Genomic DNA, 57,671 nt, shown 5'->3' on the forward strand with positions numbered 1-57,671 from the left:
CTATTTCGATGAGGCGGGTGCCTTGCTCGTCGATACCGATCCCGGCGCCCCACTCGACGTGCACATCAAGGCTCAAGATCCCGAGCCTCGCCTGACCCTCGACGACGAGCACGGCAAGATCCTCGCCGCCGCGCCTGTCGACTATCGCGGTCAGCCGGGCGGTCTCGTGATGACAGTGTCCGCGCTCGATCTGCTGTCGCGCTATCTGACCCAGTCCTCGGTCGATCTGGCGTTGCGGCAGTTTCTCGTCACCGGGGCCGGGCGGGCGCTGCCCGACGCCAGTCAGGACCTCCTCGGCGGAGCCTCCGTGCCGAGCCTGGCCGACATTCCGCCAGGGGTGCTGAGGCGACTGAGGGAGCTTCCGACCTTCACGGCGACCCAGCTGGCGAGGGACTTCGATCTGGTCCTGCGGGTTCCCATCGCCGACACCTCGCTGTCTGTCTTGACCCTGCTGCCCGCCGCGCTGCTCTACGGGCACATCACCTCATGGGCATTCCTCATCTTCGCCAGCAGCGTGCCGCTGATCCTGCTCTTGGCGGCATTCTGGATCACCCGCATGCGCCAGCGGACGCAGCGTCTGGAGGCCGATGTCCTCGAATCCAACCGCAACCGCGCGGAGCTGCATGACCGCAATGTTGTCTTGAGCAGGGAGATCGCGCACCGTCGTGCCTTGGAGCGTCAGCTGCGCGAGAGCGAGGAGCGTTACCGCACCTACATCGAGCACGCGCCCGAGGGCATTTTCGTCTCCGACGATCAGGGCCGCTTCGTGGAGGCCAATCCATCCGCCTGCGCCATGGTCGGCTATTGCCGTGCCGAGCTGCTCGAATTGGGGATCACGGACCTGTCACCCCCGGACCTTGTCAGCAGCCATACCGACGCGTTCGAGGCGGTCCTCGCCAAGGGTCGGCACGAGCAGGAGATCGGCCTGCGCCGCAAGGACGGTGCCGATATCGTCGCCAACCTGCGCTCGATCGCCCTGCCGGGCGGCCTCGTCATGGGCTTCTGCGTGGATATCACCGAGCGCAAGCGCGCCGAGGAGCAGATCCATAACCTGGCCTATTTCGATCCGCTGACCGGGCTGCCGAACCGCCGCCTGCTGCTCGACCGGCTGCGTCAGTCGATGGCGGGCAGCCGTCGCAGTCGCCAGTATGGCGCCCTGCTGATGCTGGATCTGGATCACTTCAAGGACCTCAACGACACCCAGGGTCATGACGTCGGCGACCGCCTGCTGGCGGAGGTGGCGCGCCGCCTCACGGAACAGGTCCGGCGCGAGGACACGGTCTCCCGCTTGGGCGGGGACGAGTACGTCATCGTCGCGGCCGAGCTGGGCACGGACGAGGCGACGGCCGCGTTGCAGGCCGAGCAGATCGCCGAGAAGGTCCACGCGATCCTCGACCGGCCCTATGCGCTGGCGCAGGGCCTGCCAGCGCATCACAGCTCCGCCAGCGTGGGCGTCGCCCTGTTCCGTGGTCAGGACATCCCCGTCGACCTCGCCCTCAAGCAGGCGGATGTCGCCCTCTACCAAGCCAAGAACGCGGGCCGCAACACCATTCGCTTCTTCAACCCGGACATGCAGGCCGCCATCGACGCCCGTGCGGCCCTGGAAGCCGACTTGCGGCGCGCCGTTCAGCGCGGCGAGCTGCGCCTCTACTACCAGCCGCAGGTGGATCGGTACGGACGCCTGACCGGCGCCGAGGCCCTGCTGCGCTGGCTGCCGCCCGACGCGGAGCCGATCTCCCCGGCGCGTTTCATCCCACTGGCCGAGGAGACCGGGCTCATCATTCCCATCGGTCTCTGGGTGCTGGAGCAGGCCTGCGCGCAGCTGCGTGCCTGGCAGTCGGATCCCTGCACCCAGGGTCTGGTGCTCTCGATCAATGTGAGCGCCCGCCAATTCCACCAACCCGACTTCGTCGCGCAGGTGCGCGACAGGGTCCGCGCCTCCGGCATCGACGCCACGCGCCTGAAGCTCGAGCTGACCGAGAGCGTGGTACTCGACCGTGTCGATCAGGTCATCGATCGCATGCGCAACCTCAAGGCGCTTGGCCTGGGCTTCTCCCTGGACGACTTCGGGACCGGCTACTCCTCGCTGTCCTACCTCAAGCGCCTGCCGCTCGACCAGGTCAAGGTCGACCAGTCGTTCGTCCGCGACGTCGTGCATGACCCCAATGACGCGGCCATCGTCCGGGCAGTGCTGGCCATGAGCCAGTCGCTGGGGCTGAATGTGATCGCGGAGGGTGTGGAGACGGTGGAGCAACGCGCCTTTCTGCTCAGCCACGGCTGCGAGCACTTCCAGGGCTACCTTTTCGGCAGACCGGTGCCGATCGAGGCGTTTGCGCTATCCGCTGATTTGGAGGGCGAGGGGGCATCCGCGCCCGGCCTGGCGAGCCAGGCATAGGATTGGCGTCTTTGAGTCGGGATCATGACCCTACCCCAGGAGCGGTGGCAGCTAGGATGGGCAACGTCCGTCTCCCCGTTGGTTACCGTGAAACAGCAAACCTCTCGTGGCACGCGCTCCGCGGTGCGACGCGGCCGCTAGCGTTTCGTTTTCTGGTCACGAAGCTCCAGCTTCGTGACCTCAGCGATGAAGCTTTGCTTCACGACGTCCGCGGCTTCAGGCCCTTGATCGGCTCGATCCAGGTGCTGATCCTCGGGCTCGCGAAGCGGAGCTTCGTCTCGTGGGCGACGAAGCTGGGGCTTCGTCACCAGGCTCAAACCAGATGTCGTGCATCGGCAGCTGTCAGGTCTTTAGCGACGCTTGAAGCGGCTTCCTGCCAGAATAGGCGTTTGAGAATCCCGCGCGCCCATCTGCATGGGTTGGAGGTACCGGTGCTGGCCCGTCTTGCTCGTGACCTTGCCCTCGTCTTCTTGGGCATCGCGCTGTCATCGTGCACGCAGCCCGCGCCGTTGCGTGTCGGCGTCCATCCCTGGATCGGCTACGAAACGCTCTATCTGGCCAGTCAATTCGGTTGGCTGCCCGAGCAGATCGAGCTGCATCCCGGCGAGACGATGAGCGATACGGCCGCCGCGCTCGCCGCCGGCACCCTCGATGCCGCGGCAATCACCCTCGATGAGATGCTGCTGATCCGGTCAAAGGGCGTCGCGCTCAGCGCGGTGCTGGTCTTCGATGTGTCCGCCGGCGCCGACATGCTGCTGGCGCGCGACGCCTACCCGAGTATTGCCGCGCTGCGCGGGCGCCGGGTCGGTGTCGCGCCGTCCGCCCTGGGTCGGCTGGTGCTCGCTCGGGCGCTCGCCAGCGCGGGCATGGCCTTGGCCGACGTCGAGATCCTGGAGGTGACGCTGGAGCGTCAGGTCGCGGCCTGGGATGAGGGGCGGGTCGATGCGGTGGTGACCTATGCGCCGACCAGCGCACGGCTCGAGCGCCTGGGCGCGCACCGCGTGTTCGACAGCCGGCAGATGCCGGACACCATCTTCGACGTGCTCGCGGTGAGGCGTGATCGGCTCGATCATCCCGCATTGCCGGGGTTGATCCGCGCACACTTTCGCGGGATCGAGCGCCTTCGATGCAACCGCGAGGATGCCCTCTATCGGATCGCGGCCCACCAGGGGGAGTCCTTCGACGCGGTCAGTCGTGCCTTGTCGGAGATCGCCATGCCGGACCTGGCCCGCAATCGCACCGACCTGCGCGAAGGGGGGGCGCTGTATCGGGTGGCCGGGGAGTTGGACCGATCGATGCTGGCGCAAGGGCTGGTGTCCGCGCCGGATGACCTCCAGGATCTGGTCGATGACCGTTTCGTTGCCGTCCGCCGGGACAGCGCCCGATGAGTCGAGCCTTCACATGAGTCGAGCCTTCACCATGAGTCGTCCCCTCTCACTGCTGCTCCTGTTCCTGATCGGCTGGCCGCAGGCGGCTGGGGCGGTCGAGCGGGTACTGACGCTCGGCGTCTACGCCTATCGTTCGCAAGCCGTCATGCAGCGCCGCTTTCAGCCCCTCGTCGACTATCTGAGCGCAACGCTGCCGGACACCCGTGTCGCGCTGAAGGCGCTGTCCATGGAGGACCTGAACGAGGCGGTTCAACGTCATCAGGTCGATCTGGTGCTGACCAATCCGCGGCACTACCTGCAACTGCGCAGTCAGAACAGCCTCACCGGTGCCATCGCGACCCTGATCAAGCGCGGCTTCGACGGCTCCGCCACCCGCAGCCTGGGCGGCGTCATCTTCACCCGCGCGGGCCGTCATGACATCAATCGGCTCGCGGATCTCAAGGGCAAACGCATCGCGATTCCGAGCGTGATGCACACCGGCGGCTATGTGGCCCAGCTCTATGAACTTGAGCAGGCCGGCCTGCCACTTCCGAACGCATCTCAGCTGGTCGCGGTCGAGAGCCACGACGCCGTGATGGAACGGGTGCTGAGCGGCGCGTCGGACGTCGGTTTCATTCGCACCGAGATCCTCGAGGAGCTGGCGGCCGCTGGACGCCTGGACCTGAGCGACGTCAAGGTCATCAACCGCCAAGCACTGGGCGACTATCCCTTCGTCAGCTCCACCCGGCTCTATCCCGAGTGGCCGGTGATCGCCCTGCCGGGCGTCGACGAGCGCACCATCCGACTGCTCATGGCCGCGTTGCTGGGGCTCGACCCGGACGGAGCGGTCGCACAGTCTGCGCGCATCGCCGGCTTTGCACCGCCGGCGGACTATCTTCCCATCGAGACGGCGGTGCGCGCGCTGCGCCTCCCGCCGTTCGACCAGCGACCCCGTTACAGCTTCCTGGATCTCTGGGAAGACCACCCGCTGGCGATCATCGGGGGCGGTTTCGGGCTTGCCACCATCCTGTCGTTGAGCCTGCTGTTGTTGTATCGCAATCGTGTCCTGCGTCAGCGTAGCCAGGCCCTGTTGGCGACCACGGAGCGCTTGCGTGCCCTAAGGCGGACCCAGTCTGCGATCGCCGAGCTGACCGCCAATCTGATGCGCGTCTCGGCAGCGGATCAGGATGCGGCGATCGATGCGCTGCTGGAGACGGCGAGCCAGCTGATCGGGGCCGATCGTGGATACCTGTTTCAGCTCGACGAGGACCAGCTCCATTGCAGCAATACACATGAATGGTGTGCGAGCGGTATCAGCCGACAGTTGCACAACACTCAGCGCATCGCGCTGGCCGATACCCGTTGGTGGTGGGACCGGCTGGTTGCGGACGGCTGCGTCATCATCGATGACGTCGCCGCGCTTCCCGACGAGAGCGGCCAGGTGCGTGAGCTGCTGCAGGCCCAGGAGGTCCGTTCCCTGGTTGGGGTCGCGCTGCTCAAGGATGCGACCAACCAGGGCTTCGTTGGCTTCGACAGGGTTCGCTGCCGGCGCGGCTGGGACCGCGATGAGCTGGTCCCCTTAGAGACATTGATCTCGACCCTGGGACACGCCCTGCTGCGCTGGCGCGCGGAGGTCGATCTCAGGACCAATCAGCAATTCTTGGACACGCTCTTCGAATCCATCCCTGCCCCGGTTTTCTGCAAGGACTTGAAGGGTCGCTACCTGCGCGTCAATCGCGGTTTCGAGGCATTCTTTGGGGCTGAGCGCACGGCCATCATCGGTAAGACCGTCGCGGAGATCAGCCCACCGGAGCTGGCGCGCATCTATCTGGCCAAGGACCAGGAGCTGTTCGCCCGGGGGGGTATTCAGCACTACGCCTCGCGGGTACCCAATGCCAAGGGCGAGCTGCGTGACGTGCTCTTCGACAAGGCGGTGTTCATCGATGAACGCGGCGAGGTTGCCGGTCTGATCGGGGCCGTGCTCGACGTCACTTCATCCAAACAGCAGGAGCGCATGCTGGAGCTGCGTGCGCGGCGCGACGAGGCGCTGCTGCATCTGCCCGAGGCGGCCGAGACGCTCGTCGAGCCGGTCTTCATGCAGCGCGCCCAGGAGTTGGCCGAGGATCTGACCGGCAGCCGGATCGCCTTCATCCACTTCGTCGCGGACGACGAGCAAACCATCGAGCTGGTGAACTGGTCGCGGCGCACGCTGGAAGACTATTGCGAAGCGGCTTACGTCAGCCACTACCCGGTCAAGGAGGCGGGCATCTGGGCCGATGCCCTGCGCCGCCGCGCCCCGGTGGTGGTGAACGACTACGCCGGATACGCGGACAAGCTGGGACTGCCGGACGGCCATGCCGCCTTGGAGCGCTTCATCAGCATCCCCGTGCTGGAGGATGGTCGGGTCGTCATGCTCACGGGCGTGGGCAACAAGGCGGGCGACTATGACGCGACCGACGTCGAGACGGTTCAGCTCATCGCCAACGAGACCTGGCGCCTGCTGCAGCGGCGGCGGGGTCTCCGGGCGCTGCGCGAGAGCGAGGCGCGCTTTCTCTCCATTTTCGAGCAGGCGGCGGTCGGCATCGCTCAGGTGGCGCCGGACGGTCGCTGGCTGCGCGTGAACCGCAAACTGTGCGAGATCCTCGGCTATCCCGGCGACGCGCTGATGGACATGACCTTCCAGGACATCACCCATCCCGATGATCTCGACACGGATCTGGAGCAGGTGCGGCGAATGCTCGCCCGCGAGATCGACGACTACAGCATGGAGAAGCGCTATATCCGTAAGGACGGTGGTGTGGTCTGGATCCATCTCACGGTGGCCCTGACCCTGAAGAGCGACGGCTCGCCCGACTATTTCATCTCGGTCATCGAGGACATTCAGGCGCGCAAGCAGACCGAGGAGCAGCTCGTCAAGCTGGCGCAGGCCGTGGAGCAGACGCCCGAGAGCATCGTCATCACCAATCTCGACGCGGAGATCGAATACGTCAACACCGCCTTCATCGAGAATACAGGCTATTCACGAGAGGACGTGATGGGGCAAAACCCGCGCATTCTGCAATCGCCCAAGACGCCCGAAGCGGTTTATCCGGCGCTTTGGGAGGCGCTCACACAGGGACGCACCTGGACGGGCGAGTTCGTCAACCGGCGCAAGGACGGCAGCGAGTACAGCGAGTTCGCCATCATCACCCCCCTGCGCCAGACCGACGGGCGCATCACGCACTACGTGGCGGTGAAGCAGGACGTCACCGAGACGAAGCGCGTCACCGAAGAGCTGGATCGGTACCGTCATCATCTGGAAGACCTGGTCGAGGCGCGCACCGCCGAGCTGGCACAGGCCCGTCTGGTCGCCGAGGCGGCCAACGCGGCCAAGAGCGCCTTCCTGGCCAACATGAGCCACGAGATCCGCACCCCCATGAACGCGATCGTCGGGATGACACATGTGCTGCAGGGCACCGCACGAGCGGATCAGCAGGGCCGTTTGCGCATCATCGCGGACGCCGCCGCCCACTTGCTGTCGCTCATCAACGACATCCTGGATCTCTCCAAGATCGAGGCCGGCAAGCTGGTGCTCGATCAAACGGACTTTCATCTGTCAGCGGTGTTCGATCAGGTGGGTTCTCTGATTGCGGCGTCGGCCCATGACAAGGGACTGACCATCGAGATGGATCGCGACGCGGTGCCCGATTGGCTGAACGGCGACCCGCTGCGGTTGCGTCAGGCGCTTCTCAATCTCGCCGGCAATGCGGTGAAGTTCACGGCGCGGGGCCGTGTTGCGCTGCGCGCCCGATTGCTGGACGACACGCCGCGCGGGCTGCGGATCCGCTTCGAGGTCGAGGATACGGGGATCGGTATCTCAGTGGCCGATCAGTCCCGCCTGTTCCAATCCTTCGAGCAGGTTGATACCTCCATCAGCCGCAACTTCGGAGGCAGCGGGCTCGGTCTCGCCATCAGCCGCCGTCTTGCCGAGATGATGGACGGTCGGATCGGGGTGGAGAGTCAACCCGGAATGGGCTCCCGCTTCTGGTTCGAGGTCTGGCTGCGGCGCGGCCATGGCCTGATGCCCGAGCGCGTCCCGGCGCCTGACAGCGTCGCCCAAGGTCGGCGAGCCTACAGCGGCGAGCGCATCCTCTTGGTGGAGGACAATGCCATCAATCGCGAGGTGGCCACCGAGCTGTTGAGGGGGGCCGGCCTGGAGGTCGATGCGGCCGAGGACGGTGAGATCGCCCTTGGCATGGTCGCTCAACGCGACTATGCCCTGGTGCTGATGGACATGCAGATGCCCGTCATGGACGGCCTCGCGGCGACCCGGGCCATTCGCCGACTGCCCGGCCGCGCGACGCTACCGATTCTGGCCATGACAGCGAACGTGTTCGAGGAAGACCGTCAGGCCTGCATCGAGGCCGGCATGAACGACTTCGTGGCCAAGCCGGTCGACCCGGATGCCTTGTTCGCCACACTGAGCCGCTGGCTGCCGGGCAAGGGAGCTGACGCGGCGGGTCACCCGGAGCCCAACCCTCATGCTGATCCCAACCCTCATGCGGAGAGGCCGGAGGTCTTGAGTCTGCGTGCCGCGCTGGGCCGCTTCGATTCCCCGGACCTGGTCCAGGCGCTCGCCGTCTTCGGCGGCAATGTACCCCGGTTCATGGGCCTACTCCGTGTGCTGTCCGAAAGCCATGGCCCGGACGTAGCGGCCATCGGTGCGGGGCTCGACGCCGGTGACAGCGAGCAGGTCCGCCGGATCGCCCATCGCCTCAAGGGCGCGGCCGGCAGCCTCGGACTGACCGAGTTGCGACAGGCTGCCAATGATCTGGACGTGGCGCTGTGCCGCGCGGACACCGATGCGGAGCGATTGCGCGAGCTGCAGAGGGCCATCTCCCGAGAACTGAGCGATCTTGAGGCCAGCCTGCGCTCGATGCCGGCTCAGCTTGCAGAGGGCTTGCCCGAAGAGAGCGAGCCTGTCGCTTTACACGGCTTGCTCGATCAGCTGGACGGACTGCTGGCGGCGGACGACACCGAGGCGGGCAGGGTGTTGCATCGGCACGCGCGCATCCTCCGCCAGACGCTGGGTGAAGCCGCCGAAGCGCTGTTCCGAAGGGTCGATGCCTTCGACTACCCCGAGGCCTTGGTGATGCTGCGCGACTTGCGCGCGAGCGCCGCGGTAGCCGAGAGCGAGTCCGAGTTCATTTCCGGGAACTAATAGACAGCATCGAACGCGTAGGATGGGCAAAGCCCGCGCGTTGCGTTCGGTTCGGAGCGCTGGTGATCGACGGGCGTGCCCATCATCTCAGCTCCGCGCCCAGCAAGATGGGCACATCCGCCAGGCGCCGAGGCGACATCTACGGCTGGAGCGCGGACTTTGCCCATCCTACCTGCCTTGGTCATTCGATCGGTGGGAGCGGCGCCTCGCCGCGACCGGGCGCGGTCAGATCGATTTGGCCTCGGCCGTCTCCTTCTCGGCCATCATCCAGGCCCAGAAGGCCGACATCCTGGCGTGCAGGCTCTCGTGCAGTGAGAGCAGGGCGGGTGTGAAGATGAGCACCAGAATGGTCGAGAAGCCGACGCCGAAGGCCAGCGAGACCGCCATGGGGATCAGGAACTGGGCCTGAAGGCTGGTCTCGAAGATCAGCGGGCCGAGGCCGACGACCGTGGTGGCGGAGGTCAGCAGCATGGCGCGCAGGCGCGAGACGGCCGCCTCGACCAGGGCCGAGTCCATGTCCATCCCGGTATCGCGCAGCTCGTGGTACATGCTGACCAGGATGATGGCGTTGTTGACCACGATGCCGGCGAGCCCGAAGAGGCCGAAGAGCGACAGCAGCGTGAGGTCCAGCCCGAGCAGCCAATGGCCGCCGACGGCGCCGACGAGACCGAGCGGGATGGCGGTCATGACCACGAGCGGCCAGCCCCAGCTGCCGAAGATCGCCGCGAGCACCATGTAGATCATGCCGAGCCCGAGGATGAGCCCCAGTCGCATGTCGCTCAGGGTCTCGCGCTGGTCGGCGGCGCGGCCCTCGAAGCTGTAGTCGATCCCGTACTCGGTCGCGAGCCGCGGCAGCAGCTCGCGTTTCAGTGCATCTCCCACGTTGTTCGGTGTGCTGAGCGCGCGGTCGATATCGGCGGAGACCTCGACGGCCAGTCGGCCGGCCGAATGGCGCAGGGCCTCGAAACCGCGCTCGGTCTCCCAGGCGGCGACCGTGCTGAGGGGGACGAAGCGGCCGTCCGGAAGACGGATCAGCAACTGCTCCAGTGCGCTCAGACGGGTGCGCTCCGCGCGCGGCAGGAGGACGCGCACCTCCAGCTCGTCCTGCCCCACCTGCACCAGTTGCGCGAGATGGCCGTCGAAGGCGGCGCGCAGCTGTCTGCCCAGCGTCTCCGTGGTGAGCCCGAGCGCCTGGCCGGCCGGCGTGAGCCGGTAGATGAGCTGCTCGCGGCCATAGGGCATGTCGTCGACCATGTCCGAGACACCGGGGACGCTCTCCAGGCTCTGGGCCAGCTCCAGGGCGGCGTCCTTGAGCTTGTTGGCGTCGTCGCCGGTCAGGCGGACGGTGAGGTCGCGTCCGGGCGGACCGGCGCGGCGGGCCGAAACGACCAGGCTTTCGAGTCCGGCGGGCATGCGGACGTGCTTGCGCCAGGTCGCGAGGATCCGCTCGTTGCGGACCTCGCGATCCTCCGATGGCACCAGCTGCACCAGGACGGAGGCGAGCTGGTCGCCCTTGGCGCCGCTGCCCATCTCGACGGCCACGGTCGAGCCCAGCCGGGCGACGGCGGCCTCGACCAGGCCGCCGCCGAGTTCGCGGTCGGTCTCGACCAGGGCGCGCTCCAGCTCGGCCAGGAATGTCTCGCTCTGCTCGCGCGGCGTGCCGGCGACGAAGGTCGCGTTGGCGAAGACGATCTGGGGCTCTGGCGTCGGGAAGAAGACGAACTGCACCCGCCCGCCGATCAGCAGTCCGACCGCCAGCAACATGAGCACCACGACCAGGCTGACCGTCACCCCGCGCCAGTGCAGTGCCCAGACGACCAGGGGGCGATAGAGGTTGTCGCGGAAGTGGTCGAAGCCCGCGTTCACGCGCTGGCGCCAGCGCGGGACGCTGGCCACCGCATGGTGCTCGAAGGCGCTGCGCAGGTGCGCCGGCATCACCAGGAAGACCTCGATCAGCGAGGCCATGAGCACCATGATGGCGACGAAGGGGATGTCGCCCAGGATGTTGCCCATGATGCCGCCGACGATCATCAGCGGCAGGAAGGCGGCGACCGTGGTGAGGGCGGAGGCCACGACCGGCCAGAACATCCGCCGCGCGCCCGCGATGGCCGCGTCCGTGGGCGAGAGGCCCTGGCGGTAGCGCGTCTCCGCATGCTCGCCGATGACGATGGCGTCGTCGTCGATGATGCCCAGTGTCAGCAGGAGCCCGAAGAGGCTGATCATATTGATGGTGCCGCCGAACGCCCAGAGCAGCGCCAGCGCCGCCAAATAGGCGGTCGGGATGCCCATGGCGACCCAGAAGGCCACGCGCCCGGGCAGAAAGAGGAAGAGCAGGAGCAGGACCAGGGTCAGGCCCTGCAGGCCGTTGCGGGTGAGCAGGTCGATGCGGTCCTTGATGCTCTCCCACTGGGCGTCGAAGACCTCCAGCTGGATGGCGGGCGGCAGGGTGGGGCGGGTGTCTTCGAGCCACTGTTCGAAGAGCTTGGCGGCCTTCAGCGAATGTCCCTGTTCGGCGCGCTGGACCAGCAGCTCGACCGTCGCCGGGGCGTCCGCCGTCGACTCGGCTTGGGCGTCCAGCGCCACCGCGGAGAGCGTCAGGCTCGCCGGTCTCGCCTCGCGCACGATGGTCGCGACATCACCCAGGCGGACCAGGCCGCGGTCGTCGCTGACGATGGCAAGGTCCTCGAAGGCCATGGGGTCGCGGCGCTGCTCGAGTCCGCGCAACTCGCGCGCGCCGTCCGCCTCGCCGGCGATGCCGGAGGGGACGTCTTGCGCCAGGCGACCGACTTGCTCGCCGATGCCGTCGAGCGAGAGTCCCAGGGTTTCCAGCACACGCCCCGGCACCTGGATGGCGATCCGCTCCTCGGGCAGCCCGCTGATATCGACCCGGTCGATGCCGCGCGCGAGCAGTTCGCGCTCGAACTGGCGTACCCAGGGCCGCAGCTCGGCAAGGCTTGGCCCCGAGACCAGCAGACGCGCGACGGATTCATAGCGCGAGATCCGGCTGACCTGAGGTGTCTCGGCCTCCTGGGGCAGGTTGCGGAATTCGTCCACCCGCTGGCGCACCTGATCGAGCGCGAGCAGGGGATCCGTGCCGTCCTGCAGCTCCAGCGACAGGCTGGCGATGCCTTGGGCGGCGGTCGAGGTGAGCTTCTTGAGCCCGTCGACCGTCTTGAGACGCTCCTCCAGGGGGACGACGATGCCGTTCTCGACGTCCTCGGCCGAGGCGCCGCTCCAGACGACCTGGACGCTGACGATGTCGAGCGCGAAGGTCGGGAAGAACTGGATGTTCATCCGTGTCAGGGCGATGCCGCCCAGGATGAACATCAGGCCCATCAGGAGATTGGCGAGCAGGCGGTGGCGGGCGAAGACGGCGATCAGGCCCTCGCTCACTGGAGGGTCTCCACCTTGAGGGTTTCCACCGCATGGGGCAGATGGGTGACCATGATCTGCTCGCCCGCATGGATGCCGGCGGCGCGGACCAGGACGAGATCCTGACCGGTGGCGGTCGATTCCAGCTCGCCGACGCGCTGGACGTCCACGCCCTTCAGGCGGCCGTCCTCGACGACGAAGACGCGATCGCCGCCGTGCAGCGCCGCGAAGGGGAGCGCGATGGTTTGCGCCGCGGCGGGCCGCTGCAGTTGGAGACTCACGAAGGCCCCGAGCGGGATGTTGGTGCCGGAGGGCAGACGCAGCAGGGCATCCACTCCACGGGCATCCGCCTCGCCGGCCAGCCGCTCGAGGACGGCCGAGACGGGCTGCCCGGCGTGCGCCCCCCGGGCATTCAGGGTCTCGCCCTCGGTCAGGGCCGCGCGCAGCTCTTCGCTGTAGGCGCCCGGCACCTTGGCGCGCACATAGAGTGCGTCCAGGGGGTAGAGGGTGAGGATGGTCTGGTTGGGTTGCAGCTGGTCGCCGGCGGCGGCCTCGACGACGCCGATGCGCCCGTCGAACGGGGCCTTGATCTCGCCGCGCGCGGCGTCGCGCTGGGCCTCCGCGAGGGCTGCTTCGAGTGAGGACAGCCGCGCCGGGTGCTCGGCGATGGATTGCTCGCGCAGCGTGACGGCGAGCTGGGCGCGGGCATATTGCTCGCGCGCCTCGTCCACGCTGGAGATGGAGGCGAGCTTCTTGGATTGGACGGTATCCGCGCGCTCGACGGCGAGCTTGCCGAGCTTGAGGATGTCGCGCTCGTGCTCCAGCGCCTCGCGGTCGTGGACCAGGCGCAGGCGCTCGCGCTCCAGGTCGGCCTTGGCCTTTTCGAGCCGCGGTTGCAGGTCGCGCGGGTCCAGCCGGGCCAACACCTCGCCCTTGGTGACGCGGTCGCCGTCGCGGACATGGATCTCGAGCAGACGCCCGGCGACCGGCGCCGCGGCGCGGACCTTGTCGGGCGCCTCGACACGGCCGAAGAGCGAGAGGACAGGCTGATGCTCGGCCGGCGTGACCTCGGTCACCTCGACGCGCCAGATGCGCTCCTTGGGGACGACGGCGATGGGGACGGGACGGGTCTCCTTGAGGAAGAAGACCGCCCCGATCCCCGCGAGCAGGATCAGGATCGGCAGGATACGACGCGACATGTGACGGCTAGCTTCTTTCTGGACCAATGACCCGGAAGTGAGGGGTGCAAGGGGATAGCACAAGCTCCGGGCTTGCCGCTCCCCTGCGCCATCGCTGCCTTTGAGTCGGTCGGGCGGATTGGGTTCAGTGGTCCGCCAGCGAATGGGCGGGCCGGATTACCTGACTAGCGTAACAGGAATTGTCACCATGTGGATGACTTTGGTCGCGGTCGAGCCCAGCAGCAGGCTCGCCAGTTCACCACGCCCGTGGGTGCCCATGATGATGGCATCGCAGGCGAGATCCGTCGCGATGCGTGCGATCGTCGGCGCGATGGCGCCGATCTCGATGTGTGCGCTGTAGGTGAGTCCGGCCTCGTCCAGCAGGGCGCGCGCGGATGCCATGTCGGCGGCACCCTCGTCCGCCTGCGTTTGGGCGATTTCCTCCTCGGTGAGAAAGCGCCGGACTTCCCAGGCGTCGATGGGTTTGCGCACATTGAGGAGGTGGATCTCCGCCAGCTCGCGACCGCGGGCCAGTTGAATCAGATGACGCACGGCACGGTCCGCGGACTCGGATCCGTCGATGGGCACGAGAAATTTGATCATGACAAAACCTCCTGACCCTGATGTGTTGCGGTAAGACCTGTTGCGTTAAGACCTGGCCTCAGCGGCCCCGCTCGAGCGCCGCGTGCACCTCCGTCGCGTGGACGAGATCCTTGTCGTGGGCCGCGGCATGAGGATGCCAGCCGAGCACGAGCATGAGCGTGGTGAATCCGACGACATAGGCGATCGGCACATGCCAGCCGTCCCTCAGCCAGGCGCCGACGGACTTCGCCTGCGGATACATGTTGGAAAGCGCGACGCCGGCCGAGCTGCCGAACCAGATCATGGAGCCGCCGAAGCCGACGGCGAAGGCCAGCACGCCCCAGTCGAAGCCGCCCTGTTGAATGGCGAGCGCGGTCAAGGGAATGTTGTCGAAGACGGCGGACACGAAGCCCAGGGTCAGCGCCGAGTACCAGGATGCCTCCGGTAGGCTCTCGACGGGCATCATGGAGGCACAGGTCACCAGGGAGAGCAGGAAGAGGCTGCCCTTGAGCGCTTCCGGCAGCAGGCGCCACTCGGGCTTGCGCGCGCGCGCGCCCACCAGAATGGCCACCCAGACGGCGGCGCCCAGGAAGGGAAAACTGTCGGCAATGGGCTTGAAGGCCGCGTTGACCACGACATTGGTCAGCACGGCTGCCGCGAGGATGCCGGCGACGATCTTCAGGCGGAGCCAGTCGATCTGGGTATCCGGCGCGGCATCGCGCTGAATGGGTGAGAAGCGGTGCTGCTGGATCGCCGCCGGAATGCCGAAGACGAGCAAGGTCGCGCCGGCCGCGACATAGGCGTGCACCACGTCCAGTGGCGCGATGCCGGAGATCCACATCATGGTCGTGGTGGTGTCCCCCACGACGCTGCCCGCGCCGCCCGCGTTCGAGGCCGCAACGATGGCGGCGAGGTAGCCGATATGGACGCGATAGCGGAAGACGATCGCGGCGATGGTGCCGCCGATCAGGGCGGCGGCGATGTTGTCCAGGAAGCTGGAGAGCACGAAGATGACGAGCAGGAGTGCCAGGCCGCCGAGCCAGCCGTCCGGGAGATAGCGCGGCAGGACCTGGGGCACGCCGCTGTCCTCGAAGTGGCGCGCCAGCAGGGCGAAACCGAGCAGGAGTCCGAGCAGGTTGGTCAGCACGACCCACTCGTGCTCCATGTGGGCGATCAACCCGCTCGTGCCCATGCCTTCATCGAAGCCGGTGAAGCCGAGCTTGTAGGCCGTGATGGCTGTCAGACCCGTCAGGGCGACCGCGAGCGTGTGGTTGTGAAAAAAGGCGACACCCAGGAGCGTCAGGGCGAAGAGAATGAACTCGGACGGAATGCCCAGGATGACGATGGCGCTCCGCTCCGGCCCGGCGATCGCCGCGAGCGGCGTCCAGAGAAGCATGGCGATCAAGGTGTAGAGGGCGGGTTGACGCAGGCGTTGCCAGGGCGACACCCCGGCGTGAGAGGCGTTGTCGGTACGGCGGGACAGGGCGCTCAAGGGATCGACCTCACGAGGTACTGGCGGCCAAAGGGACCTCGGCACGGGCGAGCGACCACCCGAGGTCGAGGCATCACGGGGCTTGCGGCCCCAAGACAAACAGGTGTCAAGGGCGAGGCATGCGCGAATCTCTGGATGTCGGGCGCGGCTCAGCGCGCCGATGCGACCGGCGGTTAGCGGGTCACTGGCCGGGCGTGCGCTCGTCCGGATTGGACGGCGCGGGCGAGGGTCCGGGCGCGGTGGGGCGGGGCGAAGACGTGCTGGCCGTCTTCGGAGTGTCCTCGAGAATGGTTTCCAGGGGATTCGCGCGCGCTTGGTGGTCGAGGATCTTCTTCAGCTCCTCGGCCTTGAGTTCGCGGTCGATCTCATGCTTGACGCTTGCGAGTGTCCTGCGCGCGCGCCCGAGCCACATGCCGGCGATGCGCGCAACCTTCGGAAGCCGTTCGGGGCCGATCACGACCAGCGCGACGACCCCGATCAGCAGCAACTCTTGGAAGCCAACGTCGAACATGGCGCTGTGGTCCGCGGTTAGTCCGAACCCTTGCTCGATGCGTGCTTGGTCGCTTGCGCGGGATCGGGCTCATGGGTGCGCTTGGCATCGGCGCCGCTCAGGGAGGCCGGCTCGCTGGATTCGTCCTCGTCCTTGTCGGGGTTGGACATGGAGCTTCGGAAGCCCCTGATCGCCTCGCCGAGGTCCGAGCCGATATTCTTCAGTCGCTTGGTGCCGAACAGCAGCACGACGATCACCAGGATGATCAAAAGCTGCCAGATGCTGATGCCGCCGACTCCCATGGGTTTCTCCGCTTCTTGTCCGTCGTTTTTCGGGCCGATCGCTCGCTTGGGGGATTTCAACCATACCGTGGTTGCGGTTGGTCGATGCCAAGCGGGATCGCGGTTGCCAAGTTCGCGATCATAACCGAAGCCGTTTCAGCCCGAAAGCGGCACCGATTGACCGGCGTGCGCCGGACCTGCGCACCGGGCGGGCGTTTACGCGAAGGCCGAGTTGGGCGATCATCCAGCGCTCGTTCGAGAATCGACGGCTGGCGGACTGCGGACTCATCTCAATTGCGGATTCACCTCATCAGTGTGGGACGGCGGATGCCGGGCTGGGTCGAGGCGGGGTATGCCGAATATGCCAAGCGTCTGCCTCCCGAGTGCGGCCTGACGCTCGTTGAAGTGGAGCCGGTCAGGCGGACCAAGTCGGGCTCGACCAGCCAGGCGCGCGAGGAGGAGGGTCGCCGCATCCTCAAGTCCGTGCCGAAGGGGGCGGCCGTCATCGCCCTGGACGAGCGCGGACAATCCTGGAGTACCGAGGCGTTGGCGGCGCAGCTGCGAGCTTGGCTCGCCGATGGACGCGACCGCGCCTTGCTCGTCGGCGGCGCCGATGGGCTCGCGCCCGACTGCCTCGCGCGCGGCGAGCGGCGTTGGGCGCTGTCAGCACTCACCTTTCCGCACCCGCTGGTGCGGGTCATCATCGCCGAGCAGCTCTATCGCGCCTGGAGCCTGACTCAGGGTCATCCCTATCACAGGGGCGGCTGAGGGGGCATCGGTCGACGACAGTCAAGGCGCCTGGGACGAGACGAATGCGCGACGCCGACCATGATCTCTATCTTGCCTCCCGTTCGCCGCGCCGTGGCGAGCTCTTGGCTCAGATTGGCGTGCGCTTCAGTGTCAGGGCGGCCGACACCGACGAGACTCCCCGCGCCGGGGAGTCCCCCGAGGCTTACGTCAGGCGTGTCGCCCTGGACAAGGCGCGGGTCGTCAGCGATCAGCTCGGCGCCGCGGGGCAAGCGCCCGTGCTGGCGGCGGACACGGCGGTCGTATTGGGGGAGCGCATCCTCGGCAAGCCGCGTGACGAGGCGGATGCTCGCGAGATGATGCGGGCACTCTCTGGTTGCACGCACCGCGTCTTGACGGCGGTCGCCGTGCTCTCTGAGGGTCGCGCCTGGACCGATCTCAGCGATAGTCGCGTGACCTTCAGGTGCATCGACGAGGACGAGATGCGGCGCTATTGGCAGACGGGCGAGCCTCGCGATAAGGCCGGCGGCTATGCCATTCAGGGGCTCGGTGCGCTCTTCGTCGCCGATCTGCGGGGCAGCTACTCGGGCGTGATGGGGCTGCCGTTGTTCGAGACCGGGCGTCTCCTCGCGCGTGCCGGTCTGCGCCTGACGTGATGCGGTTGGCGCGGCGCTGTCGCGCCGTGTCTGTGGCGGGCTGTGCGTTCGGCGAGGCGCTCGGCGAAACTATAAGAATGGAAACTGAGTCGATGGTCTTGTGAGCGAAGAAATCCTAATCAACGTCACCCCGCCGGAGACACGGGTCGCCGTGGTCGAGAACGGCGTGGTGCAAGAGATCATCATCGAGCGTGCCGAGCGCTGCGGCCTGGTCGGGAGCATCTACAAGGGCCGCATCTGCCGCGTCCTGCCCGGCATGCAGGCGGCCTTCGTCGACATCGGCCTGGAGCGGGCGGCCTTCCTGCATGCCTCCGATATCCTCGGGCCTCAGGGCGAGTCGCGTGGCGATCAGATCCACGAACTGGTGCACGAAGGCGACATGATCGTGGTCCAGGTGGTCAAGGACCCGCTTGGGACCAAGGGTGCGCGCCTCACGACCAACATCTCCATCGCCTCGCGCTATCTCGTCTGCATGCCGGCACTGGGCAGCACCGGCGTTTCCCAGAAGATCGAGGACGAGGAGGAGCGTCGTCGCCTGCGCGACATCCTGCAGCGCTATGTCGAGGCCCATGAGGGCGAGGGCGGCTTCATTGCGCGCACGGCGGCCGAGGCCGTTCAAGAGGAGGCGCTGCTCAAGGACATGGCCTTCCTCGCCAAGCTGTGGCGCGGCGTCAAGGATCGCTGCGCCCTGGTCAACAGCGTCGGTCTCATCCACGACGACCTGCCGCTCGCCCTGCGCGCCCTGCGCGATCTGGTCACGCCCGAGGTCGAGCGCATCCGCATCGACTCCCGTGCCATGGTCGACAAGGCGGTCCCCTTCGCCGGCAAGTACATCCCGGAGATCAAGGGGCGCATCGAGTACTACCAGGGCGAGCGCCCGCTGTTCGATCTCTACGGCGTCGAGGACGAGATCAAGAAGGCCCTGCATCGCAAGGTGAGTCTCAAGTCCGGCGGTCATCTGGTCATCGACCAGACCGAGGCCATGACCACCATCGACATCAACACGGGCGCCTTCGTCGGGCATCGCAATCTCGAGGAGACGATCTTCAAGACCAACCTGGAAGCGGCTCAGGCGATCTGCCGCCAGCTGCGGCTGCGCAACCTCGGCGGCATTATCATCATCGATTTCATCGATATGACCGAGGACGAGCACAAGCGCCAGGTGCTGCGTGCCCTGGAGAAGTGCCTCGCGCGCGATCACGCCAAGACGCACATCACCGAGGTGTCGTCGCTCGGCCTGGTGGAGATGACCCGCAAGCGCACCCGCGAGTCGCTCGAGCATGTCCTCTGCGAGCCCTGTCCCTGCTGTGGCGGACGCGGCTCCATCAAGACGGCGGAGACCACCTGCTATGAGATCTTCCGCGAGATCCTGCGCGAGTCGCGCCAGTTCGAGGTCGAGACCCTGCTCGTGCTGGCCTCCCAAGAGGTGATCGACCGGCTGCTCGATGAGGAATCCGCGCATCTGGCGGAGCTGGAGGAATTCATCGGTCGCCCCATCCGTCTCCAGGCCGAGGCGCTCTACACCCAGGAGCAGTACGACGTCGTCCTGATCTGAGGCACGCACTCGGCGACTTGCCTTGTTTGGGGCGAGGTAGCACATCAAGGAAAGCGGGGCGTTTTCCGATCGGGATCGAATCCCCGAAAATGCCCGTTTCTGTCCTCCAACGCTAAATGCCTGGGCTGATGCCTTTCCTCAACCGCTTAGCGGCCTATTCGCTTCGCCTCGCACTCCTCATCCTGGTCAGCGCCGCGCTCCTGGTCAGCGTGCTCCGCTTCGTCCAACCGCTGGCGAACGGGTTTCGGGGGGAGTTGGCCCAGATCCTGAGCCAGCGCCTGGGCTATCAGGTGTCCATCGGTGCCTTGCGGCTGGGTTCGACCGGTTTCGAACCGCGCATCACCCTGGAGCGGGTTCGGCTCTCCAAGCCCGATGATGGCGAGGTCGCCTTGAGTCTGAGCGCGATGGAGCTGGATCTGAACCTGCCGGCCTCGATCTGGACGCGGGCGCCACAGTTCGACGCCTTCACCCTGATCGGTGCGCGACTGGTGATCGAACGCTTCGCGGACGGGCATCTGCGGATCGTCGGCCTCGGGGCCTTGCGCAGCGATGATCCGCGGGCGCTCGATCTCTTCCTGGGGCAGGGTCGCTTGAATCTCGCCGACAGCGAGGTGCTCTACGTCGACCACAACCTGGGCGGCAAGGTCGCCCGTCTGGTCGGTATCCGTCTGGCGCTCGAGAATGCCGGTGACCGGCACCGCATGGAGCTGACCGCCCGACTGGTCCCTCCCGATCCGATTGTCAGCCAGGCGCCGGATCCGGATCCGGATCCGGACCCAGTGCCCGACGAACGTCGCGTGGATGAGGGCAACCACATCAAGCTGGTTGCGTCCCTTGACGGTCCGCCATCGGATCCCTCGTCTTGGAGCGGCGGGCTCTATGTGAAGCTGGATGCGCGCAACCTCGGGCTTCTGGTGCCGGCCGCGCGGCTGAAGGAGGTCCAGCTGGATACCCGAGGCGTCGCCCTGGAGACCTGGCTGCGCATCGAGCGAGGCGGGCTGCTGCAGTCCATTGCACGGGTGGCGCTGGATGATGTGGCGCTGACGCCGCCGCGTTCCGAGGGCGATGGGGTCGTGGCGGATGGCGCTCGGGCGAGACAGCGGTTCGAGCGGCTGCGTGCCCTGGTGCGGGCGCGGCATCTCGCCGCTGGGTGGCAAGTGCAGGTGGCCGGACTCGATGTGAGTCTGAACGCCGTCCAGGTCGCGGGCCTCGACCTGGATCTGCGTCTTTCGCATGCCTGGCGGCTGGCCGGCCTGGGCCTGACCGCGGCTCGCCTCGACCTGGCCGACCTGGCGAGACTGTCGCAGACCAGCCCGTGGCCGGTGCCTGGGCAGGTCGACGCATTGATCGAACACCATCCCCGGGGGCAGGTGAGCGATCTGGCCCTCGGGGTCGCGCCGCCCGCCGCGACTGACGGCGATGCCGGTTGGCGTTGGACCTTGTCGGCGCGCTTCGAAGCGCTTGGCCTGGATCAGAAGGCGCGCCTTCCGGGCTTCGAGGGGTTGAATGGGGTGCTGTCCGCCGACCAGGACGGCGGTGAGCTGCGGCTCGCTTCCGAGCGGATGTCGCTCGACCTGAACCCCCTCTTCACCCTGCCGATCGCCCTGAGCCAACTCAGTGGGCAGCTCGACTGGCAACGCGCCGCCGCTGGGGGCTGGCACCTCTCTGCGCATGACATCGCCCTGGAGAACGCCGATCTCGCCGGCCGGGCGCAGCTTTCGCTCGACCTTCCGGCCGATGGCGCGAGTCCCTTCATGGATCTGCGCGCGAATTTCCACGACGCGGACGCCGCGCAGACGCGCACCTATCTGCCTGCGGGCGCCATGGCGCCCGAGCTTTTGGCGTGGCTGGAGGAGTCGATCGTCGCTGGGCGGGTGACGCAAGGCGATGTCATCTTCCGCGGCGCGCTCGCGGACTATCCCTTCCGCAAGAATCAAGGACGTTTCGAGCTGCTGATCGGATTCGAGGATCTGCGGTTGGCCTACCAGAAGGGCTGGCCACCGCTCGAGTCCGCCTCTGGGTCGCTGCGTTTCTTCAACCAGGGTCTGACGATCCGGGTCGATCGCGGCCGCATCTACGATAGCGCCTTCTCGGACGGTCTGGCCCAGTTGCCGGATCTGTGGGTCCCGCGGTCGCTGCGGATTCACGGTGAGGCGCGGGGGCCCTTCAGCGACGGTTTGCGCACCTTGATCGAGACACCCTTGGCCAAGGATCTTGGACACCTGGCGCAGATCCTGACTGTGAGCGGTGAATCGCGCTTGGCCCTGGATATCGATCTGCCCTTCCAGAAGGATGCGGCACTCGGCGTCTCCGGTCGCTTGAGCTGGCCGGCCCCGGCGACACTGGGTCTCGCGGGCACGCCCGTCGAACTCTCCGCGCTCGATGGCAGCCTCGGCTTCACCGAGAAGAGCCTGGAGGCGAAGGCCATCCGCGCGCAGCTCTGGGGGCGCCCCTTGACCCTGTCCATCGCGACCGAGGGTATCGGCGATCCGGACACCTCCATCACGCGGATCGAGGCGCGCGCCCAGACCCCGGTCACGGCACTGGCGGAGCGTTTTCCCACCGACGCCTGGCGGTTCGTCAAGGGGAAGGTGGACTGGGCGCTCGCGGTGACCCTGCACAACCGCGATGTCAACCAGCAGACGATGCCCCTGGACTTCCAGCTCTCTTCGCCATTGCGAGGGGTCGCGCTCACGCTGCCCGCGCCTCTCGGGAAGCCGGCTGCCGCGGCGCGCGACCTGGAGATCCGCGGCACCTTGGTTCCGGCCCAGTCCCTGGCGGTCACGGGGCATCTGGGCGATCTCGGGGCAAACCTGCGCTTCGCTCTCAGTCCCCAGGCCAAGCGCCTGCTCGGTGGGCGCATCAGGCTGGGTGATCGAGCAGCGCCCGAGCCGGACGCCGGTGCGCTGGTGCTCGAGGGTCAACTCGCGGAGCTGGACCTGGGGCCATGGATCACCTGGCTCGACGCTGTCGGGAAAGACCTGGACTCCGGTGCCGACAGCGTCTCCGACACCACCTTTGGCCTCGATCTGCACGTCGACCGGCTCAAGCTCGGCGGAATGGAGCTGACTAATGCGGCCTTGGATGCGGGTCCGCTGCGCGAGGGCTGGCAAGTCAGGGTGCGTGCCACGGAGCTTGCCGGACGCGTCTCTGTCGCCCCGAAGGCGCAGGCCCGCCCGCTGGGCATTGATCTGGATCGCCTGGATCTCAAGGCCCTCGGGGGACGACCAGAGGCGAAGGCGCCGAAGAAGACGGACGCCGATGACATGGCGAAGATCCCGTCCTTGGATCTGCGCGCCAAGGCGCTGAGCTGGGGCGATCTGCGGCTGGGGACGCTGGAGCTGTCGGTGCGCCAGGATGCGTCCGGGATGCGCATCCCACGGGTTGCGCTCGCTGGCCCAGGGCTGGTCACGCTGCAGGGCGAAGGCGCCTGGACGCGCGGCGTCGGCGGTGGGCGCAGCCATGTGGAGCTGCGCCTTGGCGCGCCGGACCTGGGGCGTCTGATCACCGCGCTGGACAAGAAGACAGCACTCGAAGCCAAGGACGCCTCGGCCAAGGTGGATCTCAGCTGGCCGGGCTCGCTGAGCGAGGCCGGGCTGCTGCGCTCGAACGGCTCCATCGATCTCAAGGTCGGAGCGGGGCGGTTCCTCGCGGTCGAGCCTGGTGTGGGGCGTGTGCTCGGCTTCCTCAACTTCAGTGCCCTCGGTCGCCGACTCGCGCTGGATTTCAGCGACCTCTATGGTCAGGGATTCGCGTTCGAAGGTGTCTCCGGGCGCCTGTCGCTCGGCCAGGGCAAGGCCCGCTTCGACGACTTCCTCATCGATGGGACCGCGGGCAAGGTGATGGTGACTGGATCGACCGATCTGGCCACCGAGCGGTTCGATCAGACCGTCACGGTCGAGCCCAAGCTGGGCTCCAGCGTCGCCTTGGCCAGCGCTGTCGCCGGAGGCCCCGTAATCGGTGCGGCGGTCTATCTGGTCGACCGGGTGGCGGGCAATCCGATCGATCGCCTGGGGCGCTACCAGTACAAGGTCACGGGTCCCTGGGGCGACCCGGAGATGACGCGGATCGGTTGGGATCCCCTGGCGAGTCAGCCCAAGTCGCCCGCGGCGGCCGATCGCGCCAGAGAAGCCCGCAAGCCCACCAACCATTTTCTGGATCTGGAATGAGCTTCCGGTTTCGGGTGTGCCGCTCTGGTGGTATGGTTGCAACAGTTACGCGGCCTCTGTCGGTCTGACGGCGGTTCATTGCTCGCCCCAAGCCTTGGCAGCGCAACGAGCAGGAGGTGGCTCAGCGCGCCCGAGGATGCGCGCTTGATCCGCGGCTCCGTGAGCAGGATTGGTTAGCGAGTGCTATGAAAGACAAACAGAAGATCGGGGCGGTGCAGATGGCGACCGGCCCCAACGTGAGTGCAAATCTCTTCGAGGCGGAGCGGCTGATCAAGGAGGCGAGCGACGACGGCGCCCGCCTGGTCGTGCTCCCCGAGAATTTCGCCTTCATGGGCAAGGCCGACCAGGATCAGCTCAAGGTGCGTGAGGCGGACGGGGATGGACCTCTGCAGTCCTTCCTCGCGCGCATCTCAAAGCAGCTGGGTATCTGGCTGGTCGGTGGGACCATTCCGCTGGCCGCGAGCGATCCCGATAAGGTCCGTTCGGCCTGTCTGGTGTTCGACGACAAGGGCGAGCGCGTTGCGCGCTACGACAAGATCCACCTCTTCGACGTCAATCTGCCCGGCGTCGATGAGCGCTACCACGAGTCCGCCATCATCGAGGCAGGCAGCGAAGTGGTCGTGCTCGACAGCCCCTTCGGTCGGCTGGGCGTGGCCGTTTGCTACGATCTGCGTTTCCCGGAGATGTTTCGCCAGATGCTGGATGGCGGGGTCGAGATCCTGGCGATTCCGTCCGCCTTCACCGCCATCACCGGCAAGGCGCACTGGGAGCCGTTGGTGCGCGCGCGTGCCATCGAGAACCTCGCCTACGTGGTTGCGGCCGCTCAGGGCGGTTTTCACATCAACGGCCGTGAGACGCATGGGCACAGCATGGTGGTGGATCCCTGGGGCACCATTCTGGCGCAGGTCCCGCGCGGAACGGGCTACATCCGCTCGTCCATCGACCGGGAATTCCAGGACTCGGTGCGACGCAGCTTCCCCACCATCCATCACCGTCGTTTGAAATGCAGCGTCTGAGGCCGCAGTCTTCAGGAAACACGATCATTCGGCCGACTCTCAGAGTCGGCCCTTATCATTCTGGCGAGTTCTCAGGCCCCAATCATGACTGACCCCATTGCCATCGCCCGCGACAGCATCCTCGCACCGGCCGGACTCGCCGAATCGGATCTCGATCGTCTGCTCGGGAGCCTGACCAGCGCCTCCATCGACGCCGCAGACATCTATTTCCAGTACAGCCGGCTGCAGTCCTGGGTGCTGGAGGACGGCATCCTCAAGGACGGCAGCTTCAGCATCGAGCAGGGCGCCGGTCTGCGCGCCGTGAGCGGCGAGAAGACCGGATTCGCCTACTCCGACGAGTTGCAGTTCCCCGCGCTGGCCCAGGCCGCCGAGGCGGCCAGGGCGATCGCGCGCGGGGGGCAGGACGGGCGGGTGAAAGTGGGTAGGGCGCCGATGCAGCGGCGGCTCTACGAGCCACTCAATCCGATCGAGAGCCTGCCCGATAAGGAAAAGGTCGCGCTCTTGCAACGCGTCGACGCGGAGGCCAGGCGCCAGGATCCGCGCGTGCGCGAGGTCGTCGCCAGTCTGGTCGCGGTGCAGGACACGGTCATGGTGCTGGCGGACGATGGCACATTGGCCGCCGACATCCGCCCCCTGGTCCGCATGAGCGTCAGCGTCATTGCCGAGGAGAACGGACGCAGGGAGCAGGGCTCCAGTGGCGGTGGCGCGCGCGCGGATCTGGGCTACTTTCTGGTCGAGGACCGCGCGCTGGGGTTCGCGCGCGAGGCGGTGCGGCTTGCACTCACCAACCTCGACGCGGTCGAGGCCCCTGCCGGCACCATGACGGTCGTCCTGGGCGCGGGCTGGCCGGGCGTGCTGCTGCATGAGGCCATCGGTCACGGGCTCGAGGGCGATTTCAATCGCAAGGGCAGCTCCGCCTTCGCCGGGCGGATCGGCGAGCGGGTCGCCGCGAACGGCGTCACCGTCGTCGACGACGGCACCCTGCCGGGACGGCGCGGCTCGCTCAACATGGACGACGAAGGGACGCCGAGCCAGAACACCGTGCTGATCGAAGACGGCATCCTGCGCGGCTATATGCAGGACAAGCTCAACGCCCGGCTGACCGGCTCGGCACCGACCGGGAACGGCCGGCGCGAGTCTTACGCCCATCTCCCCATGCCGCGCATGACCAACACCTACATGCTGGCCGGCAGTCGAGATCCGGCGGAGATCATCGCCTCGGTCGAGAAGGGCCTCTATGCCGTCAATTTCGGCGGTGGGCAGGTGGATATCACCTCGGGCAAGTTCGTCTTCTCGGCCAGCGAGGCCTACCTCATCGAGAAGGGCAGGATCGGTCGACCGGTCAAGGGCGCGACCCTCATCGGCAATGGCCCGGACGTGCTCACCCGCGTCAGCATGATCGGCAACGACCTCAAACTCGACGAGGGTGTCGGCACCTGCGGCAAGGAGGGGCAGAGCGTCCCCGTGGGTGTCGGGCAGCCGACCTTGAAGATCGACTCCCTCACCGTCGGCGGAACCGGCAAATGAGCCAGACACCATGCCCGCCGCGGCGAATCGTACTGACAACTGACAACTGACAACTGACAACTGACAACGGATTCCATGCCTACTGCCACCATTGAAGAGACGGGCGAACGCCTGGCGCGCCTGCAAGGGATCATCGAAGACCTGCTCAAGGAGGCCGAGCGCCAGGGCGCGAGCGCGGCGGAGGCCTCTGTCGGCAGCAGCTCGGGCTTGGAGGTGAGCGTTCGACTCGGCGAGGTCGAGACGGTCGAGCACACCCGAGACAACGGCTTGGGGATCACGGTCTACTTCGGTCATCGCAAGGGCTCGGCCAGCACCTCGGACCTGAGTCCGGCGGCCGTGCGCGACGCCGTTCGAGCGGCCTGCGCCATTGCCGAGCATACGCAGGAAGACCGCTGCGCCCATCTCGCCGATCCAGATCTGCTGGCGACCGAGGTGCCGGATCTGGATCTGTGTCACCCCTGGTCGATCGAGGTGGCTCAGGCGATCGAGCTGGCGGTGGCCTGTGAGGATGCCGCGCGTGCTTATGATCCGCGCATCGTCAACTCGGAGGGTGCGAGCCTTTCGACCAGCTTCGGTCTGCATGTCGCCGGCAACAGCAATGGCTTCATGGGCGGCTACCCGACCACGCGCCACAGCTTGAACTGCGCCGTCATCGGTCAGCAGGGCGACATGATGCAGCGCGACTATTGGTGGACCACGGCACGCGCTGCCATGGATCTGGATCCGGCCCGGACGGTCGGCGAGCGGGCCGCCGAGCGGACGGTCTCGCGGCTCGGCGCGCGACGGCTCGGCACCTGCGAGGCGCCCGTACTCTTCCGTGCCGAGGTCGCGACCGGACTCTTGCGCAGCCTGGTCTCGGCGATCACGGGTTCAAACGTCTACCGACGCTCCAGCTTCCTCCTCGACCAGGTCGGAGAGCCGATCTTCCCTGACTTCGTGCGCATCTACGAGGAGCCGCATCTGCTGCGCGGCCTCGCGAGCGCGCCCTACGACGGCGATGGCGTCGTCACGCGTCCAAAGGACCTGATCAGCGCGGGGGTTCTTCAGACCTATCTTCTCGACACCTACTCCGGCTGTCGGCTCGCTCTGCCGACCACAGGCAATGCGGGCGGGGTTCGCAACCTCAGGATCGACATGGGCGAGAAGGATCGCGCGGCCATGCTGCGCGAGCTGGGTACCGGATTGCTCGTCACTGAGCTCATGGGGCATGGCGTGAATGCCGTGACCGGTGACTACTCACGCGGCGCGGCCGGCTTCTGGGTCGAGAACGGTGAGATCCAGTATCCCGTGGAGGAGATCACCATCGCGGGCAATCTCAAGGAGATGTTCGCCGGCCTGGTGGCCGTGGGTAACGACTGCGACTTCCCGGGTAGCACCCGCACCGGCTCCTGGCTGATCGATCGGATGACCATCGCCGGGGAGTAGTTGGGACGCCCGGCCCCGGCGGAACGGCGATGATCGGATCGGCCTCGGCTGGGCCGCGAAGCCCATGGTCCGGATGCGCCGATCAGGTCATGAGGCCGAGGCGCTTTTCATCCTCGCTTGGCCGCCTCTCGGGTTGCGCTGTGTTTCGCTGCGCTCCAGCCATCTACAATACGCCCTTTGCGCTGAGCCCAGCTGAGTTCGTCGATGAGCGAAATTGTCCTAATCAACGTTGCCGGCGAGGACAGGCCCGGCATCACGGCGGCCCTGACCAAGATCCTCGCCCGCTTCCACGTCCCCATTCTCGACATCGGTCAGTCGACGATCCACAACGCCTTGGCGCTGGGCCTCATGGTCGAGTTGCCGCGCGAAGGCGATGACTGCGGCGTCTTTCGCGAACTCTTGTTCTGCGCCCATGGAATGGGTCTCGATATCCGTTTCACGCCGATCAATGCGGATGACTACGAGGGCTGGGTGCTCGAACAAGGCCAGCCGCGGCACATCCTGACGCTGTTGGGCCGTGAGATCGATGCCGATCACATCGCACAGGTCGCCGCCGTGGTGGCCGAGCGCGGACTCAATGTCGATCGCATCGTGCGCCTGACCGGCCGTATCTCGCGCCGGGAGGCGCGTTCTCATCCGCTGGCCTCCGTCGAGCTGTCCGTGCGTGGTGCCGTGGAGGATCTCACCGAGCTGCACGGCGCCCTGCTGGCGCTGGGGCAGGTGATGGACGTCGACGTCTCCGTCCAGGAAGACGACATCTTCCGCCGCAACCGACGTCTGGTCTGCTTCGATATGGATTCGACCCTGATCCAGACCGAGGTCATCGACGAGCTGGCCGCCGTGGCTGGCGTCGGCGCCGAGGTGGCCGCCATCACCGAGTCCGCCATGCGCGGCGAGCTGGATTTTCAGGAGAGCTTCCGCCGCCGCATGGCCCTTTTGGAAGGCTTGGACGAGTCGGTGCTTGCGGGGATTGCCGCACGGCTCCCGATCACCGAGGGCGCGGATCGGCTCATCGCCAGCCTCAAGCGCCTCGGCTACAAGGTGGCCATCCTCTCCGGCGGCTTCACCTATTTTGCCGAGCATCTCAAGCGCCGCTTCGGGGTCGATTACGTCTATGCGAACCACCTCGAATTCCATGATGGCAAGCTCACGGGTCAGGTCTCCGGCGAGATCATCGACGGGGCGCGCAAGGCAGAACTGCTGCGCGAGATTGCCGCGCGTGAAGGCATCCATTTGGAGCAGGTCATCGCCGTCGGCGACGGCGCCAACGACCTGCCGATGCTCTCCATCGCCGGCCTCGGCATCGCCTTCCACGCCAAGCCCATCGTCACCCAGCAGGCGCGGCATTCCATCGCCAACGTCGGCCTGGACGGCATCCTCTACCTGCTCGGCATGCGCGATCGGGATGTCGAGAGCCTGAAGTCGTAACGCTCGGTCAGCAGTGAGTCGAGCGCGCTCGACTCACTGACGGCTTACCCAGTCCCAACCGGGATTGAGAAGGTCCAGAAGTTGACGACGAAGTGGGTCAGTATGCTCGCGAAATAGCCGAGCGCGATGTACTTGGTCCAGCGCAGGTGCTCGAAGAAGGTGTAGATGCCCTTGGTTTGGCCCATGAGCGCAACCCCTGCCGCCGAGCCGATCGAGAGCAGGCTGCCGCCGACACCGGCCGTGAGGGTGACCAGGAGCCACTGGCCCTGCGACATCTCCGGATTCATGGTGAGCACGGCGAACATCACCGGGATGTTGTCGACGATTGCGGAGAGGATGCCGACTAGGGTGTTGGCCACTGTCGCGCCGAGACCGACATAGACCAGCTCAGAGGCCAGCGCCAGATAACCGATGAAGCCCAGGCCGCCGACGCAGAGCACCACGCCGTAGAAGAAGAGCAGGGTGTCCCATTCGGCACGGGCGACCTTGTTGAAAATGTCGAAGGGCATGGTGTCCTCGACATTCCCCGCCTTGACAGTCGCGAGTTCGCCGGTGCGCACCAGAAAGTAGCCGAAGAACTTCAGGTAGGCGAGCCCCGTCATCATGCCGAGTACCGGCGGCAGGTGCAGGAAGCTGTGCACGCTCACGGCCGTGGCAATGGTCGCGAGGAAGAGCAGCACGATTCGCCGCGCACCGCGTTTCATAGGCGTCTGTTCCTCATGCGGCGGCGGCTTCAGGTCCGGGACCGCGCGGTACATGAAATAGGCCGGCACCAGGTAATTCACGAGCGATGGGATGAAGAGCAGGAAAAAGGCCTGGAAGTCGATGATGCCCCTCTGCCAGACCATGAGGGTGGTGATGTCGCCAAATGGACTGAAGGCACCGCCCGCATTGGCGGCGACGACGATGTTGATGCAGGCGAGGGCGACGAACCTCGGGCTCTCGATCCCTACGGCCATGACTACCGCGCACATCAATAGGGCTGTGGTGAGATTGTCCGCGACCGGGGAGATGAAGAAGGCCAGGAAGCCCGTCAGCCAGAACAGCTTTCGGTACCCGTAGCCGCCGCGCACCAGCCACCCGCGCAAGGCCTCGAAGACGTTGCGCTCTTCCATGGTGTTGATATAGGTCATGGCGACCAACAGGAAGAAGAAGAGCTCGGCGTACTCCAGGATGTTGTGCCGCAGCGCCTCGCTGACGACACGCGAATCCCCCTCGTGTGTCGTGTAGAAGTAGGCGACAAGGATCCAGATCACACCCGCCGCCAGCACGACCGGTTTTGACTTGCGCAGCTGCGTGAATTCCTCGGCCATCACCAGGCCGTAGGCCATGACGAAGATCAGGATGGCAGCGTAGCCGACCCATGAGGTTGTGAGGTCGAGGTGCGTGGCGCCGCTGGAAGCGATGGCCAGGCTCGGCATGCTGAGAGACGAGATCGAGAGCAGCAGAACGACGAGTGCTCGAGTCACCGCGGATTGCATCGAATCACCCTTTTTCGCTGGCGTGAGTTGATCAAGGACGCTGGTGCGTCCGTTCCCCTCTATTTTGCCCGCAAATGCCGCGGCTGACATCTCGGCCGGCGATCGGTTGATGCGGCCGCCCTCTCTGCGCACTGCCGAGTGGATGAGTCTCATGTGATTCCTTCCCGGCGCACCGCGCTGTCCTGCCTGTTGGGCGTCTGACTGCGATCGACCAAGATCGGGTTGTGCGCGCATTTCGTAACTCGGGCGCTTCCTGCTCAGGCTCCTCGTATTCGCGTCTTTCGTGGTGAATGCTATTGAGGCAACCTCTTTCAGGCATTCAATGGGTCTTGGAGCGGCCTCTTTCGTTTTTCATGATTCGATAAGAAGCGATTCGAACGAGTCGCTCGGTTTCTCTCTTTCGCCAATCGGCTCGTCATTTTGATTCGGCGAATACCTGAAGCGTGAATCTCCGCCGATTCCTGCTCTGCATTCTATTTATAGGTTCCCGCGCCGACGTTTGGTTTTTCATTCCCGTTTTTTATCTCGAATGAGTAGATCCTCGAACGCTTCGTCTTTGTCTTTCTTGTCGTCTTGCGTCAAAGGCGGGCACTCATTGTGGTCTGTTACTGAGTCGTCGGGTGTGTTCTGTGCGTCCGTGGTTGTCACCGTTCAGTCTTGAGGGTCATGCCGGTTGGTGGGGCGCACGGGCGAGCGCGAGATCCACGGAGCCAGGCTTTGACGCTGGTGGGTTGCACCCTGGGTTCTGTCTGGACGGATGAGCCTCGTCAACCGGCCCGGGCGCATGAGCAAGGCCCTTTTCTCTTCTCGCAAGCTGCGGTTTTCTTTTTCTCGAAGGCCTTGTGTGATGGGCGTCTCGATTCGCTGTGTGACGAATATCCCTATTCTCTAGCCCGCTTTCCTCTCCGAGTTCAATTGCCGTCTGCATCACAGTTTGATTCTGCGCGAGTTGGTTAACTTGTTCCCGAGCTTGATTGAAATGTGGTTTGCGTCCTCTGCTCCTTCTTCAGACTGCAAACCCAAATCGAGATCCAGTTAACACAAACGAATTCGATACGCTCAGGACTGCTTAAGGTGATTGCCATGATGCGCCCCCTTCAAAGTTACTCGCCGCTCAAGGGTTGTGATCTGAGTTCCATTCTCGGGTCCGCATTCAAAGCAGCCGTGCTTTTCGGACTAACGGCGATGGCAAATGGGGCGGCTGGAGCGGTAACCCAGGTCGTCGATCTCCAGTGGGACGCGGTGGACGACGTTCGCGTCGACCACTACGAGCTCCGCTATGGTCCGACGAGCGGGCAGTATGACAACACGACGACGACGACTCTCACTGAGGCATCGGTCGAGCTGACCGCGTCGGGGACGACCTACTTCGCCGTGCGCGCCTGCGATGCGTCAGCCGCGAACTGCAGCGCCTTCTCGAACGAGATTTCCGTAACCCCTTCTGCGGGGGAAGGGCAAGAGACCGAAAGCCCCCTCGTCGTGGATTTCTCGGCAAGCACCCTGTCTGGCTCGGCGCCTCTGACCGTCACCTTCTCCGATCTGTCGTCAGCACAGTCCAGTAGCGGGGCCTCATCCGATTGGGATGCGCCTCAGGTCGCTGCTTCCGCCGAGTCCTCCGCGAGCTTGGTGACGACACGTGCTTGGGATTTTGGCGATGGTGGTCAGAGCAACGCAGGTAAGGCCGTGCATACCTACTCCGTGCCTGGTACCTACACGGTTAGTCTGACAGTCAATGGCCCCAATGGTACGGCGTCCGAGACGAAAGTTGCTTACATTAGCGTTCTGGCGACGGCTGCGAGCTCCGCATCATCCGGCGGTACCTCGGCGACCGCGAGCACGACCTCTGAGACTGCTGTCATCCAAGCGCTGCCCATCGAGATCGGCGATATGCAGATCAATCACAACTGGAAACGCATCGATTTCCAACAGGCGTTCGAAAACCCGATCGTGGTCGCGAAAGGTCTGAGCAGCATTGGTGCCGATCCGGCGGTGATTCGCATCCGCGACGTCGACAGCACGGGTTTCTGGGTTCGGGTGCAGGAATGGGACTACCTGAATGGTTGGCACGCGACCGAGCTGGCAAGCTACATCGCGATGGAGCGCGGCCAGTATGAGCTGCCGAACGGTATCCTGGTGGAGGCCGGCTCTCTGACGACGGATGCGACCGCTGCCTTCCAGTTCCAGGAGCTTGGCGCAGGTTTCTCGAAGGCGCCCGTGGTGTTCGCTTCGATCAATAGCGTCAACGAGGAAGACGCCGTCACCTCGCGGATCAGACAGACCAGCGCGAACGGCTTTTTCGTGAAGATGCAAGAACAAGAACTCAACAGCCAGACCCATGCGGCGGAGCGAATCGACTACATCGCCTGGCAGGCGTCCTCGGTCGAAGTGGATGGGATGCGTTTCGACGTCGGCTTTGCCCCGAGCGGGATCAACCAAGATCGTTCCACGCTGGCCTACGACAACGCCTTTGGCGACGCGCCGGTCTTCCTGGCCGACATGCAAACCACGAATGGTTCGGATCCTTGTTCCCTGCGCTTGAAGGACATGACGACCGGCTCTGTCAAGATGTGGGTTCAGGAGGAGCAGTCGAAGGATTCCGAGCTCGGACACCTCTCCGAAACCGTCGGATACTTCGTGGCAGAGCTGGCTGACTAACAGCATCACAGCCTTCCCGAACCGGAAAGCGCCTCCTCGTGAGGCGCTTTTTGCGTTCTGGCCCAACAGAATCCTGTCTATTCGGCTCGGGCGGCGGCCACCCATGCGGGTGGTCGCTCGGGTCGAGCCTGTGCCTTGCTCAAAGATGGTCAAGGGCGCGCATCCTCTGTCTCCGCCCGGGGCGCGCGGATCCGCGTGCCGGGCCTGCGCCTGGAAACACAGGGCCGCCTCGGGTACCATAATAACAAGCGGATTTTTCAATGGATTTGGCGCAAGCAAGCGCTGACGCAGCGTGGCGCTGTAGAGGCGTCTGTCAGGGAAACACCACTGGCATTGCAGGCGGAGCGTTCAGCTGCGACCTTGCCCTTGCGGCGCGTATCTGGCGCGATTCGATCCGGCCCGACGACCTGGATCCTTGACGCCTCGCTGTCCCGCGCGGGCTGTCGCTCCGCCCCTGTGCCGCCTGCTCCGGTGTCGGTCGCCAACCCGCTTGGTGCGCTGGATGGGGCGGCTGCCGTCGATGTGTTTGCCCCAGTACGAGGAGAGAGCTTCATGTGTGGTTTTTGCGGTGAAATCCGCTTCGATGATGCCCCTATCGATCTCGGCGCCCTGAGCGCCATGAACGCGGCCATGATCCCGCGCGGCCCGGATGGCCACGGGATATGGCAGCAGGGGGGCGTCGCTCTGGCCCATCGACGGCTCTCGATCATCGACCTGAGCAGCCATGCCGCCCAGCCGATGATCGACAGCGAGCTTGGACTCACGGTCGCCTTCAATGGTTGTATCTATAACTACGAAGAGTTGCGCGTTGAGCTGCAGGCGAAGGGCTATCGCTTCTTCTCCCACGGGGATACGGAAGTCGTCCTCAAGGCGTATCACGCCTGGGGTGCCGACTGTGTGGATCGCTTTCATGGCATGTTTGCCTTCGCCATCGCCGAGCGCGACTCCGGTCGTCTGACCCTGGTGCGCGACCGGCTGGGGATCAAGCCTCTCTATTATGCCGAGGTCAAGGGAGCGATGCGGTTTGCCTCGACCTTGCCGGCCGTGCTGGCGGGTGGGGGCGTCTCGACGGAGATCGATCCGGTCGCTCTCCACTACTACATGCACTTCCATGCGGTCGTGCCTGCCCCGCACACCATCCTTGCGGGCGTGCGCAAGCTCCCGCCGGCGACCATCCGCACCATCGAGCCCAACGGTCGCTTTCGCGATCGCACCTATTGGGAGCCGGTCTTCGAGGCACGGCCCGAGGAGCGCGGCCTGAGGTTCGAGGATTGGCAGGAGCGGGTTCTGGCCAGCCTGCGGACGGCCGTCAAACGTCGTCTCGTGGCGGACGTGGACGTCGGTGTCTTGCTCTCCGGTGGGCTGGACTCCAGTCTCATCGTCGGCCTTCTTGCGGAGCACGGGCAGCAGGGACTCAATACCTTTTCCGTCGGCTTCGAGAGCGTCGGCGAGGAGGTTGGCGACGAGTTCCAATATTCGGACCTCATCGCGAAACACTACGGTACCACTCACCATAAGATTCGGGTGGATTCCGCCTCCCGGTTACTGCCGGAGCTGCCGAGCTGTGTGCGGGCGATGTCCGAGCCCATGGTGAGCCATGACGTCATCGGTTTCTACCTCCTCTCTCAGGAAGTCGCCAAGCACGTCAAGGTGGTGCAGAGCGGTCAGGGCGCCGACGAGGTCTTCGCTGGCTATCACTGGTATCCGCCCATGGTCGGCAGCCTCGATCCGGAGGCCGACTATGCACGCGCCTTCTGCGACCGCAGTCACGAGGATTACGGCCGTGCGGTCCACGCGCGCTTTCACGGCGAGGACGACAGCCGTGCCTTCATTCGATCGCATTTCGCCCGGTCTGGCGCGGATGCGCCAGTCGACAAGGCGTTGCGCCTGGACCAGCAGATCATGCTGGTCGACGACCCGGTCAAGCGTGTCGACAACATGACCATGGCCTGGGGGCTCGAGGCGCGCGTCCCCTTCCTGGACCATGAGCTGGTCGAGCTGGCGGCGCGTATGCCGGACGAGCACAAGCTGTGCGACGACGGCAAGGGTGTGCTCAAGGCGATCGGGCGGAAGGTGATTCCGAGCGAGGTCATCGATCGGCCCAAAGGCTACTTCCCCGTCCCCGCTCTGAAATACCTGCGTGGTCAGGTCCTGGATACGGTGCGGGATGTGTTGCACTCCCAGCGCGCCCGCGAGCGTGAGCTCTTCCAGACCGCCTATGTCGATGAACTGCTGGCTGCGCCGGACGATCACATCACGCCGCTGCGCGGCTCGAAGCTCTGGCAAGTCGCCCTGCTGGAGATGTGGTTGCAGGAGCAGGGTGTCTGAACCCATTCCTACCGATCGATTCCCGATCGATTCCCGATCGAAGCGATTTCGATCGCGACAGGGGTGCCGACCCACATGGCAGGTCTTGGCGGCGTCCGGCGGCGGCGTGGATGCTGGGCAATCCCGGTCCGGTCGTCGACATCGGCCGGATAGGGCGGCGGACAGGCATCCCGACCACGGCGAGTGACGCAGAAAGGACAGCTGACGATGAGTATGAAAGAACGCTTCCATCACCGTCTCGAGCGCAGCAGGGCGCCCTCCGTCAAGAATTGGGATCGACAGCCGAGGGCCGACCAGTCCTTGGGTCAGTCCGCCACCGTTGATTGTGGCTGGGGTCGCCTGCTCTTTGGGCAGACATTCACTGACCCCAAGGTGCTCGCCAACGCGCTGCAGGACGAGCGCGCTGGAAAGCGCGACGTCGCGCTCTATCTCAGCGATCCTCATGTCGTCCTGTCCTACGCGCCGCAGGATCTCTTTCTCGACCCCTCGCACACCTTTCGGCTCTGGTTCGAGCGTTACCAATCCTGCCAACGCCGCCCCAAGGGCTTCCATGTGCGTCTGCTCAACAGTCTTGCGGACGCCGAGGCCATTCAGCGGCTCTACATCAGTCGCCGAATGGTGCCTCCCGGCGCGGACTTCATCTGGGAGAATCGGACCTCCAAGGTGCTGAGCTACTGGGTCGCCGAGGACGAGCAGGATGGCGTGATTCTCGGCGTCGTCAACGGCGTGGATCACGGCGCCGCGTTCGACGACCCCGAGAACGGCGCAAGCCTCTGGGCGCTGGCGGTCGATCCGCAGGCGCCTTATCCCGGAATTGGCGAGACCCTGGTTCGGCAGGTCATCGAGTACTACCTGGCCAGGGGCCGCGCCTTTCTGGATTTGTCGGTCATCCATGACAATCTCAACGCGATTCGGCTCTACCGCAAGCTTGGTTTCCAGCGCGTCCCAGCCTTCGCGCTGAAGAACAAGAATGCCTTCAACGAGCCACTCTTCATTGGGCGTCAGCCCGAGGCCAATCTGAACCCCTACGCCAGCATCATCGTCAACGAGGCGCGCCGGCGCGGCATCGGAATCGAGGTCATCGATGCCGAGGCCGGCTACTTCGCGCTCATTCTTGGTGGGCGGCGGATCGTTTGCCGCGAGAGCCTGAGCGAGCTGACCAGCGCGGTGGCCATGAGTCGCTGTGACGATAAGGCGATCACGCATCGGCTGCTCAAAAGGGCCGGGCTGCGGGTGCCCGAGCAGGCCAGGTATGAGGCGCTCGATCAGGCCGAGGCCTTTCTCTCCAAGCTCGGCAGCCTGGTCGTCAAGCCGGCGAGGGGCGAGCAGGGGGCGGGCATTAGCGTCGACGTGCGCGATGCCAAGACGCTGGAGCATGCGGTCGCGGCGGCGCGGCGCGTTTGCGATGTGGTCATTCTTGAGGAATTCGTCGCTGGCGATGACCTGCGGATCGTCGTGATCGATTTCCAGGTCGTCGCCGCGGCCATTCGCCGCGCGGCGCATGTGGTGGGCACGGGTCAGCACAGCATCCGGGATCTGATCCAGGCGCAGAGCCGCCGCCGTCGCGCCGCCACTGGGGGAGAAAGCTCTATCCCCATGGATGCCGAGACGGAGCGCTGCGTGCGACACTTCGGGCATGAAATGAACGACATCCTGCCGGAGGGCGAGTATCTTCAGGTGCGCAAGACGGCGAATCTGCATACCGGCGGCACGATTCACGACGTGACAGCCGAATTGCACCCCAAACTGGCGGAAGCGGCTTGCGCGGCCTCGCGTGTGCTGGATATCCCGGTGACCGGGCTGGATTTCATCGTCCCGGCGGTTGGTGAGCCGGATTACGTCATCATCGAGGCCAACGAGCGCCCGGGGCTGGCGAACCATGAGCCTCAGCCAACGGCTGAGCGTTTCGTGGATCTCTTGTTCCCGCAGACCGTTTTTCGGGAGGATTATTCTTGAAGTTGCCGACGATCGACTCGGACTATCTGGTCGATATCTTACTGAAGCTGCTCTTCACACCCAGTCCTTCCGGCTACACGGATCGGGCTGTCCACCTGGTCAGCGAGGAGTTGGAGCGGTTGTCCGTGCCCTTCGAGTTGACGCGACGCGGGGCCATTCGCGCCACGCTCTCCGGCAAGGTCTCTGAGCCGGATCGCGCCATCGTTGCCCATATCGATACCCTCGGGGCCATGGTCAAGGGCCTCAAAGACAACGGCCGGCTGGTGCTGGTGCCGGTCGGTCATTGGAACGCGCGTTTCGCCGAGGGCGCGCGCGCGACGCTCTTCACGGATACCGGGCAGTGGCGCGGCACCATCCTTCCGCTCAAGGCCTCTGGGCACACCTTTGCGCCCGAGATCGATAACCAGCCCGGCGGCTGGGATCATGTCGAGTTTCGGATCGACTCCAGGGTGAGGGGTCTCGAGGACCTATTGCGGCTTGGCGTGCATGTAGGGGACTTCCTCGCCATCGATACGACCCCGGAGATCACGGACACCGGCTTCATCAACGCGCGGCATCTGGACGACAAGGCCGGTGCCGCCGTGCTGCTGGCGGCCATCGAAGCGGTGACGCGTGAGGGCTTGAAGCTGCCGGTCGACTGCCATCCGCTCTTCACGATCTCGGAGGAGATCGGCTCCGGGGCCTCTGCCGCCCTGCATCAGGATGTGGCTGAGATGCTGACCATCGATAACGGCACCTCGGCGCCTGGCCAGAACTCGAGCGAGTTTGGCGTCACCATCGCCATGGCCGACCAAAGTGGCCCTTTCGATTATCACCTGACGCATCGGGTGATCCAGCTCTGTCAGGAGTTTGCCATCCCGCATCAGCGCGACGTCTTTAAATACTACCGCTCGGACAGTGCCGCGGCGCTCGAGGCGGGGAATGACGTGCGAACCGCGCTCGTCACCTTTGGTATCGACGCATCACATGGTTACGAGCGCATCCATCTCGACGCCTTGGAGTCGCTCGCCAGGCTGGTGGGCATCTATATGCAGGGGCCGCCCCTCTACAGCCGTGACCGCTATGGTATCGGGCCGCGCGCCGGCTTCCCGACGCTGCCGGGTTAGGGGCGGGCCGGGTGTCAGGCCCGGAGCTTGTCGGTCAGGAAGGGCTGGATCAGGTCCAGTATGGCGCGGTGGACCTTGAGATTTCCGGCGACCATGTTGCCGGTATCGAGGAAACGCTCCGCGCCGCTCAGGTCGGTGATGGTGCCGCCCGCCTCCTTGACCAGGAGGGCGCCAGCCGCGCAATCCCATTGCGCAAGCCCCAACTCCCAGAAGCCATCGGTGCGTCCGGCCGCGACGTAGGCGAGATCCAAGGCGGCCGAACCCGGCCGCCGCAGACCTGCCGTGGCCAGGGTCATGGCCTTGAACATGCCGAGATAGGCGTCGATGTGGCTTTGATCGCGGAAGGGGAAGCCCGTGCCGATCAGGGCGCCCTCGAGTGATGGCCGGTTGGCGACGCGGATCTTGCGGTCGTTGAGCTGAGCGCCTTGACCTTTCGCCGCCGTGAACATCTCCTCGCGCAAGGGGTCGTAGACGACCGCGCACTCGAGCTGGCCCTTGTACTGGAGGGCGATCGAGACCGCGAACTGGGGGAAGCCGTGCAGGTAATTCGTGGTTCCGTCCAGCGGATCGATGATCCAGAGGTGATCGCCCGAGCCTTGTTCGCCGCTCTCTTCCGCCAGGATGGCGTGGTGGGGGAAGCGGCCCCTCAGCTCCTGGATGATGGTCGCCTCTGCGGCGCGGTCGATGTCGCTGACGAAATCGTTGCGGCTCTTGGATTCGACCTTGATCTGGTCGACGCGGTCTGAGTAACGGAGCAGGAGCTTGCCGGCGCTGCGGGCGGCACGGATAGCGATATTGAGACTTGGGTGCATCTGTTGAGGGATATCCGGAGCGGTCGCTGTATCATGCTTTTTCGACACAGCGATGTTCGTGATGAAGTAACCGCTCATGATAGACCAATTCAAGGACTCACTGGCGCGAATCCGCTTCGTTCTGGTAGAGACGACGCACACAGGAAACATTGGCGCGGCCGCGCGCGCGCTCAAGACCATGGGGCTGTCCCGCATGGAACTCGTGGCGCCCAAGCAGCCGCCAGATGCGGAGGCGCTGGCGCGTGCCTCGGGTGCGGACGATCTGCTGGAGCGGGCCGGGCTGCATGCCACGCTCAACGATGCCCTGCACGGCTGCCGGCTTGTCGTCGGCGCCAGCGCGCGGCTCAGGACCATCGAATGGCCACTGCTCGATCCGGCTGAGTGCGCGCGCCGGCTGATCGCCGAGGCGGGGCAGGGCGAGGTTGCCTTGGTCCTGGGTCGCGAGAGTTCTGGCTTGACCAACGAGGAGCTGGCGCGTTGCCACTATCTGGTCCACATCCCGACCAATCCCGAGTTCAGCTCCCTCAATGTGGCCGCCGCCGCGCAGGTGCTCGCCTACGAGATCCGGCGAGCCGCCCGCGAGGCCAGTGGCGAGCCCTTGGAGGCATCCTCCAGAGATCTGGCGACAGCCGACGAGATGGAGGGGTTCTACGGCCATCTCGGCGAGACGCTGGGCCAGATCGGTTTCGGTGACCTTGAGCAGTCGAGGACGCTGATGAAGCGTCTGCGCCGGCTCTTCAACCGGGCGCGTCCGGATCGCGTCGAACTCAACATCCTGCGGGGCATTCTGAGCGCGGCCCAGGGTCGCAAGACGCGCGGCGCGTCCGAGCGCAAAGGCGAGCCGCCCGATGCGCAGCCGGCTGCTGAGCAGGAGACGTAAGAGACATCATGTTCGCTCGTCTAAAAGAAGACATCGGCTGCGTCTTCGAGCGCGATCCCGCGGCGCGGACGGCCTTCGAGGTCGTCACCACCTATCCTGGGCTGCATGCGGTCATGATGCATCGCCTCGCGCATCGCCTCTGGTTGCGGGACTTCAAGTGGCTGGCTCGGCTGTTGTCGAATGTCGCCCGGTTATTCACCGGCATCGAGATTCACCCGGGCGCGGTGATCGGGCGTCGCTTCTTCATCGACCACGGCATGGGTGTGGTCATCGGGGAGACGGCGGTCATCGGTGACGATTGCACCCTCTACCATGGCGTGACCTTGGGCGGCACGACCTGGCAGAAGGGTAAGCGTCATCCAACGCTCGGGCGCGACGTCGTCGTGGGCGCGGGCGCGAAGGTGCTGGGGCCGATCGAGATCGGTGACGGGGCGCGTATCGGCTCGAACGCCGTGGTCGTCAAGTCGGTGCCCGCGGGCGCAACCGCCGTTGGCGTACCAGGGCGAATCATCGAGCCCGCGCGGGACGCGACGGCCCAGCGGCGCGCCGATACAGCCAGGCGGATCGGGTTCGATGCCTATGGCGCGACGCGCGACGCGCCAGATCCGGTCGCCAATGCCATCAACAGCATGCTGGACCATATCCATCACATGGATGGGCGCATGGAGGTCATGTCTCGCGCCCTTGAGCAGCACGGCATCATGCATCACTTCGAGCACGATTCGGACCTGGATTCGATGGCGATCGAGGAGGCCGCGCACCCTGATCTGCCGCAGTCCGATAGTCTGAAAAAGAGTAGGGCTTAATTGATCGGAATGCTCGGGTAACGTATGATTGCAGCGAAAGTCATGCCGGGAGGATGCTGCACGTGAGACTGACCACGAAAGGCCGCTATGCCGTGACGGCGATGCTGGATCTCGCGATCCATCAAGGCAAGGGGCCGATTGCGCTGGCCGACATCGCTCAACGCCAGGGCATTTCCCTGTCGTATCTGGAGCAATTGTTTGCCAAGCTGCGCAAGCGTTCGCTGGTGACCAGCGTGCGCGGGCCTGGCGGCGGTTACAACCTGGCACGCCCGGCCGTTGACATCCATGTCGCCGAGGTGATCACGGCCGTGGACGAGAGTGTGGACACGACGCGCTGTGGGGGTGCCCACAACTGTCAGAACGATGGTCCCTGCCTGACCCACGATCTCTGGCATGACCTCAGCGATCGTATCTATGAGCACCTGAACAAGATCGATCTTCAGCAGCTCGTCGACAAGCGGGACGCATCCGGTAAGCGACCTCCGACAACCTGTGCCGCGATCGATGTCAAACTCGACGTGCAGCGGATCATCGTAAACGCCTGATCCGCGCGCTTCCGCGGGTTTTTCTCTTGGTCTCATTGGGGCGGTGCCGGTGGTCGGCGGGACTGGGCTCTGGTTCTGCGCAACCCCTGCGGTCGATTTCACTGGCTGCGCGCCCATTGCATCCGTCGTGCTGAGCTACGCCAAGAACTATTTCGAGCTGTTCGACCTCCCGACGCGCTTCGCCCTCGATCTGAGTTTGCTGGGCGAACGCTATCGCGCAGTCGTGAGGCGCTTACGCAACGAGGCGATTCCCGCTCTGCAGTGCGCCGACGGTAGTGAGTTCGCGCAGGCGCAGTGTCTGGTTGACGAGGCCTACCGCACGCTCAAGGATCCCGTTTCCAGGGCTCAATACCTGTGTGGACTCTTCTCGGTCGAGGAAGAGCCACGATGCTTCGGCAATGAGGCGCGCGACCGAATCGGCACCTCTCTCATGGAGCGGATCGAGCTGGAAGAGTCTCTGGTTGCGGCAACCAATCGCTCCGATCCCGCTGCTGCTGTTGCAACGGTGTTGACGCGCTTGGCGGAGCAGAGCGCGGCGCTCGACAAGGAGCTTCACGCCCTGCTCGCAGATCCCTCCCCTGAGCGTGTCAGCGCGGCCCGTGAGGTTGTTCGCCAGCTTCAGTTTCTCGGCCGCTGTCGCCGTGACGCTGAAGATCGCCTCGCCGAGCTGTGCGTTCGAGACTAGGCGTGGTTCTTGTGCTGCGCGCGGGTGCTTGGCGGCGGGAGCGTCAGCATTGTTCCCAAGGTAGCCCGCGAAAGCGCCAGCCGCCGAGGGTGCTGCGATGGTGGTGCTCGTCGAGATCGCCCTCGAATCCCTCCTCGACATGAAAAACGGACTTGAGGCCCTCCTGGATCAAGGCTCGTCCCGCTTCCAGTGAGCGCTTGCCGCTTCGGCAGATGAGGACAATAGGGGCGCAGCTCGCTTCCCGCTCGCAGACCGCGCCGCCCAGTAGCAGCTTACGGATCTCGGTGACGAAATGCGGGTTGACGACCCAATCCGGCTCGTCGATCCAGGGGATGTGCACGGCACCCTTCGGGTGTCCGACGAACAGGAACTCCATGGAGGAGCGGATATCCACGAGAACGGCTTGCGGATGGGACTGCAGCAACTCCATGGTTTCTTGTGGCGTGAGACCTGTTGGCAAGGCTTCTGTCATGGGGTGACTCCTCGATCGATGGTGGTTATGGTTGTCGTTGCGTTCGAACGGGCATCGGGCGCCGACATCGGGCCTGCAGTTCGCTGCTCAATGACGGCCGACCTCAATGACGGGCGACCCTCGATGCCAGCGTGGCGTCGGGCCAATGGGTTCTCGGCCTGTTCTAGGTATCCTTGGGGGCCTGGCGCGCAGTGTATCAAGTGGCCTTGTCGTCGTGTCTTCCTCGCAACCGGGTCGCGATGGTCTTTATTGAGGAGGTGGGTTTGGCGGAACGCGACGACAGTGCTCGATTGAATGCGGTAGCGCTAAGATCCGTGGGCGTTCGCTTGAAGGATGGCGGCGCGCGTCTACTCATGCGGCTGGTGGCTCGGTTGCCGCTGCCTGTCATTCACCGGCTGGGCGCGGCTGTCGGCTGGACGGTCTCTGTGTGGCCCAACCGACAGCGACGCAATGCGCTGATGAACATCGCGCTCTGCATGCCGCAACTGGGCCGGGACGCGCAGCGGCGTCTGCGCACGCGCAACCTGAAGGAGTTCGGCAAGACCTATTTCGAGATCGCCTATCTCTGGCTGAGGCCGGCCGATCACGTGCTCTCACTGATTCGGGAGGTCAGGGGTGGGGAGCTGCTGCAACGCAAGGGCGGCAAGGGGCTGATCGTGCTCTCTCCGCACATCGGCGCCTGGGAGCTGGCGGGACTCTATTTGGCCGCGCAGGGTCCGACGGCGATCTTCTATAAGCCGCAGAAGTACCTCGACGATATGATTCGCGCGTCACGTGCCCGCAGCGGCGCGGAGTTGGCGCCCATCACGGCGAAGGGGATTCGGGTGCTGGTCCAGGCACTCGAACGCGGCGAGTATGCGGGGATTCTGCCGGACCAGGAGCCCAAGGCCGACAAGGGGGCCGTCTTCGCCCCCTTCTTCGGTCAGCCTGCATTCACCATGCTGCTGGTCAATCGGCTTGCGCGTCGAACCGGCGCCCCTGTGATCTTCATGTTCGCCGAACGGCTCGCGGGCGACATGGGATTCCGGGTCCATTGTATTCCCGCACCCGAAGGTATCGACAGCGAGGACGACACCGAGGCCGCTGCGGCGCTCAATCGCGGCATCGAGCAGTGCGTCGCGACCTGCCCGGAGCAATATCTCTGGCCCTATAAGCGTTTCAGGCGCCGCCCGCAGGGTGCGCTCAAGGTCTACACCGGCCCTCTCGATGACGGCCATGTCTTTGAGCATGTCCAGCGGTTGCTTGCTTGACGCACGATGTCCGGCTGGATACGCGCCAGGGATGGGAGCTGGGGGTTGAGATGATTCGAGCGCCGAAGCGCTCGAACGCGATAGGCGGAGACTGGCCTGCCAGCAGCGGTATCTCGAAGCCTCGTGGGCTGGCTTCCTCGCCTCGGCAGGGCGATCTCTGTTTGGCGCTTAGGCGATGTTTTCCGTCGCGCTCTGGCTCTCGCCCTTGTTGTCGGTCCAGGTGATCTCGATCGGATCGCCCGCAGCCCCGCCTTTGAATTTGAAGGAGAGGTAGGGGTTCTTGGAGACGCCGCCGCTCCAAGAGGCGGTCATCACGATCTGGTCCTTGTGTTTGCAAACCACTTCCTGAATGAAGTGGGCCGGGATCTTCTCGCCGGTCTTACTATCCTTGCGCAAGCCGGTTTCCATCGGATGGCTCATCAGGCATTTCACTGTGGTCTCGTCGCCGCTGAGCTTGGCGCGAATCTTGATGTCGGACATCTGTTGTTCCTCGTTCTCTGAATCAGGGCTCTTCGCATTGGGTCCGGTCGATGGGGCGGTCGCGATCCGCTCGGATCAACCGCCGCAGCCGCCGATGGTGACCTTGACGCTCTTGGCGTTCTGGTAGAGCTTGCCGCCCGCCTTGACGACGGCGACGACATCGGCGGTCTCGGCCATCTTGATGCGGGTGGAGACAAAGGGCAGTGCCGATTCGCCCAGATCGAACCCGGCGATGAGCGGTGTCTGGTTCTTGGAGGCGATGATGGCGATCGAGGTGACGCCCTCGAGATCGGTCTCGACCGTCACCGGAACGACCGCGCCGTTCTCCGCGATGTCCGGTGCCTTGATCTTGATCTTATCGCTGGTCTCGGCGGAGTCGCCGCCGAGAAGATCGGTCAGCGCCGTCGGGATGTCCTTCGCTTTGAAGGCGGATTCGTTCCACTCGGCGAGGACGAGCTGAGGTGTCAGTAATCCCGCGCCGATGGCGACGCCGACCGAGCCGGCGGTTATCGAGCCTTTCAGCAGCGTTCTGCGTTTTGCGTCGATCATGAAGGGCCTCCTTCGAGCCTGGTGTGATGGGGCGTGGTGTGATGGACGTGTGATCTGATGTGATGTGATCGGTGCGTCGATTGGCGAGTTCAGGACCCGCGTGCGTCGCGATGGCTGGCCGATCAATATGGCTGGCCGATCAACGGTTTCCAAACGGCATCTGCCTGAAGGCGAACGGCTGGCTGTCGAGCGCGCGTTGCAACTGCGGGCCGCGTGGCCAGTGCTGGGTCAGGCTTGGGGTGCATGAGGGTGCTGACGCCGCCCTCGGTGTCGTCATCGTCGTGTCTCCTCGTCAGTGAAAATGCTGCAGGGTAAGTCCCGGTTCGTTTTGCTTGCGTCCCTTCTTTTTGTCCTTGGCGTCGCGCTCTTCTTCCTTCCAGACATCCAATCGGGCCTGAATCAGGGCCGCATCGTGGTAGGCGATATCGCGTTGCCGCAGTGCGATCTCAAGTTGGCGGATCGCGGGCTCCGCGTCGCCCTCGGCATAGAGCTTTTCGGCGCGGAATCTGTGCGTTGCAGCGAGATCTCCGGCCTTGATGGCCGCTTGCTCCAGTTTATCGTACAGCATGGCGTTACCGGGACGCAGTTTGGCGACGGTCGTCAGCTCGTCGATGGCGCGTCTTGGCTGGCCGGACTCCATGAGCGCCTCGGCATAGGCGACCCGCAGTGGCCAGCTTCCCGATGACAGGCCGATCGCCTGCTTGAGGTTGTTGACCGCTAGATCGGGTCGGCCCTGCTTCGCATCGAGCTGCGCATCCAGGACGAGGAATTCGGGCAGCATGGGATTGCTGGCAAGCAGCTGGGATGCGAGCTCCTTGGCCTCCTTGAGCTTGTCCGCGCGTGTCAGCGCGAGCGCGTAGCCATAGCGTTCGGCCGTCTCATTGCGTAGACGTCCTTCTCGCAAGGTGTCGTGAAAGTGTGCGACCGCCTGCTCCGGACGCTTGTAGCTCTGCTCCCGAAGCTTCGCGCGCGCGAGCTGGAAGCGCAGGCTGTCGGGGCGCTGGCGGGCGCCGAAATCGTCCGCGCGGCCCAAGGCATCGGCGATGCGGTTGCTGTTGACGGGGTGAGTGCGCAAGAGTTCGGGCGCGTTGGTTTCGTAGACGCGGCTGGACTTGGATAGCCGCTCGAAGAACCCGGCCATGGCGTAGGGGTCGAAGCCTGCGTTGGAGAGGGTGACGATACCGAGCCGGTCTGCTTCCTTCTCGTTGTCGCGGGTGAAATTGATCTGTCGCTGCAAGGTGGCGGCCTGGATGCCGGCGATTGCCGCCATGCCCGCGTCCGAGGAGACCTGTGCGCCAAGGATGGCCGCCGCGACGATGAGCGCGGTGGCCGGAATGGTCATCTTGCTCTGATCGGCGATGCTGCGCATCAGATGCCGCTGCGTAACGTGGGCGATTTCGTGGGCCATGACGGCCGCCAGCTCGCTCTCGGTCTCGGCCGCAAGGATGAGGCCGGCGTAGACGCCGATATAGCCACCGGGTCCGGCGAAGGCGTTCACCACGGGCTCATCGATGACGAAGAAGGTGAAGTTGCCGCTGGCGTCGCTGTCTGCCGCGAGCAGCGATCGTCCGAGCGACTCGACATAGTCGGTGAGGACCGGGTCGTCGAGCACGGGTAAGGATTCCCGGACGCTGCGCATGAACGCCTTGCCCAAGCGCAGCTCGGCGCCCGTACTCATGACGCTGTCCGAGGGGCTGCCCATGTCGGGCAACTCGAAGGGCTCTGCCTGGACCTGGCTCAGGCCGACCGTAGCCAAGGTGCCGATGGCGAGCAGGAGTCGTCTGAATCGCGTGGGATGTTTGCTCGGTGTCATGGTCTGCTCGGGCAGGCTTCCGCCGTCAGGTCTCCGGCATCATGACCATGGCGACGAACGGAGGATGCGAATCTCTCACTCATCTATGTCTCTGTCATCTATCTCTCAGTCATCGATATCTCAGGCATCGAGTCGCGTGAAGCGCGTTGCATGAAGTTAGAGCGGGTCTGGGCCTGAGTCAATTGAGCTGGATGCGTTGACCCCAGGGAACCTTGGCATGCCCCTTGACCAGCCAGATCACGGGGTAGGGTGGCTCTTGGCACGGGCGCTCGCCCTCGGCATCGGTGAAGTAGACCAGCAGGTCAGGCTGGACGCCCTCCCGTTCCACCCAGTCGAAGACCGGGCGGAAGCTGGTGCCGCCGCCGCCCTGGATGCGTTCGGGGCGTCGGAAGTCTTCCCAGGGCTCGAACCGGAATGGCGCGCCCTCGCACAATGTCGTATCGCAAGGCAAGAGGGTGATGCGCGCGCGCACCTGACCCTTGAGGGCGTCGATCTCGGCGATGAACTCATCGAGCTCGGCATCCTTGATGGAGCCCGAGGTGTCGATTGCAACGACGAGGTCGAGTTGTTGGCTCCTGAGGCTCGGGAGGATGAACTCGCCTTCCCGTCGCGATGGACGTTGATAACTGTAGTCGTCGCGTGACAAGGCGCTCATATGGCGCGCCAGTAGCATGCGCCAGGGAAGCTGCGGCTGCAGCAGGTGATCGATCTGGCGGGCCAGCTCGCCGCCGAGCTTGCCGGCCTGCAGGGCCTGCTGGGCGGCGCCCGCCAGGCGTTGCCGCCACTGAACGGAGAGGGTCTCGCGCTCGTCCGGCGTCAGTGGCTGGGGCTCGCCCGTGGCACTGCCCTGGCCGGCATCGGACGGATCATCGCCGGCCGCGCCACCTGTCTTTCCGTCGGACTGCGTTCCGGCCTTTGGGGGGCTGGGGCGGTCCAGATCCTTTTCGGTCAGGCCGGACCGGGTGCCGCCGGTTCGGTCCTCCTGATCATAGAGGTGCCGATCCAGCGGCTCGGACTCGTCTGCGTCGTCGATCAGTGGATAGATCTCTTCGGCAGTCAGTCCCTTGAACAAGGGCATGACCAAGGCGTTGGGGGGCGGGCTGAGGCCGTCCTCGATCAGAAGGGGGTTGATGGCGTAGTCGCAGGCCAGGTCCCACTTGTGTCGGATGCGGTGCTGCCGGCGGGCGAAGTGCGACAGCGCGCAGTGCAAGGCCTCGTGCGCGAGCATGAACTGGGTCTGGTCGAGGCTGAGCGCGTCGATGTAATCCGGGTTGTAGTAGAAGACGCGGGCATCGGTTGCGGTTGTTGGGCACCATTCCGGGGCCGCCGGCTGCATCGGGAGTCGCAGCACCAGGGCGCCGAGGAAGGGTTTGTCCAGGATGAGTCGTGTCCGGGCGGCCGCAAGCTTGGTCTCGATGGCGGCCTGGTCCGCGTGGCTGGCGGCCTCAGTCATAGAACATCACATCCGAGACACGCTGCGCCCAATCGGCGAAGGCCGGCACGTCGAACAAGCGGCTGCCGACGGCGCGGTGCAGATCCGAGACCAGCATGACGCCCATCTCGCGCTCGGGAAAGCGTCCGGCGTAGTGGAGGATGTTGCCGATGATGGTGATCCCGTCTGGATCCTTCAGGGCGCGGATCGCGCGTCCGACCAGGGCGGCGGCGACCGCATACTGGAGGTCGATCTCGCGGGGCGCTGGGACGGTTTCGCCGCGCACGATGGCGTCCAGGTCGGGCATTTGGTCCAGGCTGCGGACGAAGGCTGTGAGCTCGATGCCGGCCGCTGGGCCGACGCAGGCCTGAAGCGTGCCTTGCAGAAGGTCTGGTTCATCCTCGAACTTGTGCAGCCCGCGGTGCGCGAATTCCCAGGAGCGGGGTGACGGGAAGGCGACGGGGTTGTGAGCCGGGTCGAAATCGAACAGGAGTTCGGGGCGGAAGCGCAAGAAGGCGATCAACCGCTCGTCGATCCCCGCGCCATAGGCCCAGGCGACCCAGTCGTCCAAGTGAGTCTCGACCTCGAAATGGGAGAAGCGGTTGGCCAGAGGCGCGGGCATGCTGTAGGTGACGCCGCGATCACCTTGGCGGTTTCCGGCGGCGAAGATGGCCCATCCGGGCGGTACCTCATAGTCGCCAAGCCGGCGGTCGAGGATGAGCTGATAGGCCGCGGCGGAAACCGCTGGTGGCGCGGAGGTGATCTCATCGAGAAAGAGGACGCCCTTTGGGCCGTGGCGCTGCGCATTCGGCAGCATGGCCGGTATGGCCCATTCGACGCGGTGCTCCGTGCGGAATGGGATGCCGCGAAGATCGCTCGGCTCCATCTGTGAAAGGCGGATGTCGATCACGGGCGCCTGGTGTCTGGAGGCGACTTGGGCCACCATCTGCGATTTCCCCACGCCAGGTGGACCCCAGAGCATCACGGGTGTGTGTTGGCCTTCGGCTGTACTGATGAGTTCGCGGTCCAAGACGCGAAGGAGTTGAGCTGGGCGCATGATTGAGTCTCGACCTCCAGATACGGCGATGGGTCTGAGCCGCATCATCCTTGCTTCGTCTCGCTCACATGTGTTCTTGGTGGCGGTTTCGCAAGGCTGTCGTCCTTGACGGAAATCATTGCGCGGCGCGAAGCGGGGGAAGCCTCCAAGCGTCCAAGCGTACTTGTCACCTATTAGAAAAACGCTGTATTCTTATGCCCCTTCTCGTCCCCGTGATCGTGCCCGTCGTTCGGGTGGCGCTCCGTCCGAGAGTTGAATAAGAGCGAGGACTTGGCGAATCGTGATGGGAACATCATGATCTGTCTATCTTAATAAGCCGAGGTGGTCGCGTCGCCAGAGACGAAGCCATCCCTAAACGAAGTAGCTCGGAGATCGGAAATGAACCAGATTTACTACGATGCCGTGACCAAGATGGAACAGATGGGTGTCGACGACGAGTATATCCAGGGTTGGCAGTGCGGCTTCCTCCAGAATCCGAAGCGCGAAGAGCAGCGTCTGACCGAAGCCTACGAGGCCGGTTACACCGACGGCGAAGAGAAGACGACCGACAATTTCGGTGACTGGGTAAAGGCCTAAGGCCGCAACTGCCCTCTGGCCGGAGTCCAAGCCGGCCGGACCTTGGGCGTGAGTGCCTTTCCCTGCCATCTCCTCGACTAGCCGCTCGGCGGGCGTCGAGTGGGTGGCGGTTGCACGCATTGCGCTCGGGCGTGAGCGGATGCCGGATTCAGGTTCCTTGGATTCCTCCCGCCCGCTCTTCTGTCCTCTTCCCCTCTGAGTGCCGCGGGCATTGGCTCCGTCAATGCTCGGTCAACCTTCATCCCTGAGTGTCTTGAGCGGCGGCTGGATCAACAGCGGATAGGTCGCCAGTGTCCCCGCCAGGCCAATCAAGAGGGCCGAGCCCAAGACGCCGACCGCCCAGAGTGCGGGATTGGGGCTGAACTCCAACTCGAAGAGCTGCTCGGCCAGGATATAGCCGGTCGCTTGCGCAAAGATGGTTGCCAACAGCCCGGCGAGCAGTCCAGCGCCGGCGAATTCCACGGCCAGGCTGCCCAGGAGCGCGCGCCGGCGCGCGCCAAGTGTGCGCAAGACGCCATGTTCGACCCGACGCTGTTCCAGGCTGGCCTGAATGCCGGCATACATCACCAGCAGACCCGCTACCAGGGTGAAGAGGAAGACGTACTCGACCGCGAGCACGCCGCGGTCGATGATCGCTCGAACCTGCGCGAGGATGGCGTCGACATCCAAGCTCGTCACGCTCGGGAAGCGCTGGGTCAGCTCGGCGATGAGCGGCTCGCGATCTGGCGGCAGATAGAAGCTGGTGATGTAGGTTGCCGCCTCGTCTTTGAGCAATGCCGGGGAAGAGGCCACGAAGAAGTTCACGTTGAAGCTGTCCCACTGCACCTCTCGGAGGCTGGTCACCGGGGCGCTCACTTCATGCCCAGAGACCCAGAAAGTCAGCTCATCGCCGAGCCCGATTCCCAGGGTCTCCGCAATACCCTGCTCGACGGAGAGTTGTGGCGCCGCCGCCGCGTCGGTCCACCAGCGGCCGGCGACGATGCGGTTATCCGGCTGCGCGTCCTCAGCGTAGCTCAGGTTGAATTCGCGGCTGGCGAGGCGTTCCGCGCGCGGATCCTCGTAGTCGCTGGGCTCGACGCTGTGCGCGTTGATGCGGAGCAGTCGCCCGCGAATCATGGGGTAGAGCACCGGTGCCGGGATGTCGGAAGCGCGCAGGAAGCCTTTAAGGGGCTCGACTTCCTGCGGTTGGATGTTGATGAGGAAGTAGTTGGGTGCGCCCTCCGGCAGCGTCTCCTGCCAGGATTTCAGCAGATCCACCCGCACGACAGCCAGCAGCAGCAGTGCGAGGATGCCGATTCCGAGCCCCGTGATCTGCAGCACCGCCGTGCTCGGGCGGCGGGCGAGGGCGGCTAGCCCCAGTCGCCAGACACCGCGTGCGCGCCCGGCAAGCCCGCCCGCAAGCCGCACCAGCCCCAGCACCGTGAGGATCAGCGTGACGAGGGTGCCGAGCACGGCCGCCAGGAGCTTCCAGGCAAGCTCGGCGTCGTTCGCCTGCCAGAAGACCAGCACCGCCAAGGCCGCGGCGGCGGCCCCCAGGCTCACGGCGGCGGACGCGCGCGGGGCGCCGAGGTCGCGGCGGATCGCCCGAAGTGGCGGTACCTGAGCGAGCTGGAACAGCGGCGGGACGGCGAATCCCAGCAGCGCCGTCATGCCCGTCGTCATGCCGACCAGCGCGGGCGCGAGCGATGGCGGTGGCAGATCCTTCGCAAACCAGTCCGAGAGCGCGAGCGCCAGGCCCTGCTGTCCGGCCCAGCCCAGGAGGCAGCCGAGCAGGCTCGCCAAGAGCCCGAAGACCACCAGCCGCAGCACGAAGACCTGCATCAGGAGGTGCCTGGCGGCGCCGAGGCAGCGCATGACCGCCACCGCATCGATCTGGCGCTCGACGAGGCGATGGCTCGCCAGCGCAATGGCCGCTCCGGCCACGAGCAGCGTGACCAGTGTGGCGAGGTGGAGGAAGCGCGATGCGCGCTCGATGGCGGAGGCGAATTCGGGACGTGCATCGGCGGCGTCGTCCAGCGTGACATCGACACCGAGCTTGGGCTCGACCCAAGCCTTGAAGCCGGAGACGGCATCGGCCGGGCCAGCGACGAGCAGCCGGTAGGTCGCGCGGCTGGCGGGGCCGATGAGCTTGGTCGCCGCCAGGTCCGTGCGATTCATCAGCACGCGCGGCGCGATATTGAAGAAGCTGCGACCCTGGTCAGGCTCTTTGGTCAGGATCGCCCCGATACGCAGCTGTGTGTCTCCCACGCCCAGCTCCGCTCCGACGTCGACCGCCAGGAGTCTCAGCAGGCGCGACTCCGCCCACGCCTCGCCGGCGGCGGGACCGCTCAGCGCCGCGCGGTCTGGCGCCTCGAGCCCATCGCTGAGCCGGAGCTCGCCACGCAGCGGGTAGCTGGGGTCGACCGCCTTGATTTGGACGAGCTGAGGCCCTCGCGCAGCGACCACGACGCTGCGAAACTCCACCAGCTGAGCGATGTCGAGTCCGCGCGCCCGCGCCTCTTGCGCGAAGTCCTGCGTCAAGGGGTGGGATGACTCGAGCACCAGGTCGGCCGCGATGAGTGCGCTGCCTTGCCGCTCCATGGTCGCCTCGACGCGGTCCGTGAAGAAGCCGACGGCCGTGATGGCGGCCACCGTGAGGACGAGCGCGGCGCTCAGCAGATAGAGTTCGCCGCTGCGCCAGTCTTGACGCAGCAGCCGCAGGGTGATGCGCCACGCCTTCACGCCAGGGACTCCAGATGCCCGTTGTTCATGACGAGCCGACGGTCGCAGCGCTCAGCCAGCTGCGCGTCATGGGTGACCAGCACCAACGCAGCGCCGGCCTCCTCGCGCAGGTCGAGCAGCAGGTCGATGATGTGCTCGCCCGTGGCTTGATCCAGATTGCCGGTCGGTTCGTCGGCGAAGAGCACGCTGGGCCGCGGCGCATAGGCACGCGCGATCGCGACGCGCTGTTGCTCCCCGCCCGAGAGCTGCTTGGGGTAATGGTCGGCGCGAGCCGCGAGGCCGACGCGCTCCAAGGCTTCGTCGGCGCGGCGCGCCGCGTCCCGGGCGCCGGTCAGCTCGAGCGGCAGCAGCACGTTCTCGCGCGCGGTCAAGGTGGGCAGCAGCTGGAAGTTCTGGAACACGAAGCCCACGCGACCACTGCGCAGCTCGGCGCGTCCGTCCTCATCCAGGTCCGAGACGCGCGTACCGCAGAGCCACACCTCGCCCGAGGTCGGGTCGTCGAGTCCGGCGAGGAGTCCCAGGAGCGTCGATTTGCCCGAGCCCGAGGCGCCAAGGATGGCAACGGCCTCTCCAGCCTCGATCTCCAGGCTCAGGCTCGCGAGGATGGTCAAGCCGCCCGCGGGGCCGTTAACATGCTTCCCTAATCCGATTGCCCTAGACACGGCTTGAGCGCTGCTCTCTAACATGATCCGTCGACTCCTGATGTTACTCGTGCTGCTGCCCTTCGCGGTCGTCGCGCAGCCTCCGGTGGTTCTCGTTCTCGGAGACAGCCTGAGCGCTGGCTACGGCCTCTCAACCGAGGCGGGGTGGGTCTCATTGCTCGCGCGGCGCATTCAGCGGGAAGGGCGGCCGCATCAAGTCGTCAATGCCAGTGTCTCAGGCGAGACCACGGCTGGCGGGCTGACGCGCCTCCCGGCGTTACTGGAGGAGCATCGGCCGTCTGTGCTGGTGATCGAGTTGGGCGCCAATGACGGACTGCGCGGGCTGCCTTTCGGTGTGATGCGGGAGAATCTGGGCGGACTCATTCGGCTCGGTCGCGATAGCGGCGCCAGCGTGCTCTTGATCGGCGTACGTCTACCGCCAAATTATGGTGTGGCTTACACCGAGGGCTTTCAAGCGGTCTTCCGCGAGGTCAGTACCCAGGAGGGTGTGCCCTTGGTGCCTGCGCTGTTGAAGAACGTCGCCGAGCACTGGGATCTGATGCAGTCCGATGGTTTACACCCGACGGCGGCTGCGCAAGACAGGCTCTTGGACACTGTTTGGCCGACGCTGGAGCCGCTCCTCGCCGCGCCCGAGCGGGGCACGCAGTGAGCGAAGGTTTTTGCTCAGTGCCGCCCTGTCCCCCGTGATAGGCATCAAGGCGCGAGTTGTACCGATATCCAGTCGTCGTTGAGACCACCGATGAACACCGAGATGCTGAAGGAAGAGATCAAGAGGGAGCTGCCCGGTTTGCTGCGGGACGACCCCGCGTTCCGTGCCTTTGTCCTTGATGTGACGCGCTCCGAGTATGCTGGGCGCGCGGAGACTCAAGACCGTTTCTGGGAAGTGCTCGCCGAGCTTCGCCGCGACCGCGAAGAGCAGGCGCGCAAGTGGAATGAGCAGAAGGCGGAGGATAAGCGCAAATGGGACGAGCAAGCACGCAAGTGGGACGAGCAGGCGCGCAAGTGGGATGAGCAGAAGGCCGAGGACAAGCGCAACTGGGACGAGCAGAAGGCCGAAGATCGGCTCAGGTGGGATGAGCAGCGGCTGAAATGGGAGCGCAATCAGGACGAGCTGCTGCGCCTCCATGAAGAGATCATGGCGCAATCGAAGAAGGTGGATCGCTCGATCGGTGCCTTGGGCGCTCGCTGGGGGCTGCAATCCGAGCGGGCCTTCCGCGACGCGCTGGCCTCGATCCTCGAGGAGAGTTTCGGGGTGCAGGTCATCAACGTCAACGAAATCGATACGACAGGCGAGGTCTTCGGGCGTCCCGATCAGGTCGAGCTGGACGTGATCGTCAAGAACGGGCAGCTCCTCATTTGCGAGTTGAAATCCTCGATCGACAAGGCGGGGATGTACAGCTTCGAACGCAAGGCGCGTTTCTACGAGCGTTTGCACAATCGAAAGGCCGACCGGTTGATCGTGATCTCGCCCATGATCGATCCGCGCGCGCTCAAAGTCGCGGCGCAGCTGGGGATCGAGACCTTTGGCGACTCGCTCGATATCACTGGGGTTTGATGTCGCCTCCGGCGTATCGCCCGCTCTTCAAGCACACATCATCTGGAGTCTCTTATGCAACGCGTTACCATCGTTGGCGCCGGCTTCGCGGCCCTGACGGCCGTCCGAACGCTTCGGCGGCTCAAGCCAGACCTCGAGATCACCGTCGTCAGTCCGCGGCCCGAGTTCGTCTACTATCCTGGGCTGATCTGGGTCCCCGCGGGTCTGCGCACGGGCGATGACTTGGTCATCGATCTGAAGCGCTTCTTCGGCAGGATGAAGGCGACCCATTGCGCCGCGGAGGCGACAGGTCTCAGCGACGGCGGCCGTGTCCTCGAGACCACGCAAGGCCCGATCGAGAGCGATGGCCTGATCCTCGCCAGCGGTGGGCGCTTCATCAAGAAGCTGCCTGGGATCGAGCATGCCATCGTCCCCTGCGAGGGCGTCGCGGCGGCCAAGGCGATCCGCGACCGCGTGCGCGCCATGGACGGTGGCAGCATCGCCATGGGGTTTGCCAGTAATCCCAACGAGCAAAGCTCGATGCGTGGCGGACCCGTCTTCGAGTTCCTCTTCGGCATGCACAACCAGCTGCGCAAGGAGGGGCGGCGCGACAGGTTCGACCTGCACTTCTTTACGCCGGCGGAGCGACCCGGAAATCGTCTGGGCCCCAAGGCCGTCGACGGCTTGCTCGGCGAGATGAAGCGCTGTGGCATCACCACCCATCTCGGCCACAAGCTCAAGGGCTTCTCGGAGGCCAGCGTCACGACGGAGGCAGAGGAATTCCCCGCGGATCTCATCCTCTTCATGCCGGGGTTAACGGGGAACGCCTGGTTCGACAACACGGATCTGCCGCGCTCGCCGGGCGGTCTGCTCCAAGCGGATGCCCAGTGCCGCGTGCCGGGCTTCGAGCGGGTCTACGTGGCTGGCGATTCCGGCAGCTTTCCAGGCCCTGACTGGATGCCCAAGCAGGGGCATATGGCCGATTTGCAGGCGCGTGCGGCGTCGCGCAATCTGGTGGCCGAACTCGATGGGAAAAGGCCAACGGCCGGTTTCCGCGTGGAGCTCATCTGCATCGTCGACACCAATGACAGCGGCATGCTGGTTGCGCGTACCGAGAAGTACAATCTGGTGTTGCCGTCCATGCGCATCTTCCACTGGCTCAAGCGCTTCTTCGAGTGGATCTATCTGCGCCGCTATCATTGATGCGCGTCGGCCCGTCGACTTCGCCTGCGCCCGGCGCGCAGGTGAAGCCGTGACGGCTCGGGGCAGTGCTCACTGCATCTCACGACCATGGCGCGATCTGGGCACTCCTCGCCGGCTTCTCCTCCGTGGCATCGATAAGTCGCGCGCGAGCAGGCGCAGGCGTCTGGTTAGGGTAGACAGACAGATCATGCTCAATCCGGTTTGCTTTTTTTCGCGCCTCGCGTAGATTCTCGCGAGATTCCGACCTAAGACCGATTCCCCGCCTTGGCGACCCCCTCCATCAAGCAGGTCAAGACTGCAGCCGGTGCATCCGCGCCGCTCATTCGCGCCGCGATCGTGAGCGATTTGAGCGCCTTGCTGCGCCTCGAAGAGGCGGCGTTCGAAACCGATCGCATCAATCGCCGCCAGTTTCGCTACCTCTTGACGCGCGGTCGGGCGCGCACCCTGGTCGCGCACGAGGGGGGTGTCTTGCTTGGCTATGTCCTGGTGCTCTTCAGTCGGGCGACCTCGGTCGCGCGGCTCTACTCCATCGCGGTCTCTGAGCAGGCGCGGGGGCGGGGCATCGGCCGGCTGTTGGTGGTGGCGGCCGAGCAGGCGGCCTGGGAGCAGGATCGCGCCTATATGCGCCTGGAGATCCGGCGCGACAATCTGGCCTCTCAGACGCTGTTCGAGCACGCGGGCTATCGCCGCTTCGGCGTGCTTTCGGACTACTACGAAGATCACATGGAGGCGCTGCGCTACGAGAAGCTGATTGCGCCCGGTTTGAAGCCCGAACTCAAGCGGGTGCCCTTCTACGAGCAGACGCTCGATTTCACCTGCGGCCCGTCCTCTCTCATGATGGCCATGCAGGCGCTAAAGCCCTCTCTGGTGCTGAGCCGGACGCTGGAGTTGCGCATCTGGCGCGAGTCCACGACCATCTTCATGACCTCCGGGCATGGCGGCTGCGGACCGCTCGGGTTGGCGCTGGCGGCCAATCGCCGCGGGTTCGACGTGGCGGTCTACGTGAGCGACAAGGGCGTGCTCCTGGTCGACTCGGTGCGCAGCCCCGAGAAGAAGGAGGTCATGCGCCTGGTCCATGAGGACATGCTCGCCGAGGCCGAGCAGCGCGGTATACCAGTCAACTACGAGACCCTGCGCATTGCCGATCTACAGGCACGCTGGGACGCCGGTGTCGTGCCGCTGGTGCTGATCAGCTCCTATCGGATCTATCAAGAGAAGTTTCCTCACTGGGTCGTGATCACCGGCTTCGACGAGCACTTCGTCTACGTCCACGACCCCTACGTCGACTATGAGAACGGAGAGACCACGCTGGACTCGATCGATATGCCCATTCAACGCGACGAATTCAGCCGCATGGCCCGCTATGGTCGGGTCGGGCTGCAGGCCGTCGTGCTCGTCTCCGAGCCTGCCGGGGTGTCCCCGCATGGCTGAGCATCTGCTACTGGTGGAGCAACAGGGGGACTGGAAGCCGGGCTATCCGCGACTTCCGGTGGTGACGGCGCGCGACTATCTCGCCGGCGGGGAGCTGGCAGCCAAGCGGGATCTGCGCGTCATCAATCTCTGCCGCAGCTACCGCTACCTCTCCTTGGGCTACTACTGCTCCTTGCTCGCCGAGGCGCGTGGACACAAAGTCATCCCTTCGGTCCGGACCATCCAGGAGCTCTCGAGCCGCGAGATCTACGAGCTGGCGACCGAGGAGCTCAATGCCCTGGCCCAGCGTCTGCTCGGGCGGCGCAAGACCACGGCGCTCGCCCCGACGGCCTACGAGCTGACCATCTGCTTCGGCCA

At 65.3% G+C, this 57,671-nt stretch carries 42 protein-coding genes (2 of these 42 cut by a window edge); 26 read left to right on the forward strand and 16 right to left on the reverse strand.

Annotated elements, in window-relative coordinates; all coding sequences use genetic code 11:
• The 3 genes from CKO23_RS04725 to CKO23_RS04735 form a co-directional block, all read left to right on the forward strand.
• A protein-coding gene (locus CKO23_RS04725; RefSeq protein ID WP_200328611.1) for an EAL domain-containing protein crosses the window boundary here: on the forward strand, positions 1-2,395 show its 3' portion. The gene continues 365 nt to the left of window position 1, outside the view; the window shows 2,395 of its 2,760 coding nt (coding positions 366-2,760); the start codon falls outside the window, past its left edge; it ends in the stop codon at positions 2,393-2,395.
• A gap of 389 nt (positions 2,396-2,784) precedes the next feature.
• The gene (locus CKO23_RS04730) at positions 2,785-3,783 is read left to right on the forward strand and encodes an ABC transporter substrate-binding protein (protein WP_200328612.1); all 999 of its coding nucleotides are present in this window, start codon (positions 2,785-2,787) and stop codon (positions 3,781-3,783) included.
• Between the two features lie 31 nt (positions 3,784-3,814).
• Positions 3,815-8,962, forward strand: coding sequence for a PAS domain S-box protein (locus tag CKO23_RS04735; protein ID WP_200328613.1), 5,148 nt, complete (start codon positions 3,815-3,817; stop codon positions 8,960-8,962).
• A gap of 225 nt (positions 8,963-9,187) precedes the next feature.
• On the opposite strand, the gene CKO23_RS04740 is transcribed toward CKO23_RS04735, so the two are convergent.
• The 6 genes from CKO23_RS04740 to tatA all read right to left on the reverse strand — a co-directional run bounded on the left by CKO23_RS04740 (position 9,188) and on the right by tatA (position 16,378).
• On the reverse strand, positions 9,188-12,355 hold the full coding sequence (locus CKO23_RS04740) for an efflux RND transporter permease subunit (RefSeq protein ID WP_200328614.1): 3,168 nt from the start codon (positions 12,353-12,355) through the stop codon (positions 9,188-9,190).
• Positions 12,352-13,533 carry an efflux RND transporter periplasmic adaptor subunit gene (locus CKO23_RS04745; protein WP_200328615.1) on the reverse strand — a complete coding sequence of 394 codons (1,182 nt, stop codon included), beginning with the start codon at positions 13,531-13,533 and terminating at the stop codon, positions 12,352-12,354. The genes CKO23_RS04740 and CKO23_RS04745 overlap by 4 nt, the downstream gene beginning before the upstream one ends.
• A gap of 156 nt (positions 13,534-13,689) precedes the next feature.
• The gene (locus CKO23_RS04750) at positions 13,690-14,115 is read right to left on the reverse strand and encodes a universal stress protein (RefSeq protein WP_200328616.1); all 426 of its coding nucleotides are present in this window, start codon (positions 14,113-14,115) and stop codon (positions 13,690-13,692) included.
• Positions 14,116-14,173: 58 nt separating this feature from the next.
• On the reverse strand, positions 14,174-15,586 hold the full coding sequence (locus CKO23_RS04755) for a citrate transporter (RefSeq protein WP_207168432.1): 1,413 nt from the start codon (positions 15,584-15,586) through the stop codon (positions 14,174-14,176).
• Between the two features lie 181 nt (positions 15,587-15,767).
• Positions 15,768-16,097 (reverse strand): Sec-independent protein translocase protein TatB, encoded by a 330-nt coding sequence (gene tatB, locus CKO23_RS04760; RefSeq protein ID WP_200328618.1) that lies wholly within the window; start codon positions 16,095-16,097, stop codon positions 15,768-15,770.
• A gap of 17 nt (positions 16,098-16,114) precedes the next feature.
• Complete coding sequence (gene tatA, locus CKO23_RS04765; protein WP_200328619.1) at positions 16,115-16,378, reverse strand: twin-arginine translocase TatA/TatE family subunit; 264 nt, start codon at positions 16,376-16,378, stop codon at positions 16,115-16,117.
• 273 nt (positions 16,379-16,651) lie between these two features.
• On the opposite strand from tatA, the gene rlmH reads away from it, so the two are divergent.
• The 8 genes from rlmH to serB all read left to right on the forward strand — a co-directional run bounded on the left by rlmH (position 16,652) and on the right by serB (position 28,880).
• Positions 16,652-17,125, forward strand: a complete 474-nt coding sequence (gene rlmH, locus CKO23_RS04770) for a 23S rRNA (pseudouridine(1915)-N(3))-methyltransferase RlmH (protein WP_200328620.1) — start codon at positions 16,652-16,654, stop codon at positions 17,123-17,125.
• Positions 17,126-17,169: 44 nt separating this feature from the next.
• Positions 17,170-17,760 carry a Maf family protein gene (locus CKO23_RS04775; RefSeq protein ID WP_200328621.1) on the forward strand — a complete coding sequence of 197 codons (591 nt, stop codon included), beginning with the start codon at positions 17,170-17,172 and terminating at the stop codon, positions 17,758-17,760.
• Between the two features lie 100 nt (positions 17,761-17,860).
• Positions 17,861-19,315 (forward strand): ribonuclease G, encoded by a 1,455-nt coding sequence (gene rng / locus CKO23_RS04780; protein WP_200328622.1) that lies wholly within the window; start codon positions 17,861-17,863, stop codon positions 19,313-19,315.
• A gap of 128 nt (positions 19,316-19,443) precedes the next feature.
• A complete protein-coding gene (locus CKO23_RS04785; RefSeq protein ID WP_200328623.1) occupies positions 19,444-23,484 on the forward strand; it encodes a YhdP family protein in 4,041 nt (1,346 codons plus the stop codon).
• Between the two features lie 185 nt (positions 23,485-23,669).
• Positions 23,670-24,500: a carbon-nitrogen hydrolase family protein gene (locus CKO23_RS04790; protein ID WP_200328624.1), complete on the forward strand. Its 831-nt coding sequence runs from the start codon at positions 23,670-23,672 to the stop codon at positions 24,498-24,500.
• A gap of 84 nt (positions 24,501-24,584) precedes the next feature.
• On the forward strand, positions 24,585-26,027 hold the full coding sequence (tldD, locus tag CKO23_RS04795; protein WP_200328625.1) for a metalloprotease TldD: 1,443 nt from the start codon (positions 24,585-24,587) through the stop codon (positions 26,025-26,027).
• A 75-nt stretch (positions 26,028-26,102) separates the two neighbouring features.
• The gene (gene pmbA / locus CKO23_RS04800; RefSeq protein WP_200328626.1) at positions 26,103-27,452 is read left to right on the forward strand and encodes a metalloprotease PmbA; all 1,350 of its coding nucleotides are present in this window, start codon (positions 26,103-26,105) and stop codon (positions 27,450-27,452) included.
• Positions 27,453-27,656: 204 nt separating this feature from the next.
• On the forward strand, positions 27,657-28,880 hold the full coding sequence (gene serB, locus CKO23_RS04805; protein ID WP_200328627.1) for a phosphoserine phosphatase SerB: 1,224 nt from the start codon (positions 27,657-27,659) through the stop codon (positions 28,878-28,880).
• 44 nt (positions 28,881-28,924) lie between these two features.
• Here serB and nhaD read toward each other — a convergent pair whose 3' ends face one another.
• Positions 28,925-30,361, reverse strand: coding sequence for a sodium:proton antiporter NhaD (gene nhaD / locus CKO23_RS04810; RefSeq protein ID WP_200328628.1), 1,437 nt, complete (start codon positions 30,359-30,361; stop codon positions 28,925-28,927).
• A 1,083-nt stretch (positions 30,362-31,444) separates the two neighbouring features.
• Between nhaD and CKO23_RS04815 the strand changes: the two genes are divergently transcribed.
• The 4 genes from CKO23_RS04815 to CKO23_RS04830 all read left to right on the forward strand — a co-directional run bounded on the left by CKO23_RS04815 (position 31,445) and on the right by CKO23_RS04830 (position 38,406).
• Positions 31,445-33,016, forward strand: a complete 1,572-nt coding sequence (locus CKO23_RS04815) for a PKD domain-containing protein (protein ID WP_242482224.1) — start codon at positions 31,445-31,447, stop codon at positions 33,014-33,016.
• A gap of 552 nt (positions 33,017-33,568) precedes the next feature.
• Entirely contained in the window at positions 33,569-35,344 is a 1,776-nt protein-coding gene (locus CKO23_RS04820; RefSeq protein ID WP_200328630.1) for an N-acetylglutaminylglutamine amidotransferase, read from the forward strand.
• Positions 35,345-35,551: 207 nt separating this feature from the next.
• The gene (gene ngg / locus CKO23_RS04825; protein WP_200328632.1) at positions 35,552-37,300 is read left to right on the forward strand and encodes an N-acetylglutaminylglutamine synthetase; all 1,749 of its coding nucleotides are present in this window, start codon (positions 35,552-35,554) and stop codon (positions 37,298-37,300) included.
• A complete protein-coding gene (locus CKO23_RS04830; RefSeq protein WP_200328634.1) occupies positions 37,297-38,406 on the forward strand; it encodes an osmoprotectant NAGGN system M42 family peptidase in 1,110 nt (369 codons plus the stop codon). The genes ngg and CKO23_RS04830 overlap by 4 nt, the downstream gene beginning before the upstream one ends.
• A gap of 14 nt (positions 38,407-38,420) precedes the next feature.
• Here the strand turns inward: CKO23_RS04830 and CKO23_RS04835 are convergent, their stop codons facing one another.
• Complete coding sequence (locus CKO23_RS04835) at positions 38,421-39,218, reverse strand: inositol monophosphatase family protein (protein ID WP_200328635.1); 798 nt, start codon at positions 39,216-39,218, stop codon at positions 38,421-38,423.
• A 76-nt stretch (positions 39,219-39,294) separates the two neighbouring features.
• Here CKO23_RS04835 and CKO23_RS04840 point away from each other — a divergent pair, with 76 nt between their 5' ends.
• The 4 genes from CKO23_RS04840 (at position 39,295) to CKO23_RS04855 (ending at position 42,134) form a co-directional block, all read left to right on the forward strand.
• Complete coding sequence (locus tag CKO23_RS04840) at positions 39,295-40,098, forward strand: RNA methyltransferase (protein WP_200328637.1); 804 nt, start codon at positions 39,295-39,297, stop codon at positions 40,096-40,098.
• An 8-nt stretch (positions 40,099-40,106) separates the two neighbouring features.
• Positions 40,107-40,904, forward strand: a complete 798-nt coding sequence (gene cysE / locus CKO23_RS04845) for a serine O-acetyltransferase (protein WP_200328639.1) — start codon at positions 40,107-40,109, stop codon at positions 40,902-40,904.
• 62 nt (positions 40,905-40,966) lie between these two features.
• Complete coding sequence (gene iscR / locus CKO23_RS04850; protein WP_200328641.1) at positions 40,967-41,449, forward strand: Fe-S cluster assembly transcriptional regulator IscR; 483 nt, start codon at positions 40,967-40,969, stop codon at positions 41,447-41,449.
• A gap of 127 nt (positions 41,450-41,576) precedes the next feature.
• A complete protein-coding gene (locus CKO23_RS04855) occupies positions 41,577-42,134 on the forward strand; it encodes an iron-sulfur cluster co-chaperone HscB C-terminal domain-containing protein (RefSeq protein ID WP_346014567.1) in 558 nt (185 codons plus the stop codon).
• A 43-nt stretch (positions 42,135-42,177) separates the two neighbouring features.
• Here the strand turns inward: CKO23_RS04855 and CKO23_RS04860 are convergent, their stop codons facing one another.
• Positions 42,178-42,606 carry a rhodanese-like domain-containing protein gene (locus CKO23_RS04860; protein ID WP_200328643.1) on the reverse strand — a complete coding sequence of 143 codons (429 nt, stop codon included), beginning with the start codon at positions 42,604-42,606 and terminating at the stop codon, positions 42,178-42,180.
• Positions 42,607-42,869: 263 nt separating this feature from the next.
• Here CKO23_RS04860 and CKO23_RS04865 point away from each other — a divergent pair, with 263 nt between their 5' ends.
• Complete coding sequence (locus tag CKO23_RS04865; protein ID WP_440870561.1) at positions 42,870-43,856, forward strand: lysophospholipid acyltransferase family protein; 987 nt, start codon at positions 42,870-42,872, stop codon at positions 43,854-43,856.
• 168 nt (positions 43,857-44,024) lie between these two features.
• Here the strand turns inward: CKO23_RS04865 and soxZ are convergent, their stop codons facing one another.
• The 5 genes from soxZ to CKO23_RS04890 form a co-directional block, all read right to left on the reverse strand.
• On the reverse strand, positions 44,025-44,336 hold the full coding sequence (gene soxZ, locus CKO23_RS04870) for a thiosulfate oxidation carrier complex protein SoxZ (protein ID WP_200328645.1): 312 nt from the start codon (positions 44,334-44,336) through the stop codon (positions 44,025-44,027).
• Between the two features lie 75 nt (positions 44,337-44,411).
• Positions 44,412-44,885, reverse strand: a complete 474-nt coding sequence (soxY, locus tag CKO23_RS04875) for a thiosulfate oxidation carrier protein SoxY (RefSeq protein WP_200328647.1) — start codon at positions 44,883-44,885, stop codon at positions 44,412-44,414.
• A gap of 292 nt (positions 44,886-45,177) precedes the next feature.
• A complete protein-coding gene (locus CKO23_RS04880) occupies positions 45,178-46,698 on the reverse strand; it encodes a M48 family metalloprotease (protein WP_200328649.1) in 1,521 nt (506 codons plus the stop codon).
• 178 nt (positions 46,699-46,876) lie between these two features.
• Positions 46,877-48,151 carry a vWA domain-containing protein gene (locus tag CKO23_RS04885; protein WP_200328651.1) on the reverse strand — a complete coding sequence of 425 codons (1,275 nt, stop codon included), beginning with the start codon at positions 48,149-48,151 and terminating at the stop codon, positions 46,877-46,879.
• The gene (locus CKO23_RS04890) at positions 48,144-49,187 is read right to left on the reverse strand and encodes an AAA family ATPase (RefSeq protein WP_200328653.1); all 1,044 of its coding nucleotides are present in this window, start codon (positions 49,185-49,187) and stop codon (positions 48,144-48,146) included. Before CKO23_RS04890 ends, CKO23_RS04885 begins: the two co-directional genes overlap by 8 nt.
• A 378-nt stretch (positions 49,188-49,565) precedes the next feature.
• On the opposite strand from CKO23_RS04890, the gene CKO23_RS04895 reads away from it, so the two are divergent.
• Entirely contained in the window at positions 49,566-49,763 is a 198-nt protein-coding gene (locus tag CKO23_RS04895) for an Alvin_2107 family globule sulfur oxidation protein (protein WP_200328655.1), read from the forward strand.
• 231 nt (positions 49,764-49,994) lie between these two features.
• Here CKO23_RS04895 and CKO23_RS04900 read toward each other — a convergent pair whose 3' ends face one another.
• Complete coding sequence (locus CKO23_RS04900) at positions 49,995-52,484, reverse strand: FtsX-like permease family protein (RefSeq protein ID WP_200328657.1); 2,490 nt, start codon at positions 52,482-52,484, stop codon at positions 49,995-49,997.
• Entirely contained in the window at positions 52,481-53,170 is a 690-nt protein-coding gene (locus CKO23_RS04905) for an ABC transporter ATP-binding protein (RefSeq protein WP_200328659.1), read from the reverse strand. Before CKO23_RS04905 ends, CKO23_RS04900 begins: the two co-directional genes overlap by 4 nt.
• On the opposite strand from CKO23_RS04905, the gene CKO23_RS04910 reads away from it, so the two are divergent.
• The 5 genes from CKO23_RS04910 to CKO23_RS04930 form a co-directional block, all read left to right on the forward strand.
• On the forward strand, positions 53,169-53,795 hold the full coding sequence (locus tag CKO23_RS04910; protein WP_200328661.1) for an arylesterase: 627 nt from the start codon (positions 53,169-53,171) through the stop codon (positions 53,793-53,795). The genes CKO23_RS04905 and CKO23_RS04910 overlap by 2 nt on opposite strands.
• 90 nt (positions 53,796-53,885) lie before the next feature.
• A complete protein-coding gene (locus tag CKO23_RS04915) occupies positions 53,886-54,701 on the forward strand; it encodes a PD-(D/E)XK nuclease family protein (protein ID WP_200328663.1) in 816 nt (271 codons plus the stop codon).
• Positions 54,702-54,755: 54 nt separating this feature from the next.
• Positions 54,756-55,883 carry an NAD(P)/FAD-dependent oxidoreductase gene (locus CKO23_RS04920; protein ID WP_200328665.1) on the forward strand — a complete coding sequence of 376 codons (1,128 nt, stop codon included), beginning with the start codon at positions 54,756-54,758 and terminating at the stop codon, positions 55,881-55,883.
• A 264-nt stretch (positions 55,884-56,147) separates the two neighbouring features.
• On the forward strand, positions 56,148-57,314 hold the full coding sequence (locus CKO23_RS04925; protein ID WP_242482216.1) for a GNAT family N-acetyltransferase/peptidase C39 family protein: 1,167 nt from the start codon (positions 56,148-56,150) through the stop codon (positions 57,312-57,314).
• Positions 57,307-57,671 carry the 5' end (the start) of a RimK family protein gene (locus CKO23_RS04930; protein ID WP_200328667.1) on the forward strand. It continues 1,117 nt past the right edge of the window, so the window shows 365 of its 1,482 coding nt (coding positions 1-365); it begins with the start codon at positions 57,307-57,309; the stop codon falls past the right edge of the window. The genes CKO23_RS04925 and CKO23_RS04930 overlap by 8 nt, the downstream gene beginning before the upstream one ends.

The organism is Thiocystis violacea, assembly GCF_016583565.1.
Lineage (GTDB): Bacteria > Pseudomonadota > Gammaproteobacteria > Chromatiales > Chromatiaceae > Thiorhodococcus > Thiorhodococcus violaceus_A.

What these genes read in the sequence shown, in the direction of transcription:
- CKO23_RS04895 (WP_200328655.1), top strand. Translation starts at nt 49,566, where the DNA reads ATGAACCAGATTTACTACGATGCCGTGACCAAGATGGAACAGATGGGT.
- ngg (WP_200328632.1), top strand. Translation starts at nt 35,552, where the DNA reads ATGAGTATGAAAGAACGCTTCCATCACCGTCTCGAGCGCAGCAGGGCG.
- CKO23_RS04835 (WP_200328635.1), bottom strand. Translation starts at nt 39,218, where the DNA reads ATGCACCCAAGTCTCAATATCGCTATCCGTGCCGCCCGCAGCGCCGGC.
- soxZ (WP_200328645.1), bottom strand. Translation starts at nt 44,336, where the DNA reads ATGTCCGACATCAAGATTCGCGCCAAGCTCAGCGGCGACGAGACCACA.
- pmbA (WP_200328626.1), top strand. Translation starts at nt 26,103, where the DNA reads ATGCCTACTGCCACCATTGAAGAGACGGGCGAACGCCTGGCGCGCCTG.
- CKO23_RS04790 (WP_200328624.1), top strand. Translation starts at nt 23,670, where the DNA reads ATGAAAGACAAACAGAAGATCGGGGCGGTGCAGATGGCGACCGGCCCC.
- CKO23_RS04750 (WP_200328616.1), bottom strand. Translation starts at nt 14,115, where the DNA reads ATGATCAAATTTCTCGTGCCCATCGACGGATCCGAGTCCGCGGACCGT.
- CKO23_RS04840 (WP_200328637.1), top strand. Translation starts at nt 39,295, where the DNA reads ATGATAGACCAATTCAAGGACTCACTGGCGCGAATCCGCTTCGTTCTG.
- tldD (WP_200328625.1), top strand. Translation starts at nt 24,585, where the DNA reads ATGACTGACCCCATTGCCATCGCCCGCGACAGCATCCTCGCACCGGCC.
- soxY (WP_200328647.1), bottom strand. Translation starts at nt 44,885, where the DNA reads ATGATCGACGCAAAACGCAGAACGCTGCTGAAAGGCTCGATAACCGCC.
- CKO23_RS04745 (WP_200328615.1), bottom strand. Translation starts at nt 13,533, where the DNA reads ATGTCGCGTCGTATCCTGCCGATCCTGATCCTGCTCGCGGGGATCGGG.
- CKO23_RS04915 (WP_200328663.1), top strand. Translation starts at nt 53,886, where the DNA reads ATGAACACCGAGATGCTGAAGGAAGAGATCAAGAGGGAGCTGCCCGGT.
- CKO23_RS04905 (WP_200328659.1), bottom strand. Translation starts at nt 53,170, where the DNA reads ATGTTAGAGAGCAGCGCTCAAGCCGTGTCTAGGGCAATCGGATTAGGG.
- CKO23_RS04910 (WP_200328661.1), top strand. Translation starts at nt 53,169, where the DNA reads ATGATCCGTCGACTCCTGATGTTACTCGTGCTGCTGCCCTTCGCGGTC.
- CKO23_RS04860 (WP_200328643.1), bottom strand. Translation starts at nt 42,606, where the DNA reads ATGACAGAAGCCTTGCCAACAGGTCTCACGCCACAAGAAACCATGGAG.
- CKO23_RS04735 (WP_200328613.1), top strand. Translation starts at nt 3,815, where the DNA reads ATGAGTCGTCCCCTCTCACTGCTGCTCCTGTTCCTGATCGGCTGGCCG.
- CKO23_RS04920 (WP_200328665.1), top strand. Translation starts at nt 54,756, where the DNA reads ATGCAACGCGTTACCATCGTTGGCGCCGGCTTCGCGGCCCTGACGGCC.
- CKO23_RS04775 (WP_200328621.1), top strand. Translation starts at nt 17,170, where the DNA reads ATGCGCGACGCCGACCATGATCTCTATCTTGCCTCCCGTTCGCCGCGC.
- serB (WP_200328627.1), top strand. Translation starts at nt 27,657, where the DNA reads ATGAGCGAAATTGTCCTAATCAACGTTGCCGGCGAGGACAGGCCCGGC.
- nhaD (WP_200328628.1), bottom strand. Translation starts at nt 30,361, where the DNA reads ATGCAATCCGCGGTGACTCGAGCACTCGTCGTTCTGCTGCTCTCGATC.
- CKO23_RS04785 (WP_200328623.1), top strand. Translation starts at nt 19,444, where the DNA reads ATGCCTTTCCTCAACCGCTTAGCGGCCTATTCGCTTCGCCTCGCACTC.
- CKO23_RS04880 (WP_200328649.1), bottom strand. Translation starts at nt 46,698, where the DNA reads ATGACACCGAGCAAACATCCCACGCGATTCAGACGACTCCTGCTCGCC.
- cysE (WP_200328639.1), top strand. Translation starts at nt 40,107, where the DNA reads ATGTTCGCTCGTCTAAAAGAAGACATCGGCTGCGTCTTCGAGCGCGAT.
- tatA (WP_200328619.1), bottom strand. Translation starts at nt 16,378, where the DNA reads ATGGGAGTCGGCGGCATCAGCATCTGGCAGCTTTTGATCATCCTGGTG.
- tatB (WP_200328618.1), bottom strand. Translation starts at nt 16,097, where the DNA reads ATGTTCGACGTTGGCTTCCAAGAGTTGCTGCTGATCGGGGTCGTCGCG.
- CKO23_RS04885 (WP_200328651.1), bottom strand. Translation starts at nt 48,151, where the DNA reads ATGACTGAGGCCGCCAGCCACGCGGACCAGGCCGCCATCGAGACCAAG.
- CKO23_RS04890 (WP_200328653.1), bottom strand. Translation starts at nt 49,187, where the DNA reads ATGCGCCCAGCTCAACTCCTTCGCGTCTTGGACCGCGAACTCATCAGT.
- CKO23_RS04815 (WP_242482224.1), top strand. Translation starts at nt 31,445, where the DNA reads ATGATGCGCCCCCTTCAAAGTTACTCGCCGCTCAAGGGTTGTGATCTG.
- CKO23_RS04820 (WP_200328630.1), top strand. Translation starts at nt 33,569, where the DNA reads ATGTGTGGTTTTTGCGGTGAAATCCGCTTCGATGATGCCCCTATCGAT.